At 46.7% G+C, this 57,671-nt stretch carries 51 protein-coding genes (2 of these 51 cut by a window edge); 26 read left to right on the top strand and 25 right to left on the bottom strand.

The features are described 5' to 3' along the window. From AAKU64_RS03905 to AAKU64_RS03880, 6 genes are all read right to left on the bottom strand, one after another. On the bottom strand, positions 1 to 559 hold the 5' portion of the coding sequence (locus AAKU64_RS03905) for a CysB family HTH-type transcriptional regulator (RefSeq protein ID WP_354334509.1). The gene continues 425 nt to the left of window position 1, outside the view; the window shows 559 of its 984 coding nt (coding positions 1-559); it begins with the start codon at positions 557 to 559; its stop codon lies beyond the left edge, outside the window. Positions 560 to 693: 134 nt separating this feature from the next. After that, the gene (locus tag AAKU64_RS03900; RefSeq protein WP_354361479.1) at positions 694 to 1,770 is read right to left on the bottom strand and encodes a sulfate/molybdate ABC transporter ATP-binding protein; all 1,077 of its coding nucleotides are present in this window, start codon (positions 1,768 to 1,770) and stop codon (positions 694 to 696) included. A 39-nt stretch (positions 1,771 to 1,809) separates the two neighbouring features. Beyond that, complete coding sequence (cysW, locus tag AAKU64_RS03895; protein WP_354361477.1) at positions 1,810 to 2,730, bottom strand: sulfate ABC transporter permease subunit CysW; 921 nt, start codon at positions 2,728 to 2,730, stop codon at positions 1,810 to 1,812. Then, positions 2,730 to 3,599, bottom strand: coding sequence for a sulfate ABC transporter permease subunit CysT (gene cysT, locus AAKU64_RS03890; RefSeq protein WP_354361475.1), 870 nt, complete (start codon positions 3,597 to 3,599; stop codon positions 2,730 to 2,732). Before cysT ends, cysW begins: the two co-directional genes overlap by 1 nt. A 145-nt stretch (positions 3,600 to 3,744) precedes the next feature. Further along, a complete protein-coding gene (locus AAKU64_RS03885; protein WP_354334503.1) occupies positions 3,745 to 4,449 on the bottom strand; it encodes an EAL domain-containing protein in 705 nt (234 codons plus the stop codon). Positions 4,450 to 4,460: 11 nt separating this feature from the next. Continuing rightward, on the bottom strand, positions 4,461 to 4,613 hold the full coding sequence (locus AAKU64_RS03880) for a hypothetical protein (RefSeq protein ID WP_354334501.1): 153 nt from the start codon (positions 4,611 to 4,613) through the stop codon (positions 4,461 to 4,463). A gap of 509 nt (positions 4,614 to 5,122) precedes the next feature. Here AAKU64_RS03880 and AAKU64_RS03875 point away from each other — a divergent pair. Next, a complete protein-coding gene (locus AAKU64_RS03875) occupies positions 5,123 to 5,656 on the top strand; it encodes a cysteine hydrolase family protein (protein ID WP_354334499.1) in 534 nt (177 codons plus the stop codon). A gap of 136 nt (positions 5,657 to 5,792) precedes the next feature. Here AAKU64_RS03875 and fahA read toward each other — a convergent pair whose 3' ends face one another. Further along, on the bottom strand, positions 5,793 to 7,130 hold the full coding sequence (fahA, locus tag AAKU64_RS03870) for a fumarylacetoacetase (RefSeq protein WP_354334497.1): 1,338 nt from the start codon (positions 7,128 to 7,130) through the stop codon (positions 5,793 to 5,795). A 24-nt stretch (positions 7,131 to 7,154) separates the two neighbouring features. Further along, positions 7,155 to 8,495, bottom strand: a complete 1,341-nt coding sequence (gene hmgA, locus AAKU64_RS03865; protein WP_354334495.1) for a homogentisate 1,2-dioxygenase — start codon at positions 8,493 to 8,495, stop codon at positions 7,155 to 7,157. 138 nt (positions 8,496 to 8,633) lie between these two features. Here hmgA and AAKU64_RS03860 point away from each other — a divergent pair, with 138 nt between their 5' ends. Both AAKU64_RS03860 and AAKU64_RS03855 read left to right on the top strand, forming a co-directional pair. Beyond that, the gene (locus AAKU64_RS03860; RefSeq protein ID WP_354334493.1) at positions 8,634 to 9,539 is read left to right on the top strand and encodes a LysR family transcriptional regulator; all 906 of its coding nucleotides are present in this window, start codon (positions 8,634 to 8,636) and stop codon (positions 9,537 to 9,539) included. A 229-nt stretch (positions 9,540 to 9,768) separates the two neighbouring features. Then, complete coding sequence (locus AAKU64_RS03855) at positions 9,769 to 10,905, top strand: alpha-hydroxy acid oxidase (protein WP_354334491.1); 1,137 nt, start codon at positions 9,769 to 9,771, stop codon at positions 10,903 to 10,905. A gap of 118 nt (positions 10,906 to 11,023) precedes the next feature. Here AAKU64_RS03855 and AAKU64_RS03850 read toward each other — a convergent pair whose 3' ends face one another. Next, positions 11,024 to 11,485 (bottom strand): Hsp20 family protein, encoded by a 462-nt coding sequence (locus tag AAKU64_RS03850; RefSeq protein WP_354334489.1) that lies wholly within the window; start codon positions 11,483 to 11,485, stop codon positions 11,024 to 11,026. Positions 11,486 to 11,795: 310 nt separating this feature from the next. On the opposite strand from AAKU64_RS03850, the gene AAKU64_RS03845 reads away from it, so the two are divergent. The 3 genes from AAKU64_RS03845 (at position 11,796) to AAKU64_RS03835 (ending at position 13,613) form a co-directional block, all read left to right on the top strand. Beyond that, positions 11,796 to 12,344, top strand: a complete 549-nt coding sequence (locus tag AAKU64_RS03845) for a thymidine kinase (RefSeq protein ID WP_354334487.1) — start codon at positions 11,796 to 11,798, stop codon at positions 12,342 to 12,344. A 195-nt stretch (positions 12,345 to 12,539) separates the two neighbouring features. After that, positions 12,540 to 12,917 (top strand): hypothetical protein, encoded by a 378-nt coding sequence (locus AAKU64_RS03840; protein WP_322120480.1) that lies wholly within the window; start codon positions 12,540 to 12,542, stop codon positions 12,915 to 12,917. Between the two features lie 354 nt (positions 12,918 to 13,271). Continuing rightward, positions 13,272 to 13,613: a hypothetical protein gene (locus AAKU64_RS03835; RefSeq protein WP_322120479.1), complete on the top strand. Its 342-nt coding sequence runs from the start codon at positions 13,272 to 13,274 to the stop codon at positions 13,611 to 13,613. A gap of 279 nt (positions 13,614 to 13,892) precedes the next feature. On the opposite strand, the gene AAKU64_RS03830 is transcribed toward AAKU64_RS03835, so the two are convergent. The 4 genes from AAKU64_RS03830 to AAKU64_RS03815 all read right to left on the bottom strand — a co-directional run bounded on the left by AAKU64_RS03830 (position 13,893) and on the right by AAKU64_RS03815 (position 16,792). After that, the gene (locus AAKU64_RS03830) at positions 13,893 to 14,360 is read right to left on the bottom strand and encodes a hypothetical protein (RefSeq protein ID WP_354334485.1); all 468 of its coding nucleotides are present in this window, start codon (positions 14,358 to 14,360) and stop codon (positions 13,893 to 13,895) included. Between the two features lie 294 nt (positions 14,361 to 14,654). Further along, the gene (locus AAKU64_RS03825; RefSeq protein ID WP_503012632.1) at positions 14,655 to 15,212 is read right to left on the bottom strand and encodes a fasciclin domain-containing protein; all 558 of its coding nucleotides are present in this window, start codon (positions 15,210 to 15,212) and stop codon (positions 14,655 to 14,657) included. Positions 15,213 to 15,638: 426 nt separating this feature from the next. Next, complete coding sequence (locus AAKU64_RS03820) at positions 15,639 to 16,340, bottom strand: SDR family NAD(P)-dependent oxidoreductase (protein ID WP_354361473.1); 702 nt, start codon at positions 16,338 to 16,340, stop codon at positions 15,639 to 15,641. Positions 16,341 to 16,480: 140 nt separating this feature from the next. Next, positions 16,481 to 16,792: a high-potential iron-sulfur protein gene (locus AAKU64_RS03815; protein WP_322120476.1), complete on the bottom strand. Its 312-nt coding sequence runs from the start codon at positions 16,790 to 16,792 to the stop codon at positions 16,481 to 16,483. 342 nt (positions 16,793 to 17,134) lie between these two features. Between AAKU64_RS03815 and AAKU64_RS03810 the strand changes: the two genes are divergently transcribed. Further along, on the top strand, positions 17,135 to 18,157 hold the full coding sequence (locus AAKU64_RS03810; RefSeq protein WP_354334481.1) for a MerR family transcriptional regulator: 1,023 nt from the start codon (positions 17,135 to 17,137) through the stop codon (positions 18,155 to 18,157). A 423-nt stretch (positions 18,158 to 18,580) separates the two neighbouring features. On the opposite strand, the gene AAKU64_RS03805 is transcribed toward AAKU64_RS03810, so the two are convergent. Then, positions 18,581 to 19,363 carry a 3-hydroxybutyrate dehydrogenase gene (locus AAKU64_RS03805; RefSeq protein WP_322120474.1) on the bottom strand — a complete coding sequence of 261 codons (783 nt, stop codon included), beginning with the start codon at positions 19,361 to 19,363 and terminating at the stop codon, positions 18,581 to 18,583. A gap of 10 nt (positions 19,364 to 19,373) precedes the next feature. Next, positions 19,374 to 20,120: an acetoacetate decarboxylase gene (locus AAKU64_RS03800; RefSeq protein WP_322120473.1), complete on the bottom strand. Its 747-nt coding sequence runs from the start codon at positions 20,118 to 20,120 to the stop codon at positions 19,374 to 19,376. A gap of 386 nt (positions 20,121 to 20,506) precedes the next feature. Between AAKU64_RS03800 and AAKU64_RS03795 the strand changes: the two genes are divergently transcribed. Next, positions 20,507 to 22,240, top strand: a complete 1,734-nt coding sequence (locus tag AAKU64_RS03795) for an alkaline phosphatase D family protein (RefSeq protein ID WP_354334478.1) — start codon at positions 20,507 to 20,509, stop codon at positions 22,238 to 22,240. A gap of 86 nt (positions 22,241 to 22,326) precedes the next feature. On the opposite strand, the gene AAKU64_RS03790 is transcribed toward AAKU64_RS03795, so the two are convergent. From AAKU64_RS03790 to AAKU64_RS03770, 5 genes are all read right to left on the bottom strand, one after another. Next, the gene (locus tag AAKU64_RS03790; protein ID WP_354334477.1) at positions 22,327 to 23,586 is read right to left on the bottom strand and encodes a hypothetical protein; all 1,260 of its coding nucleotides are present in this window, start codon (positions 23,584 to 23,586) and stop codon (positions 22,327 to 22,329) included. A 376-nt stretch (positions 23,587 to 23,962) separates the two neighbouring features. Next, positions 23,963 to 24,400: a DUF4148 domain-containing protein gene (locus tag AAKU64_RS03785; protein WP_354334475.1), complete on the bottom strand. Its 438-nt coding sequence runs from the start codon at positions 24,398 to 24,400 to the stop codon at positions 23,963 to 23,965. Positions 24,401 to 24,995: 595 nt separating this feature from the next. Further along, positions 24,996 to 25,301, bottom strand: coding sequence for a hypothetical protein (locus AAKU64_RS03780; protein ID WP_354334473.1), 306 nt, complete (start codon positions 25,299 to 25,301; stop codon positions 24,996 to 24,998). Between the two features lie 14 nt (positions 25,302 to 25,315). After that, positions 25,316 to 25,645, bottom strand: coding sequence for a YbjQ family protein (locus AAKU64_RS03775; RefSeq protein ID WP_323492780.1), 330 nt, complete (start codon positions 25,643 to 25,645; stop codon positions 25,316 to 25,318). A gap of 139 nt (positions 25,646 to 25,784) precedes the next feature. Beyond that, positions 25,785 to 26,075 carry a DUF427 domain-containing protein gene (locus AAKU64_RS03770; protein WP_354334470.1) on the bottom strand — a complete coding sequence of 97 codons (291 nt, stop codon included), beginning with the start codon at positions 26,073 to 26,075 and terminating at the stop codon, positions 25,785 to 25,787. 329 nt (positions 26,076 to 26,404) lie between these two features. On the opposite strand from AAKU64_RS03770, the gene AAKU64_RS03765 reads away from it, so the two are divergent. From AAKU64_RS03765 to AAKU64_RS03750, 4 genes are all read left to right on the top strand, one after another. Then, positions 26,405 to 28,696, top strand: coding sequence for a sensor histidine kinase (locus AAKU64_RS03765; protein ID WP_354361472.1), 2,292 nt, complete (start codon positions 26,405 to 26,407; stop codon positions 28,694 to 28,696). A 586-nt stretch (positions 28,697 to 29,282) separates the two neighbouring features. Further along, positions 29,283 to 29,588, top strand: coding sequence for a collagen-like protein (locus AAKU64_RS03760; protein ID WP_354334893.1), 306 nt, complete (start codon positions 29,283 to 29,285; stop codon positions 29,586 to 29,588). 137 nt (positions 29,589 to 29,725) lie between these two features. Continuing rightward, entirely contained in the window at positions 29,726 to 29,917 is a 192-nt protein-coding gene (locus AAKU64_RS03755; RefSeq protein WP_354334895.1) for a Thivi_2564 family membrane protein, read from the top strand. A 381-nt stretch (positions 29,918 to 30,298) separates the two neighbouring features. After that, a complete protein-coding gene (locus AAKU64_RS03750) occupies positions 30,299 to 31,360 on the top strand; it encodes a phospholipase A (RefSeq protein ID WP_354334897.1) in 1,062 nt (353 codons plus the stop codon). Between the two features lie 137 nt (positions 31,361 to 31,497). On the opposite strand, the gene AAKU64_RS03745 is transcribed toward AAKU64_RS03750, so the two are convergent. After that, the gene (locus tag AAKU64_RS03745) at positions 31,498 to 32,025 is read right to left on the bottom strand and encodes a GNAT family N-acetyltransferase (RefSeq protein WP_354334899.1); all 528 of its coding nucleotides are present in this window, start codon (positions 32,023 to 32,025) and stop codon (positions 31,498 to 31,500) included. A gap of 458 nt (positions 32,026 to 32,483) precedes the next feature. Here AAKU64_RS03745 and dgoD point away from each other — a divergent pair, with 458 nt between their 5' ends. The 12 genes from dgoD to AAKU64_RS03685 all read left to right on the top strand — a co-directional run bounded on the left by dgoD (position 32,484) and on the right by AAKU64_RS03685 (position 48,953). Further along, positions 32,484 to 33,632 (top strand): galactonate dehydratase, encoded by a 1,149-nt coding sequence (gene dgoD, locus AAKU64_RS03740; RefSeq protein ID WP_354361470.1) that lies wholly within the window; start codon positions 32,484 to 32,486, stop codon positions 33,630 to 33,632. Beyond that, positions 33,629 to 34,678 (top strand): 2-dehydro-3-deoxygalactonokinase, encoded by a 1,050-nt coding sequence (locus tag AAKU64_RS03735; protein WP_354334902.1) that lies wholly within the window; start codon positions 33,629 to 33,631, stop codon positions 34,676 to 34,678. The genes dgoD and AAKU64_RS03735 overlap by 4 nt, the downstream gene beginning before the upstream one ends. Beyond that, complete coding sequence (locus tag AAKU64_RS03730; RefSeq protein ID WP_354334904.1) at positions 34,675 to 35,319, top strand: 2-dehydro-3-deoxy-6-phosphogalactonate aldolase; 645 nt, start codon at positions 34,675 to 34,677, stop codon at positions 35,317 to 35,319. The genes AAKU64_RS03735 and AAKU64_RS03730 overlap by 4 nt, the downstream gene beginning before the upstream one ends. A 196-nt stretch (positions 35,320 to 35,515) precedes the next feature. Continuing rightward, entirely contained in the window at positions 35,516 to 38,029 is a 2,514-nt protein-coding gene (locus AAKU64_RS03725) for a beta-galactosidase (RefSeq protein ID WP_354361468.1), read from the top strand. A 323-nt stretch (positions 38,030 to 38,352) separates the two neighbouring features. Continuing rightward, the gene (locus AAKU64_RS03720) at positions 38,353 to 39,363 is read left to right on the top strand and encodes an SMP-30/gluconolactonase/LRE family protein (protein WP_354334912.1); all 1,011 of its coding nucleotides are present in this window, start codon (positions 38,353 to 38,355) and stop codon (positions 39,361 to 39,363) included. A gap of 35 nt (positions 39,364 to 39,398) precedes the next feature. Further along, positions 39,399 to 40,373 carry an arabinose ABC transporter substrate-binding protein gene (locus AAKU64_RS03715; RefSeq protein ID WP_354361495.1) on the top strand — a complete coding sequence of 325 codons (975 nt, stop codon included), beginning with the start codon at positions 39,399 to 39,401 and terminating at the stop codon, positions 40,371 to 40,373. Positions 40,374 to 40,383: 10 nt separating this feature from the next. After that, positions 40,384 to 41,892: an L-arabinose ABC transporter ATP-binding protein AraG gene (gene araG / locus AAKU64_RS03710; protein ID WP_354334914.1), complete on the top strand. Its 1,509-nt coding sequence runs from the start codon at positions 40,384 to 40,386 to the stop codon at positions 41,890 to 41,892. 71 nt (positions 41,893 to 41,963) lie between these two features. Continuing rightward, positions 41,964 to 42,989, top strand: a complete 1,026-nt coding sequence (gene araH, locus AAKU64_RS03705) for an L-arabinose ABC transporter permease AraH (RefSeq protein ID WP_503012688.1) — start codon at positions 41,964 to 41,966, stop codon at positions 42,987 to 42,989. Between the two features lie 70 nt (positions 42,990 to 43,059). After that, positions 43,060 to 43,833, top strand: coding sequence for an SDR family oxidoreductase (locus AAKU64_RS03700; RefSeq protein WP_354334918.1), 774 nt, complete (start codon positions 43,060 to 43,062; stop codon positions 43,831 to 43,833). A 17-nt stretch (positions 43,834 to 43,850) separates the two neighbouring features. Further along, positions 43,851 to 44,795, top strand: a complete 945-nt coding sequence (locus AAKU64_RS03695) for a LysR substrate-binding domain-containing protein (RefSeq protein WP_354361464.1) — start codon at positions 43,851 to 43,853, stop codon at positions 44,793 to 44,795. 330 nt (positions 44,796 to 45,125) lie between these two features. Further along, positions 45,126 to 47,756, top strand: coding sequence for a TonB-dependent receptor (locus AAKU64_RS03690; protein ID WP_354361462.1), 2,631 nt, complete (start codon positions 45,126 to 45,128; stop codon positions 47,754 to 47,756). A gap of 198 nt (positions 47,757 to 47,954) precedes the next feature. Next, a complete protein-coding gene (locus AAKU64_RS03685; protein WP_354334924.1) occupies positions 47,955 to 48,953 on the top strand; it encodes a glycoside hydrolase family 53 protein in 999 nt (332 codons plus the stop codon). A gap of 73 nt (positions 48,954 to 49,026) precedes the next feature. Here AAKU64_RS03685 and AAKU64_RS03680 read toward each other — a convergent pair whose 3' ends face one another. The 4 genes from AAKU64_RS03680 to AAKU64_RS03665 all read right to left on the bottom strand — a co-directional run bounded on the left by AAKU64_RS03680 (position 49,027) and on the right by AAKU64_RS03665 (position 54,875). Further along, complete coding sequence (locus AAKU64_RS03680; protein WP_354334926.1) at positions 49,027 to 49,917, bottom strand: hypothetical protein; 891 nt, start codon at positions 49,915 to 49,917, stop codon at positions 49,027 to 49,029. Between the two features lie 489 nt (positions 49,918 to 50,406). Then, positions 50,407 to 50,694, bottom strand: coding sequence for an NAD(P)-binding protein (locus AAKU64_RS03675; RefSeq protein WP_354334928.1), 288 nt, complete (start codon positions 50,692 to 50,694; stop codon positions 50,407 to 50,409). Between the two features lie 589 nt (positions 50,695 to 51,283). Continuing rightward, positions 51,284 to 52,744, bottom strand: a complete 1,461-nt coding sequence (locus AAKU64_RS03670; protein WP_354361460.1) for a M48 family metallopeptidase — start codon at positions 52,742 to 52,744, stop codon at positions 51,284 to 51,286. 4 nt (positions 52,745 to 52,748) lie between these two features. Beyond that, positions 52,749 to 54,875: a tetratricopeptide repeat protein gene (locus tag AAKU64_RS03665; protein ID WP_354329939.1), complete on the bottom strand. Its 2,127-nt coding sequence runs from the start codon at positions 54,873 to 54,875 to the stop codon at positions 52,749 to 52,751. 238 nt (positions 54,876 to 55,113) lie between these two features. Here AAKU64_RS03665 and AAKU64_RS03660 point away from each other — a divergent pair, with 238 nt between their 5' ends. Next, on the top strand, positions 55,114 to 55,551 hold the full coding sequence (locus tag AAKU64_RS03660; RefSeq protein ID WP_354329941.1) for a hypothetical protein: 438 nt from the start codon (positions 55,114 to 55,116) through the stop codon (positions 55,549 to 55,551). Positions 55,552 to 55,800: 249 nt separating this feature from the next. After that, positions 55,801 to 57,671 carry the 5' portion of a carbohydrate-binding module family 20 domain-containing protein gene (locus AAKU64_RS03655; protein WP_354329943.1) on the top strand. Its footprint extends 61 nt past the window's final position, so the window shows 1,871 of its 1,932 coding nt (coding positions 1-1,871); the start codon lies at positions 55,801 to 55,803; its stop codon lies beyond the right edge, outside the window.

The following is a 57,671-nucleotide window of genomic DNA, read 5'->3' as shown; positions in this document are numbered from 1 at the left end:
TCTGATTGAACTGAGTTTTGCGCAGCAGCGGATGGCCGTCTGGCACGACGATTACGTGATTCCATTGATAGCAAGGGAAAGAGACTAAATCTTTAAATTGTGACAGACCTTCAGTCGCAATCCCCACATCGGCCTTACCTGATAAAACCCATTCGGCGATATGTTCTGGCGAGCTTTGCTGGAGTGCGATGCGCACATCGGGAAAACTATTTCTAAATCCTTGTACTACTTTCGGCAGCACATAGCGCGCTTGCGTATGCGTGGTCGCAATCGTTAGCGTGCCTTTGGTCTGATCAGAATAATCATCACCGGCTTGCTTCAGATTTTCTGCCTCTAGCAACAGACGTTCGATGATGTGCAAAATGCCTTTGCCTGGCTCAGTCAATCCGGTCAGGCGTTTGCCGTTACGCTCGAAGATATCAACGCCGAGTTCTTCTTCCAGCTCACGGATTTGACGACTGACGCCTGGCTGTGAGGTGAATAAAACATTCGCCACTTCAGTCAGGTTATAGCCGCAACGAGCAGCTTCGCGGATAGAGCGTAATTGTTGGAAGTTCATGATTTTTCTTACTATAAAATTTGTAGGAGCTTCTAAAAATTTCATTATCGGGATACAGAGCAAGATCTATCCCGTAGCAATACGTCGGTATTGCGAGGAGATACAACGCCGCGATGCGCCCTAGAATGGGATTTTTAGGAGTCTCCCGACGTCTGATCGACAAAGACAGCCAATCGTCTGGGTTTGACTACCAGGATTTCACCGACTTTGAGTTTGAGCTGGTTATAGCGCTCGCTAGAGATCATGGCCTCTAGCAAATCGCCATTGTCGTCACGCTCTAGCTCCAGTTGCGCCAACGGTCCTATGCTGTGTACGCGGCGTAATTGCACCACCAGACCATCCGCACCGGGTGAATAGCGATCAATTTCCAGCTCATGCGGACGGACATAACCAATACCTGTCGCGTCACGGGTCGTCGCATGATCTGGTGCATCAAAAGCAACACCACCAGCATCCAACGTGCCTTCATGGATACGACCACGGAACAAGTTAACGTTCCCCAAAAAGCCGTACACAAAAGGCGACGCCGGATTTTGGTAGACCGCTGCCGGCGCACCGATTTGTTCGACCTTGCCTTGATTCATCACGACGATTTTGTCGGCGACTTCCAAGGCTTCTTCCTGATCATGCGTGACAAAAATACTGGTCACATGCAGATCATCATGCAAGCGCCTTAACCAGCGACGCAGCTCTTTACGCACCTTGGCATCTAGCGCGCCAAACGGTTCATCCAGCAGCAAGACGCGTGGTTCTACCGCCAACGCACGCGCCAGCGCAATCCGTTGTCGCTGCCCGCCAGATAGCTGCGGTGGATAGCGATCTGCCAGCCAATCGAGCTGGACCAGGTCGAGTAATTTATGGACTTTCTCTTTAATCACAGCGTTCGAGGGGCGCAAGGCTCGTGGTTTTACTCGCAAGCCAAATGCAATATTTTCAAAAATCGTCATGTGCTTAAACAGCGCATAGTGCTGGAACACAAAACCCACCTGGCGTTCACGCACATGCTGCGCCGATGCGTCCTGACCATCTAACAATACTTGTCCTGCATCGGCATGTTCCAGCCCGGCGATGATGCGTAACAGCGTAGTTTTTCCGCAGCCAGACGGACCTAAGAGCGCGGTTAATTCACCGCTAGGAAATTCGAGCGATACGTCATTAAGCGCGGTAAAGCTGCCGAATTTTTTTTGTAAATGTTGTACTGCGATACTCATGACTTACTCCTGAATTCTTACTCTTAAAATTTTCTTAATTTACTCTTGCGGAAGCGCCTGATTTTCTCGCGTGCGCCATTCAACAATCGACTTCAGCGCCAGCGTCAGCAATGCCAGCAAAGTCAGCAGTGATGCCACCGCAAAAGCCGCAGTAAAGTTATATTCGTTATAGAGAATTTCGACTTGCAAAGGCATGGTATTAGTCTCGCCACGGATATGCCCGGACACCACCGACACCGCGCCAAACTCACCCATGGCGCGGGCGTTACATAAGATCACGCCGTATAACAAGCCCCACTTAATATTCGGTAAGGTCACATGCCAGAAGGTTTTCCAGCCAGAGGCACCGAGTACCAAGGCAGCTTCTTCTTCCTCGCTACCTTGTGCTTCCATCAAGGGAATCAACTCACGCGCAATGAAAGGGAAGGTCACAAAAATAGTCGCCAGTACGATGCCAGGCACCGCGAATAAAATCTTGATGTCATGTTCCCGCAACCACGGACCAAGCCAACCTTGCGCACCAAACAACAAGACATAAATCAAACCAGAAATCACAGGCGATACCGAGAACGGTAAGTCAATCAAGGTCAGCAAAAACTGTTTACCACGGGACTCAAATTTAGCAATCGTCCAGGCGGCGGCGACACCAAAAACTAGATTCAGCGGTACTGCAATGGCGGCGGTAATCAACGTCAGTTTGATGGCGGACAAAGCATCCGGTTCGACGATGGCCTTAAGGTAAACTTCCCATCCTTTTTTAAACGCTTCAAAAAATACGGCTGCCAGCGGAATGAACAAGAACACAGTTAAAAAAGTCAGCGCCGTGATGATTAACAGCGCACGGACCCATAAAGGTTCTAGCGTGGCAGACAAACTAATTGCCGGCTCGGTGCGACGTGGTGCTGAAGTCTGAATTGGTGTCTGAACTGGCGGGGGAAACGCAATTGGGGTACTGGTCATTATGCAGGCTCACTTTTGTTACGGTTGCGGCTCCAGGATTGTAATAAATTGATCGTCAACAGCAAGCTAAAGGACAGCATCAGCATGACGACGGCAATCGCGGTCGCACCGGCGTAATCGTATTGCTCTAATTTTGTGATCATAAACAGCGGGGTGATTTCGGACACCATAGGCATATTGCCTGCGATAAAAATCACTGATCCGTATTCACCCGTAGCCCGCGCAAAGGCCAGCGCAAAGCCTGTTAGCAGAGCCGGCAAGATGGTTGGCAAAATCACTTTGACAAAGGTTTGCCAATGGCTGGCACCCAGACTGATGGCGGCTTCTTCTAATTCTTTTTCGGCTTCTTCCAACACCGGTTGTACGGTGCGTACCACAAAAGGCAAACCGATAAACGTCAGCGCCACTAATACACCCAGCGGCGTAAACGCGACTTTGATACCCAGCGGCTCCAGATATTTTCCCAACCAGCCATTCGGCGCATACAGCGTTGCCAAGGTGATCCCCGCAACCGCAGTCGGCAGCGCAAACGGCAAATCTACCAGCGCATCAATCAGACGTTTGCCCGGAAATTTATACCGTACCAACACCCAGGCTACGATCCCGCCAAACACCACATTGATCAGCGCGGCTAAAAACGAGGCACCAAATGTCAGGCGATAAGACGCCAGCACCCGCTCCGATGTGACGGTATTCCAAAACGCCTCCCAGGTCATGGTAAAGGTTTTTAAGAAAGTCGCCGACAGCGGGATCAGCACAATCAGGCTGAGGTACAGCAGAGTAAATCCCAAGGTCAGATGAAAACCCGGGATAACTCTGCTGGGTGCATTGCGCTGTTTTTGCAGCTTAGGAGTGAGTGAGAATGCCATTCGTTATTACTTATTTAGCCGTTGAGGGGCAATAATGGCACTCGCTCGTTATATAGAAAACGATTTTTTTCGAATTTTGATAGATGAATTTCGTATAAAGGGCAGGATTTTTTGCGGGAAGTTACCGGTCATATAAGTATTTTGCTCAAGCAGCTTTCGCAATCTCGTTATCGACGCCAAGGCTGGCCTTGGGTGTATCCAGCAAAAATCCCTGCAAGAAATAAGGCAAGGTCTGGTTGGCTGACAGCTCTTCTACAATCTGTGCCAATGATTGCAACTGCTGATCTGTCTCTATCCGCTTAAATATGACGCGACTACCGAGTTGATTTGCATGCTTCAATAAAGTCCGCAACGAGTCGTGTTGTGCAGACTCAGCCCCAGCGTCCTTGGCGACAACCTGGCGTACATCAATCTTGATGACATCGGGACGTATTTTTGCCATGAGCTCCAATGCCTGCAAGGTATCGCTCGCATGCACGCCTATCCTAAAACCGTTACGTCGATAATTGTCTGCTACGTGTTGCAGCATCCAGCGCTGATTAGGAATAATTTGTGGCAATTGCAAAACGATCTGCTGCTGTGGCAACTCCAGCAGATGAAGAATCCGCCGAAACGCCGCGCCATGATTACCTTCTACCGCGGTTAACAAGCGGGTGTGGATGCTTAAAAACAAATCCAATGTCGTCGTCTGCGATGACGCTTGCTGGTAAAAATTGATCGTATGCAAAATCCGGCATAAGCTATCTAGCTCTACTGACTCATCATCATTAGCGGCGTGGTCAAGCAATTTCCAGATATGTAAGCCCTCGCCATCAACAGCATAACTACGGGCATAACCATCATAAGCCACGATGTGCTGATCTAGATGAGCCGAACTGGCTGAAATGTACTCGTCAAGGTCGAATGAAAATATCGCCCCAAAGCTTGGCCTTGCGCATCCAGACGGATGTGAGTGTTAGCTGGATTGGCAAGCTGTAAATGCCGCAAATATTGTTGTAAAGCAGGAGATGTCATGTTGACTCCAATGCGTATGTCGGTAAAAAATACGCTTGATATTGAATATACTCCCCACTAAATTATTAAAATATGCTCTATTGTCTAGGAATTACATGGACAATTAAATATACCAATAGGGAGTATATATATTTAGCGAAAATAGGTTTTACCAGAATATTCAGTAAAATTTTAATAAAGACGTTGCAACCAATATCGACCGCCGAGGCTAGTTTTGATTGCATGCCATCGGTTATTGCTGTTTGTGCCTTGCAGAATAAAACACACTACAAAAAATCAGAACGAATCGTTTCGCGGTTGGATAGTTGGTTTGCGCATATGTGCAGAATTACACTATGTCGCAGTGGATATCTGGGATTTGCCCCAAGGACTAGGTAGAGCGGCAATTTACGCAAAACAAGCTTATAAAAATTAATCGTCTATGTAGGCGGCCTAATATGACGCCGCATATACGATCATATAAAATAACTATCCGCTTAGTTACTCATAATGAAAACTGACTCCAAACCATGAAAACAGCACTGTTAATCATCGATGTCCAGCAAGGTTTATGTGAAGGTAAGTACGCCACTTTTGAATCGCAACGTGTCATTGCCAACATTAATATGGTGTCAAAAAAAGCGCGAGATGCAGGTGCGCTCGTGATCTTTATCCAGCATGAGTCATCATCAGGTTTACTGGCATTTGGCAGCAAAGCTTGGCAACTGGCGGACGGTCTTCATATTGAGCCAAGCGACTTACGGCTTCGTAAGACTGCTTCAGATTCTTTTCATCAGACGGAGTTAGATTCTTTGCTGAAACAGCATGCGATAACTGATCTGATTATTTGCGGTATGCAGACAGAATTTTGTGTTGACACCACGGTGCGCAGAGCATTGGCGTTGACTTATCCTGTGGTCTTGGTTGCGGATGCACATACCACTGAAGATAGCGAGATTTTGACTGCCGCGCAGATCATCCGGCATCATAACCGCACCCTCACCAATATAGACAGTTTTGGGGTGCTCGCTATTGCCGTTGCGGCGAGCGATGTGCTGATCTAACTAAGATATAAGTTAGATAAGTTATATAAGATGAGTCAGGCGTTTATGGTTTAGCGACGATCTGTCAGTACATCGATAAAAAAAGCGCATGCAAAATTCATTTGCATACGCTTTTTTTATTTAATCAGTTCACAGTTTAAAATTGTCGTGCAGGCAGTAAAGTTCCTTCAACTTCCCCAAAACCTATCCGCGGCAAGCCTGACTTTTCCGTCCAGGCGCGCATGATGACGGAGTCGCCATCTTCCATAAATGTGCGTTGTTCACCGTTACTTAATATCAGTGGCTGTTTGCCGCCGACACTCAGTTCCAACAACGATCCCGCTTCTTCCGGTGTAGGACCCGATTGAGTTCCAGAGCCGAGTAAATCTCCAGCCCGCAGGTTACAACCGTTGACGGTGTGATGCGCCACTAATTGCGAAACGCTCCAGTAAGAATGACGGAAGTTAGAAAGCGATAAACGCTGCGCAGGCAGGCCTTGCTCACGCATAGATTTGGTTTGTAGCAAAACTTCCATCTGCACATCAAATGCACCTTGCTCACGCACCGCTGCAGAATCCAGATACGGCAGCGGTTGCGGGTCGGTAGCATCACGTTGCCACTGCAAACGGTAGGGCGCCAAAGCTTCTAGCGTGACGACCCAAGGCGAAATCGTGGTGGCAAAATTCTTTGCTAGGAAAGGTCCTAGTGGTTGGTATTCCCAGGCTTGCATATCGCGTGCCGACCAATCGTTGAGCAAACATAGGCCAAACACATGCGATTCTGCGTCATCAATCGCTACCGCATCGCCGAGTGCATTACCTCGCCCTACAAAAATACCAATCTCGGCTTCATAATCAATCCGCTTTGCTGCACCAAACACTGGAGTTGTCGCCGTCGGTGGCATAGTTTGTCCGACAGGGCGACGGAACTGCTGACCAGAGATCACAACCGATGATGAACGACCATGGTAGCCAATTGGTACCCATTTGTAATTGGGCATCAGTGGATTATCAGGACGGAATAATTTACCCACAGCCGTCGCATGATGGATGGAAGTGAAAAAATCGGTGTAGTCACCGATGTGTGCAGGCAGAGCATATTCCGCATTTGCTTGCGGCACTAAAGCACTTTTCAATAAATCTTGTTGTGACATACCTTCACGCAGCGCTCGAGATAGTTGCAGACGTAATGTTGTCCAGGTCGCGTTCCCTAACTCCATTAAGGCATTTAAGTGATTACTGCGGATCGCCTGATCAAATGCCGTCGATTTTAACGTTGAAAAAACACCTAGCGTATGTGCTGCGGCAAGATCCAAAATCCGATCACCAATCGCGACACCGATACGGAAATTTTCTGCAGTCCCTTTCTTGCGGAACACGCCATAAGGCAAATTTTGTATCGGAAAATCGCTGTTGATATCATTCGCAGAGGTGACCCAGCTACGCAAGTTAATATCGTGGGTTTCATTCAATTGCAGAGTCGCTTGATTGCTCATATTGAGGTTCCTATTTGGATATCGTTAGGCTTGATTGGGATTGAAATTTTTCTTGATACCCATCCAGCATTGGTAGTAATCGGCTTGCAATTGCGGAGACGTCATTGCCGCACGCGTCGGCTTGATGATGGTTCGAGTCTCGATCATAAAGGCCATGGTATCAGCGATCTTATGCGGTGCGCTGGTGTCGGCTGTACTTGCTTTGTCAAACGTACCAGCATCCGGGCCATGACCACTCATACAATTATGCAGACTGGCGCCACCGGGTCTGAACCCTGCGGATTTAGCATCATACTGGCCGTGGATTAAGCCCATAAATTCGCTGGCGATATTACGATGGAACCAGGGCGGACGGAAGGTATTTTCTGCTGCCAGCCAGCGCGGTGGAAAGATCACAAAGTCGATGGTGTCAACGCCCGGGGTATCACTGGCAGATTGCAAGACTAAAAAAATCGACGGGTCGGGATGGTCATAACTGATAGAGCCGATGGTATTAAAGTGCCGCAAGTCATATTTGTAGGGCGCAAAATTACCATGCCATGCAACGACATCCAGCGGCGAGTGGCCAATTTTGGCAGACCACAAATTGCCACTAAACTTAGCCAGCAATTCAAAATCACCTTCGCGGTCTTCATAGCTCGCATGCGGAGTCATAAAGTCGCGTGGGTTTGCCAGGCCGTTGGAGCCTATTACGCCCAGATCCGGTAGCTTAAACGCGGCGCCAAAATTTTCGCAGACATAACCGCGCGCGGCACCATCCGGCAGCGTGATTTGAAACCGGATACCACGCGGGATGACAGCGATTTCTTGCGGCTCAATATCGATGACGCCGAGTTCAGTTTTAATCTGCAAACGACCTTGTTGCGGAATAATCAGTAACTCCGCATCAGCATCATAAAAAAACCGATCACTCATATCGAGATTCGCCGCATACAAATGGATAGCACAACCGCTTTGTGCGTCCGCTGAGCCATTCCCCGCCATCGTCATCCACGAGTTAATAAAATCGATCGCTTTATCCGGCATCGGCAACGGATCCCAGCGTAATTGATTGGGTGTCGATGGTACCTGATCAAACTGATTAGTCATCGCGCCATTATCAATTTGCACGAAGGGCTGATGCATTGCCGCTGGCCTGATCCGGTATAACCATGAGCGGCGATTGGAATGGCGCGGTGCGGTAAATGCCGTGCCAGAAATTTGTTCGGCATATAAGCCATACGCACACTGCTGTGGTGAGTTCTGATTTTTGGGCAATGCGCCGGGCAAGGCTTCGGTGGCGAATTCATTCGCAAATCCGGTTTGATAGCTGCGCTGGATAGAAGAATAGGCAGAATTAGCGGAATGTTCTTTAATGTGCGGCATGGCAGTTCCTACAGAAATAAGCGCAATTTTGATGTGACATCAATATAGTCCAGCTAGTCAAAACCTGCGACATAAATACAAAAATGTACTACATTCACAAAATCAATAATGGTTAAGAACTTTTTAAGCGATTTTTAAATGATAGAACCGAAAGACATAGACCTGAACTTGCTGGTAATTTTTCAGGAAGTATTTCAGGACAGGCAAATTTCATCTGTCGCAAAAAAGCTAGGGCTATCCCAACCCGCTGTCAGTAACGCGCTGGCAAGGCTGCGCCGTACTTTTGATGATGAATTATTTGTCCGTACGGTGTTAGGCATGCAACCAACCCCGTTAGCCACCGGCTTAGCTGAGCCAATCGCCAGCGCTTTAGAAAATATTCGCCAGGCATTAAATCAACAAGAGAGTTTTGATCCCGCAAGCAGCAAACGGCAATTTACGATTGCGATGACGGATGTGGGTGAGGTTTATTTTATGCCTGTGCTGGTGGAGCGATGTCAGTTATTGGCGCCACAATTGCAGTTTTCTACCGTCCGCGCCAGCAGTATTGATCTGAAGTCCGAGATGGAGGCTGGGCGGATTGATTTAGCGATTGGCGCATTTGATACGATTTCTGGCGCACTCTACCAGCGTCGACTGTTTAAACAAAATTATGTCAGCATGTTCCGTAGTAGCCATCCTTTAGCTGGTGACAAAATCAGCTTGAGTGATTTTTTAGCAGCACAACACTTGATCGTGGCATCGCAAGAGAGTCCTTACGACAGGATTAATCAAAGCTTGGATAAGGCAGGCATCAAGGCGGCAGCACATTTTTGTGTGCCACATTTTGTGGCAGTACCTTATATAGTCAGCACGACCGATCTGTTAGTGACGGTGCCGCAAAAGTTGGCAGAGCGTGCCGCAGCGCCGTTCAATTTAAAGTATGTTCGCCCGCCGCTACGCTTACCTTCTTTGCAAACGAATATATTCTGGCATCGCCGCTATAACCAGGACGAAGGCAATCAATGGTTGCGCCAGTTTATTGCAGAGCAGTTTGCGGAGTAAGTCAGCTTGTCAAACTAATGGGGTGAAAATCCTTCACCCCAGGACTGAAAGCTTTTCTGCCATCGCCATAAAGTTTTGCCCTACACTTTGTATCTTAGGACTTACGCAAAATTGTTCCAGCAAGGCGCAGCGACGAAGACAGTACTTGAGTACGACGAGTCGTTGCAACGCAGCTGGGGTATTTTTGCGTAAGTCCTGTATCTATAATTAATTGTGACGGAGAATCAGCATGCCCATCATCACCTGCGTAGAAGACTTGCGTTTACTGGCAAAAAAAAGGGTACCGAAAGCCTTTTATGACTATGCCGATAGCGGTTCCTATACCGAGAGCACGTATCGCGCCAATACCGATGATCTGGCCAAACTGAAGCTACGTCAGCGGGTTGCCATCAACGTTGATCAGCGCTCTACCCGCACGACGATGGTAGGGCAAGAAGTTGCCATGCCTGTCGCGATTGCTCCGACAGGATTGACGGGCATGCAATGGGCTAATGGCGAGATGCTGGGCGCAATCGCAGCAGAAAAATTTGGTATTCCTTTCACGCTCTCCACCATGAGTATTTGTTCGATTGAAGATGTGGCGAGCGTTACTACAAAACCATTCTGGTTTCAGCTCTATGTCATGCGAGATCGTGGCTTTGTCAAAGAAATGATACAGCGGGCAAAAAATGCAAAATGTTCGGCCTTAGTATTGACGTTGGATTTGCAAATTTTGGGTCAGCGACATAAAGATATCCGCAACGGCATGTCAGTTCCGCCAAAATTAACGCTGGCAAATATCCTTGATCTGGCGACCAAACCAGCATGGGCGCTACGCGCATTGACTGGTCGTAAAACCTTTGGCAATTTAGTTGGACACGTCAAAGGAGGTGATGGGATTTTAACCCTGAGTCAATGGACTGCGAGCCAATTTGATCCAACCTTAAATTGGGATGACGTGGCCTGGATCAAAAAAGAGTGGGGTGGCAAGTTAATTCTTAAAGGCATCTTGGACGTAGAAGACGCTAAATTAGGCGTCGCAGCCGGTGCCGATGCGATCATCGTTAGCAATCATGGTGGTCGTCAATTAGATGGCGCAATGTCGTCCATACAAGCATTGCCAGCTGTTGTGGATGCGGTCGGGCACTTAACCGAAGTCTGGTTTGATGGCGGCATTCGCACTGGTCAGGATATTTTAAAAGCCACTGCTTTGGGCGCGAAAGGCAGCATGGTTGGACGTGCCTTTTTATATGGCTTGGGTGCGATGGGTGAGCAAGGCGTGACTAAAATGCTGGAGATTTTGCACAAAGAATTAGATGTCAGTATGGCGCTGACAGGTACTAAAGATATTCGTGAGGTTGGGCGACATAATCTGGCACAGCTGTAGAGATTTAACAGAGCAGATTACTAAAAAATCACTGCACAGAAAATATCTGTGCAGTGATTTTTGCTATCGTCTTGTTATAAACCGGAGCGATATCAATTCGTGATATCGCTCCGATCTTTTAAGCCGCTTCTAATTCAGCTTGTTTGACGATATGCAAGTTATCGCCATCAATTGCAATTTTTCTTGGCTTATATACTTCAGGTACTTCGCGGATTAATTCTATATTCAGTAAACCATTATCTAGTTTGGCACCAACCACTTTGACGTGATCTGCTAGGCGGAAACGGTGCTCAAAATCACGTGCTGCAATACCGCGGTGCAAGAAGGTGGATTGAGTCTCATCCTTTTGTTTTCGACCAACGATTTTTAAGGTGTCTAATTCGCTTTCCAACTCCAGTTCAGAGCGCTCAAAGCCAGCGACAGCCATCGTGATGCGGTATTTATCTTCGCCGATCAATTCGATGTTGTAAGGTGGATAGCTGGGGGCTGCATCAGTGCGTTGCGCTTCATTAAATAAATGCGCTAAACGGTCAAAACCAATGGCAGAACGGTACAGTGGGGCAAAGTCAAAATTACGCATGATATATCCTCAAAATAAAAGTAAGCGATATGGAAAAAAGCTATTTTCAGCTCCATGCTGAATAAGCTAGCAAGCCTCTGTTGAGCACTTGCTAATACAGATATGGGCATACTGTTTTAGAATTTCAAGACTTTATTTTTTCAAAAATTTTTCAATCAGATTTATTATTTTTATTAAATAATTTTATCGTTGATTTATTTCATATTTTTGTAATGAGTAAATTGATGCTTCGGTTATCTATTACCTGAAGCGGAACGAATGGATTTACAATCACGTCCGACATTGGAATTACAATTATTTAAAAAATTTTATGGCAAAACTTTATTTCAGATATTCAGCAATGAACGCAGGTAAATCTACTGCCATGCTACAAGTCGCTCATAACTATGAAGAGCAAGGACAAAAAGTGCGGCTGTACACGGCGGCAATTGATCATCGTTACGGTCAGGGCAAAGTGACATCACGTTTAGGCCCGCAACGTGATGCGGAGATATTTGATGCCGACTACGACTTTTTACAAGCCATCCCACAAGTCAATTGTGTGTTGGTAGACGAAGCACAATTTTTGACATCGGCTCAGGTACGTCAGTTGCATCAGCTCGCACAAGTCAAAGGCGTACCGGTAATTTGCTATGGTTTGCGTAGCGATTTTATGGGAGAACCATTTCCTGGATCGGCTTATTTATTGACACTTGCCGACGATATTGAAGAGCTAAAAAATATCTGTGCTTGCGGAAAAAAAGCCACTATGAATATTCGTCTGGATGCCAATGGCAAGCGTGTTAAAGCGGGCGAGCAAGTAGCGATTGGTGGCAATGAACGGTATCAACATGTGTGCGGTAAATGCTTTTATTCTTGAGAAATTTTCTTCTGCTCAGCGCCTGTGCGATTTCCTGTAATACGTAAAAATAAAAATAAAAATACGCAGTAACAATTCGCAACACTTTACCTGTCAACAGAAACTAAGCGAGTGGCGTTTGAGAGATACGTAGATTGACTACGTGAAGTAAATAAGAGCCGATAAAGGCAAACATACTCAAGAACAGGATTAATCATGAACAAGCTGATCACCACACTCGTCGCTACTACTTTCGTCATGGGTACAGCGTTCGCCCAAACAACTACGACAGCGAAACCTGTAGCTCCATCTGCGTCGGCCTCTGCCAGTGCAAGTGCTTCAGTCGCTGCCTCTACCACCACAGCACCAGTCGTTGGCAAAGCTGCTACGGCTTCTTCTGCTACCCATATCATCAGCAAAACAGCGAGTGCAACGACACCAGCTGCATCTGCTCCAATTGCAAAAATAACGCCAGCGTCGGAAGAGAAGTTAGATGCGAAAACTGAGGTTAAACAATCTGAGCCTAAGCATAAAACTCATGCCAAAGCGAAAGACGTAAAAACGGAAGATGTAAAACCAAAACCAGCTCAGTAATTAGTTCAAGAATGTATTTGTATTTTACTAAGTGTATTTTGTTAAATAAATTGCATTAGACGTGACTTTTTAGCTCAGTCCACAACAAAAATCCGGCGCTTTAAACGCCGGATTTTTTATTTATATATTTATATTATTTAGACTTCCATTTACAGAAATAACATTTTATTACCAAATAAAATTGCAAAAAAAGTTTAAATCAAGGCCAAAACTACATAAAAAATGGGTTTTTACAGAGAATTCCAAAAAAAATCCAAATTCTTGTCAACCAAGATGGGGAGATAAACGCTTTTAGCTACGAGGATAAGACATTTCTGTAACAGAAATGCTCCGATAAATAGGGAGTACTTACAAATGATCTACGAATTATTAATCCGCTCTTCTGGACAAAATACAGCGTCATCCAACAATCTGGTTTGGATCGATGCAAACTTATCGACACGATCATTTGAAAAATGGCTCACAGATCGCTCCCTGTTAAATAAAACTGGTAACGCACCAGTTGCGCGCTGGAGCATCATGCAAACCGACAGACCAGCTCATTTCAAGCTTGACAGAGATACAGCGGCGCTGGAGCACCACATCTCTGAATTGATCAACGGTAATCAAGTTATCAAAGCCGTACCTGATGCGTTGAAAGCCTTAAAGGCGTTCCAGTTAGCATCCGTCACGAAAGAGCTTGCTGAAGTTTTTTAATCAGGGCTTACGCAAAGACGTCTTAGCGGCGTCATGCATCCTAGGTTGATCTTCTTCCAAGAGCAATTTTACGTAAGCCCCGCCGGTTCGTTTTCATCTTCATTCATTTCAGACTTGTGTTGAGTTTAACTTGTCTGAGTTATTAAAAATCCCCCATCACATATTGAATGCCATGGGGGATTTTTAATGCCTGTACTTATTGCAATAAAAATTCTTGCAATAAAAAAGTCTGACAATTATTTTAATTGTCAGACTGGAGATGGATAAATCAAATTCAAATTAATTATCTCTACGGCCTCTGCCATGGTCATCACCATGATCTTCATCGCGGCCTTTGCCGTGACCCCGGTCATGATCCCTGTCATAGTCTCTGCGATCATCGCGGTAGTCTCTTCCGTGTTCATGTTCTCTGTAGCGCGGCACATAGACATCGCGGTACCAACGTTCTTGCACAAAATAGACTGGCTGGCCGCAGGCATTATAGTTGCCGCAATATTTACGCCAATTTTTTTGATGTCCAGGCGGTACGTATAAGTACATTGGTTCTCTGACGACGCCAACGGGTGCTGCATAGATCACTGTTGGCCTGCTATAAACGACTTGTGGGCCTGGTACGCTGCCTATATCAATGCGACCGTACATACCTGGCTGCGCGATGTTGATGGAGACGCCGATGTCCGCAGCAAACGCAGATCCGGTTGCTGCGATGATGGACGTTACTGACATCGCTAGTATAAATTTTTTCATCATTTCTACCTCATACGCCTTGCGGCAATATCTATACAACGTTACCCAAACACATCCGTTGACCTAATAACGATTGCTGCTTCTGTTATGTTAGATGAATAGACTGTATAAAGTTCCGTCCTAGATGCATTTGTATAAGAGACGCGCAATAAAAATGCAAACGGCGTGTAGTGCGAATGGTTCGCGCTACACGCCATAGAAGAGCAACATAGTAGTCGCTAAGCAATAAATTCGACTACTAAGTTCTTTAAATTAATAACAAATGCGTCAAAAATCAGTGCAGCATTTGACCAATTATTTTGGCATTAAAACAGTATCAATCACATTGATTACGCCATTAGATTGATACACGTCATACGTGCTGATATTGGCTGTGTTGCCGCTTTCATCCATCACTGCAATATTGTGTTTTCCGTTCATGGTGAACATCAATTTACCACCGCTTGCCGTTGGCAAAGTTGCTTTGCCGGACTGCTTGGTGATCTCGCGTTCGAGCGCCATAAAATCATACTTACCTGGCACCACATGGTAGGTCAAAATTTTTGTCAGTGTTGCTTTGTTCTCTGGCTTGACCAATGTTTCTACCGTGCCCGCCGGTAGTTTGGCGAAGGCTGCATTGGTTGGTGCAAATACGGTGAAAGGACCTTTGCTTTTCAGTGTATCTACCAGGCCGGCTGCTTTGACAGCCGCGACTAATGTTGTGTGATCTGCGGAGTTGACGGCATTGTCAACAATATCTTTACTTGGAAACATACTTTGACCACCGACCATCACGGTCATGTCAGCAGCATAGCTGGCACCGAACGTCATCATGGATGCTACGAACAGAATTGCTGGGCTAAATTTACGCATGTCTATCTCCTGAAGAATTACTTGTGCATGATTGCCTAATCATTTACGCGAGCAAGGATCAATCGGATTCAAGAAATAAAAAAATAAGTGATTTAACTCCATAAAAAAACGGCATCGTTACTCCAATAAAATTCAGTCGTTTTTTTATCGGAGATAGAAAATATCCATTTGAATTTCCTATCTGTTGATGGATATACTAGTGGAGAGTATATATTACTTGTCCAGGTATTATTTGGACAGTGAAGGGTTTTTTATAAAATTGATAGGGAGTATATTGAATTAACTGAAATTAATCTCAATTAAAAGAGCGCAAATTTGCGATGTATTTGAGCTCTAGTTGTCATTAATTAGCTGAGAAAAATGTATTCGTAAAAACAAAATCTAAGCACATTTTTTTAGCCTATTTTCGATAAAAATTTCTCAGTTTTACCAGGGCAAAAAATCACCTCGGTAATCTAAAAACTGCCCAGAATTTTCTGGCATGAGTTGATCAATTACTGTGAGCAGACGTGTCGCCGCGGTGGAAGGCGTTTGCACCTCCAGCCCCGTTTTACTGAATGGCGATGACAAAGATGTTTGTACCGTGCCCGGATGCAGCGCGACACAAATTGCTTCGGGCTGGCGTCGATTTAATTCTATCGCCGCGGTGTGCACGAGTTGATTTAAAGCGGCTTTAGAGGCGCGATAACTGTACCAGCCACCTAAGTGATTATCGCCAATGCTACCGACCTTGGCTGACAAAGTAGCGAACACCGATTTGCCTTCGCGCGGCAGTAGAGGGAGTAAGTGCTTCATCAGCAAAGCGGGACCAATCGCATTGATTGCAAATGATTCCTTCATGTGTGCAGGATCTAGTTGTCGCCAGCTTTTTTCTGGTTGCATTCCATCGCGTTGCAAGAGTCCTGTTGCATCAATAATTAAGCGCGGTACGCCAACGCTTGCGATGTATTCCGCGCAGCTTGCAATCGAAAATTCTTCCAGTAAATTTAGTGCAGGAAAACTACTACGGCTAAGGCCAATAACTGTTTTAAAAGTGCCGTTGTTTTCTAATGCAGACAGGAGCGCGCTGCCAATGCCGCCGGTCGCACCAATCACCACACAAACGCTGTCTTGTGGAAATGAATTCATCGTTATTTTGGGTCTGTAGTGACTTTTGTCGTTGATATGATCAACGTTCAGAAATCAACGTTCAGAAATCAAAATCGGTAAAACCTTGATCCCCGAACGCATTAATGTCACATGTCAGTGATTATCGTCACTTGGCTTAATCAGGCTTTTTTATTCCAGGCACTGCACCAGCCTTTGGCATTTACCTGCTTGCCACCGACTGCACCGCACACTGCCCACGCATCGGTACTTTTACCTTGGAATAATTGGCAGCCAGCGCAATTGCTGTTGGCGACTTTATTGGGATATTTTTTTGCATCGATTTTACTCGCATCGTTTTTGTAACCGAGTGCGGTTGCGATAGGATCACTTTCTTCCAAATGGACTGCTTGAGCTGACGCAATATTTGCAGTGCCTAACAAAATTGCAGTGGAAGGGATGGTAGTAAATATGAACTGCCGGCGGGTTGTCATAGTATTTCCTTTAAAAAGGGACTAAAAGTGTATAACTGAGTAAATCAATCAATTGAACAGTCGATAAATGAGGCAGCAATCTAAGTATGAGCAATCAATTGATGCGCTAATTTATCATCAAAAAATAATTCAAGTGAGCGTTACGTTGCGCCGTGTTACCAGTCGAAGATAAAAATTTCTATTTTATTGAACTGGATTTGTATTACTAATTTAGGCTGTTATCCGATTTGTGTCCAGAACTTGAATCGATATACTGTGATAATATCGGTTCATTGATGTGTCAATTGCAGTATTTACTGTGTATTTGTCTGAAGTGAGATTCAACCTGAACTGGGGGAAATTATGGCGTCCGAAAATAATATGAATGACCCACATGCGGCGACTTACCGCAGCGGTATTGCGGCTCGTTTGGCTGGTGTGCCGGTTGAAACCTTGCGGGTGTGGGAGCGCCGCTACAGCGTGGTCGGTCCGCGTTTGAGTGAACGTGGTCAGCGTTTATATTCGTCGACAGAAATTAAACGTCTCACTTTGATTAAGCAACTAGTCGATATGGGGCACTCAATCGGCTCCATCGCGTCGCTACCGACCGATGCGTTGATTGCCATGCGCAGCGCCGCCAGAACATTAGAAGCGCCGCCACGACTCGCTGGTGAGCTTGCCCGTGAGTTGCGGGTTGGATTGATCGGCCCGCTGGTGTCATCTCGTCGGTTTGAAGAAACCTTATCGGATAACGCGCTCAGAGTTGTGGGACGCGCCGTCAATGTAGTCGATGCTACCACCAACTTGCAAAACGTGCGAGCGGATGTCATCGTGATTGAGTTGCCGCTGTTAAATGAGGCGACTTTTGACACGGTGGCGGGTATCAAGAAGATGTTTGGTGCTAGTCAGGCGATTGTTTTGTATCGTTTTGCACCGAGTGCAGTGATTCGGCGCTTGCGGTCGGTCGGGCATGAAGTCGCACGCGCACCGTCAGACGCGATCGAAATTGAATCGCTTTGCCGTGCGCTGCTGAGATTGCCGCAGACGGAAGTAAAAATCGTCGTGCCTGCGAATGAACTAGGTGATCCGCCACCTCCAAGATTCGACGAGCACGCTTTATCTGAGTTAGCCAATGCGACCAACTTGGTGTATTGCGAATGCCCACGTCATTTAGTTGAGCTAGTCACCAGTTTGGGCAGCTTTGAGCGTTACAGTGCCGAGTGCGCCAACCGCAATGCTGATGATGCCGCTCTACATCGTGATCTTCAACAAACTGCCGGACATGCCAGAGCGATTTTAGAAAATGCCTTAGTAAGAGTGGCAATTGCGGAGGGTTTGGAATTGCCGCCGAGCATGAAAAGAGTTACGGAAGAGGCTGTGAGTTGAGTATTGAATTGAGCGGTGAGTTATTAAGTGCAGCGTCGCTTTTGGGTAAAGTTTTACTAGCGTTGAAAAACGGGCGTAGCACATTTAAATATGCTTGCTGAAACAATATACTCCCCGATATTTTTATCTAAATAAGCCGATTGTCCAGAGAATAATCGGACGATTAAAATATACTATAGGTAAGTATATTGATTTATCAGTTGAAGTCCAGACTAAATGTTGGATTTATTTAAAGAAATTTCGCAGACAGATTCCCTTCAATCAATCTGCAAAAAATCTAAAAATAAGTCCAGCCATTCAGCTAATAATTCAGGCTACTACTTGGTCTATCAATTAGTCGATCAATTAGTTGATCACTTAGTTAATCTAAGATTCAATCCTGGATGCCCTCAGTTCATCTACATGAACAAGTGATCAAACCAGTTATTGCATATGCCAGCCGTGGCTGACGGTAATGGATTGACCTGTCAGCGCATTGGAACCAAATGCGGCGAGGAATATCGCGGTTTGTGCAACGTCTTGTACCGTCGTAAATTCGCCATCGACGGTTTCTTTCAGCATCACGTTTTTAATCACTTCTTCCTCGGTAATGCCTAGTTCTTTGGCTTGTTCTGGAATTTGTTTATCGACCAATGGCGTGCGTACAAATCCCGGACAAATGACATTGGCGCGGATGTTATTTTTCGCACCTTCTTTGGCAACGACTTTCGCCAGACCAACCAGACCGTGTTTGGCTGCAACGTAAGGTGCTTTCAACGGTGATGCCTCATGCGAGTGGACCGAGCCCATGTAAATGACTGAGCCGCCTTTACCGCTGGCGATCATCGCACGCATGCAAGCGCGGGTGGTGAGGAAAGCGCCATCAAGATGAATGGCGATCAGTTTCTTCCAATTATCCAAACTCAGATCTACGATAGGGCTGATGATTTGTATACCCGCATTGCTGATCAAGATATCCACGCTGCCATAAGCGGCGACAGCATCTGCTACGCCTTTGTCCACTTGCGCTTCGTCAGTGACGTTCATCGCCACGGCCATTGCAGTACCGCCTGCTTGTTCGATTTCTTTGGCGGTCGCGGTGGCGGCATCCAATGCCATATCGGCGATTACAATCTTCGCGCCTTGCTTAGCGTATTCCATGGCGATTTCTTTACCGATACCGCTGGCAGCGCCAGTGATCAGAGCGACTTTATCTTTGAGTAACATGAGATTTCCCTTATTTGGATTGTTGCAAATAGTCGTACGCGACAGTGCCATACGGCAGCGTCAGGTCGGCCAGAATATGGACAGCAGATAGTATTTCCAGCACTGGCAGCGCTGCCACTGGCGCCAGTGCATGCGGACTTAAATCTAATGCGCCGGGTCCGCCCCAGGCGCCTTTGATGATGATATCGGTCAAGCTATATTGCACCAGTTCGCAGATGCGAGGTGTACCGTCCACGTGGGGAATAATTTTAAGCAAAAAGCTGGGCGCTGCCATCGATTTTTTGACCGCCTCCACATCCAGTTTGGTGTGCTTAAATCCCATCGTGCCGGTTGCAACCCGCACATCACTGTAATCCAGCGTGCCGACCAGCGTATCTTTGTGGACTTTTAATTCTGGCTCGCCCAGTTTTTTAGGAAAGCCCCACAACTCGCGGCCAGCCGCAATCGGAGGATGATCATTGAGATACATGCTATGAACGTAGCCGCCTTCCACGCCATCCAGCGTGACGGGGATGACTTGTCCAGATTCACAATAATGGCCAAAGCCAGTGGAGTCTGGCATGTTGATAAATTCAAATTTGACGATCGGTTCCGTCATCTTTAGCGGCGCTGGAATCACTTTTTGTAAAAGCTCGGGATCAGTCCGATAGGTGATGATTAAAAATTCGCGGTCAGTAAAGCGATACGGTCCAGGCGGGAAAGCAGAATTGCTATATGGCATCGCAAACGCATTGCGACGGATTTCATCTTCGGTCATAAACGTAATCCTTGATGTGGTAAGTGAAGAGAGCGTGCACTGTTACAAAACTGAGTACAAAACTGAGTACAAAACTGAGTACAAAACTGAGTACAAAACTGAGTACAAAACCTATAGAGGATTTAGCTAATTCGTCAGCAGAATTGTCGGCCAAATCGTTAACCAAATCGCCAGCTATTTATCAAGGCTGGCGACTAACTTAATCCATCACTATAAGCTGATTTCATATGCTACATCTGTACGACAGAGCACATATTATCCAGTTCATTAATTTTACAAATGTTACTTATAGAGTGGATGCTCAGTTTGGGCTTAATTTGTACTGGACGTCATACCGTTGACATAAGCGGTGAATAAAATCGGCCTCTTTTGAGGAGATACCCAAGATGAAAACCAACGAGCCAACGCAAGACGCGCTTATACAAAACACAGAGTCACCAAAAAATCTGAGCCGTCGTGGCTTCGTCATTAAAATGTCATCCGTCGCAGCAGTAGTCGCCTCTGGCGGTGTATTGACTGCTTGCGGCGGCTCTAATGCGGATGTTAATTTAGAGCAGGCATCATTCAACTACGGCATTGCCAGCGGCGATCCTTTATCTGACCGGGTAATTTTATGGACCTATGCAAAAGTATCTACCGACGCATCGGTGGATTTGCAATGGCAAGTAGCGACGGATGCGACGTTTTCTACCATCGTTTCTTCCGGTAAAACAACCACGACAAAAGATACAGGCTTTACCGCAAAAGTTGATGCGACCGGACTCAGCCCCAACACAGAATATTATTACCGTTTTATCGCTGCCAATAACAGCGTATCGGCAGTTGGACGTACCCGCACTTTGCCTGTCGGGAATGTGTCAGAAGTCAAGCTAGCCGTATTCTCTTGCAGTGATTACCCTGCCGGCTATTTCAACGCGTATGACTCCGCAATCTCATCCGGCGCGCAATTTTCTTTGCACCTAGGCGACTATATTTACGAATACAAAGACGGCGTTTATCCTCCGGCTGCCACTGCGGTCACGGCGCGTATTTCTGCACCTGCGAATGAGGTCGTCACCCTCGCCGATTATCGTGCCCGTCATGCCTTACATAAAGCCGATCCGTATGTCAAAGCACTGCATGCCCGCATGCCAATGATTGCGATTTGGGATGACCACGAGTTTGCCAATAACGCCTACATGGATGGCGCAGAAAATCATGATCCAGTCACACAAGGTCCATGGGCGGCGCGCAAAGCTGCAGCGAGTCAGGTTTATCACGAATGGATGCCCATCCGTACACCGGATCCGACCAATTTGTTAAAGATTTATCGCTCTTTTGATTTTGGTAATTTGTTGTCGCTACATATGCTGGATACCCGCATCATCGGTCGTGAGCATCAGCCAGACCGCACTAATGATGCATCAGGTCGTGACATCGCTGATCCGGCGTTTTTGCCATATGCGTTCAATAAGAATAAGCAGTTGATGGGCGCCACTCAGCAAGCTTGGTTGGACACCCAAATGACCGCATCCAAGGCGACTTGGCAAGTGCTGGGCAATCAAACGGTGATGGGGCGTATTCAATTGCCAGCATCTGTGCTGTCGACGAATCTGAGTACCGCATCTGTGACGGCTTATTTGACAGCAAAAGCGACGCCAGTTGCATTGCAAACTCAAGCACAAAAGGATTTGCTGGACTTGAGTAAAAATCCAAAAATTTCCTACAATTTTGATAATTGGGAAGGCTATCCCAACGCCCGCGATGCGCTGTTCACGTCTGCCAATAAACTCAAAGCAGCGAATAAGAAATTTTTGGTGTTATCCGGTGACAGTCACAACGCTTGGTTTAATAAATTAACTTTGCCGGATGGCACGCAAGTTGGCGCAGAGTTTGCGGGGATGTCGGTGACTTCATCAGGATTTGAGGGCGTTTTCCCGCCAGCAGTGGTGCCGCCAGCCACCTTGGCTGGTACGATCAAAGCGCTGGTCGACGACATCAACTATATCGATACCTCACGTCGTGGTTATATGCTGATTACCGTCAATCAGAACGTGGCAAAAGGGGATTATATTTACGTCAGTTCGGTCACTAGTTCGACTTACACTACATCGACCGATACTCTGACTTATGCGGGTTAATACGGCCGCTTAAATTGGATAATAGTGCAGGTGGCAGCAATGCTGTTTCACCTGCACTGATCTGTACTGATTAGCCGATCTAAAAGCTAAAGCGCTGCCGGCGTTTTGATATACGCTTTCCACAAATTCTGAAATTGTCCGCCGTCGGTAAGGATCGTTGTCTGGTTGGTCGCACCTGCGCTAAACACAACACCAACGCCGCCAACTTTGGTAAATTCTGCCGGGTGAGTCAGTATGTAATGCACACGATTATCACGGTAATGCCCAGGCGTACCGCCAGGTGTAGCCGAAGGCACGCCCATCGGCATTTGCCACCACAGCACAGGCAAACCGCCGATACCCTGCTGGATAATCGAGACGCCACTCAGGTAGTCATGGAAGTTGGGTGAGGTCAAATTGGACTCGTCCCAATACAGTGCCGCAGTTGAATGATTGCACTCGCTTGGCGATGGCAAAACCTCATAGCAACCTGCATCACGGTCTATCGTTTGTTCCACAATGAAGTCTGCTTTGGCTGCACCTATCTTAGTCATAAACTGCGCTACATCCGCTTCTTTACGACCAAAGATCGATACCGGAAAACCGACCAATGCTTTCGGCGCATATAGACGCGCAAGCGTTAACATGCAGCCAGCAATACCAACAGCGTCATTTGTCAGTGCAGAGCATTCAGGCATAATTGTCACTTGTGCAGAGAGTTTGGTCGGGTCGCCACCAGGCGCCTGGCTTTGCACATAACCCCAAAAATCTGGCTCTAAATTGACCAAGGCTGGACCATCAAATTTCTTTAATTCAGTGAACAGTAATTTTGTCTGCGCCCAATATTTCGTCATAAAGTTGGCATCCGTCAAACCAGATAAATTGCCATCTCCATTTTGTGCCATCTGGTACAAAGTAAACATCGGCACAGCACCAATATTTTTTGCATTAGTTGCCGTGATACCGACATATGCACCACTAGGCAGATTCCAGCTAGGCCATGCGGTATTGCCGACGCCAACCAAATACTGATCATAAATATCGGGTGTGATTGATTGTGCTTTGATATCTGTGGTCGACATGCCCGAGCCAAGGCCGATCAGGAATTGTTTTGGCTTCCCCATTTTTTGCGCCAAAATCGCCGCGACCGAGTCAGGTAAAGGCGTAACAGGCGCTGTCGGCACTGTTGGTGGTGTTGGGGTAGTTGGCGTAGTCGGTGGGGTAGGGGTGGTCGGTGTCGTTGGCGTAGCAGGCGGTGTCGTTGCAACAGAGCCCGATGACGCCGTATCTGATCCGCCACCACCGCCACAGCCAGATAAAACCGAGATTGCTGTGAGCAATAAAATAAGCCGGGAAGAAGTCATCATGATGGGTGTGCAATAGAAAAATTTTTGTAAATGACGCCAAGCGTCAACCGACGGAATGTTGATCGTATTCGGCAGATTCTACTGAACAAGCAACGATTTAGCACAACAAAATCTGCATCCTTATGGCGTAGTGATATGCGGTTATTGAATATCATTGGAAAATATGGTTAATAAAATAAAAACTGACGCAAAAGCACTCCAGTTTTAATGAAATGATTTTGTGTCAGTTTTTAAGATTTTCAACAGCTCGTACAAAACAGCACAAAAAGGTAGTAAAAAATCACTAAGCCGAGGTAACCATCAGATCATCAGAGATTTTTCTAATGGCTGCCTCAGTGACTACCTCAGTGACGAACTCAATGAGTGATTTGAAAACTTACTTGGTTTTTGGTGGCGTTGCTGGAACATCCAGATTGGTGTTCAACTCCCCCGCTTTGCCTGCTGCTTTGGTTTCTGCTTTTACTTCTGCGCGGGTTTTACCTGCACTTTTATCCGTTTTTGGGATAGGATCTAAATCCAGATTTTTGGTCGCTGTGCCAGATTTGACGGCGGCTTTAGCTTCTGCCTTGACCTCAGCGCGTGTCTTGCCGCTGGTTTTATCTGCTTTGACAGGGATAGGATCTAAATCTTGATTCTTATCTAACTCGCCGGATTTTCTGGCAGCTTTGATTTCCTCTTTTACTTCGGCTTTAGTTTTTCCTGTTGCGACGCTTGCAGATGCACTGGCAGTTGCGCTCTGTGCATATGACGTGCTCGCCAACATGATGAGTGGTAAGGCCAATGGTAAAACGAACAATGAGAGATGCTTTTTCATTTTTGAGGCTCCTTAGGTATTGTTATCGGATAAAACAAGATGTGAACCGGATACGCCATTACTTGATGTTGCAAAGTGATGTTGCTCTTTATATCCTGCCTACGTCAATTCTTATGTGCGCTAGATCACCTTAAGATGAAAAAAATTGAGGATAAAAATGTTCTTAAGACGGAAATTTGTACAAAATACTCCTTAAAAAATCTCATCAAAAATGTCTGCTGTCGACAGTTTTCCGAGTTCTAATTACTTACTCTATATTTGTTTTTAGACATGTATATAAATATACTCACAGTGAGTATATTTATATCGTCCAATTAATCATTGGTCAATATGGTGTTTTTAATAAAAATAAAGGGGAGTATATAAAATTACCTTTAACTAACTGACACTGGCGATCTGCGCGGCTACTTGCATCGCTATGATGAATGTTTGCCTCACTCATCATCTATGGTCAATCTGCGATAGGTTTAAGCAAAGCTAATGTGTCTGTTTTTGCACTATGTTGTTTTAGAAGGCTCAGATTTCTCATTGATGACCTTATCGTGATGAGCTAAACAGATTAGCCCTAAGTGATATTTACTTAGGCTCACTACACTTATTTATACTTACTTACACTTAGCGGCACATAACGCCGCTCCCCCGTTGCAGCCTGGTAGAACACTTGGGTGAGTGCACCGGTTTCTGGATCGATAAACTCTTCGTCAGTTTTTTGCCATTCACCTTTATCTAAATCTGTGATTGTGGCGGTTGGTCGATAGCGCCATTTTTCCAACAACAGCGCGGCCAACAAAATCACTCCCCAAAGGGTGACGGGCAATGCATGCGCGTTGCCGGCCAATATAAAAACCAGGCCTGTGATCGTCATTAACGATCCGACGAACAATAATGTGGTGCGTAACATTAGGTCAACACTCCCTAGTTTTTCTCAATTTTCTCAACAATGACCGCTGTGCCGTAGGCCACGATTTCACTCATGGTCTGACCGATTTCGGAGGAATCAAACCGCATCATCACAATTGCATTACCACCCATTAGGCGCGCATTTTTCACCATGCGGTCAACCGCGTGGCGACGCGCTTCCTCCAGCAAGGATGTGTATTCTGTAATCTCACCACCAATAATGGAGCGCAATCCCGCCATGATGTTGCCACCTAATCCTCGGCTGCGGACGACCACGCCGAACACTTGCCCTTTGACTTCCAGTACACGGTAGCCAGCGATATTTTCTGTGGTGGTGATTAACATGATGTTCCTTTATTGGTGGGGGAGCCCGCACTGTAACTTGCCAAACAGTTCTCTAAAACGGTAATCCACGCACGGAATTACCATCTGATGACTACCGATTTACCATCAATCTGGCATGTGCCAATTTGATGGCGACACGCTAGGATGTTACTTGCACGCCTTTCCAAAAGGCGATAAATCCAGCGATTTGTTTGGCGGCGTCTTTGGGCGTTCTATACAGCCAGGCGGCGTTCTCATTGATCTTTCCATCCACCTCAAGGCTGTAGTAATCTGCCGTGCCTTTCCAGCCGCAGACAGTATGATGGGCGCTGTTTTTTAGGTATTCAGCATTTACTTTGTTTGGCGGAAAATAGATATTGTTCTCGACAATCTCAACTTCCTCGTCCGTCGCTTGAGCGATGATCGCTCCGTTCCATATTGCTTTTGGCATGATCGGGCTTCTTTCCTTGGAGTGAAAAATGCATCATACGCCTTACGCTTTACCCGTGTATTGGATGCTTAATGACGTTCTCAGTTGGTTACATTAGTTACATTGCTGCATTCACTATAGCGCCGCTAATGTCAGTTACAAGCTAGCTAAGATTGTTGATTGTCTTTTGACGAGTAGTTGAATATGATGTTTCCAGACGGTATTCTGTGAATGATTATTTATTTATCCCCCGATCCAAAAATTGGATTAACGAATATACAAATTACTAACAGTTAAGTAACTCAGTTAGTCCGCATATTTACGGTATTACTTTTGGGTGATAACAAGCTATGTTTTTATCGAAGCAAGCATCGCGGCCAAAACTTGCCACCTTATTGACTGGTGGTGTCAGCATTGTTGTGCTGTGCACAGTCCTGTCGATGTTAGTTCTGGTAGACCATTTCGCAGATAATTATGCGCAAAAGCAGGCCGAACAGCGCTTGCAACAACTCTCCTGGCAAATGCGGGATGAGCTAGACCAGGTGATGCAAAAAGCCGTCGGCGATGTTCAACTGCTGTCGCAATTAAATCAAATTAAAGACGCAAAAGATCCAGGCGATATTCGTAACATTGTCGATACACTACAAACGACTTTTCCATCTTATGCCTGGATCGGTTTCGCGGCACCGGATGGCAAAGTCATTGCTGCGACTAAGGGTTTGTTAGAAGGTGCGGATGTCAGTCAGCGTCCTTGGTTTCAACAAGGCCAAAAAGGGCTCTACGCTGGAGATTACCATCCCGCCTTATTGCTACAAAAGCAGATGCCCTACAGTGCAGATCCCTGGCATTTTGTGGATGTATCTATCCCTATCCATTCATCTGATGGCACCTATCGCGGAGTTATCGGCGCGCATTTAAGCTGGGGCTGGGCGCGTGAAATGGCGCGGTCTTTATTATCACCGGTGAACCAACAATATTCTGCCGAGATTATGGTCGTGCGTGAGGACGGCACGGTCATTCTTGGACCCAAAGGCATGGAAGAAAAGAAGATTAAATCTACCAGTTTGACGCAATCACGATCTGGCAAAAGTGTTGCCACGGAAGAGAAATGGGAGGATGGGCAAGAATACCTTACCGGTTATGCTCTTACCGGCAACCAGCGAAATTATCCCGCATTGAAATGGAGTATTTTAGTACGCCAGCGCAAGGATCTTGCCATGGCAGCACTGCGCAATCTAGAACACGAAATTTTGTATTTAGGCGGTGTGCTAGCGCTGATATTAGCCTTTATTGCGGCAATGATGGCGCGTCGTTTGTCATCCTCTTTAATACAATTAAGTTCATCAATAGAGCGCCGCGGACAGCATCGCACCTTGGAATCTATACCCATCGTCAATGGATTCCATGAGGCACATCTTTTATCTGTGACTCTGGCCGATATGGTAAAAAAAGAAGGGCAGTATTTAGCCGGAATCGAACGTGCCAATGAGAGTCTTGAATCCACAGTCGCTGAACGCACGCGTGAAATTGAGACTAAGGCTAATGAGCTGGAATTGTCTTTGCAACGTCAGCGCAGCGCGCAAAGTCGCTTGCAGGCGATTACTGACAATCTTCCCAGCATCATCACGTTTATGGATACACAAGAGCGCTATTTATTTGTAAGCGCTTTCGTCACTACGGAGTTTGGTGTCAAGCCTGAGGAGCTGATGGGCAAGACTTTGCGAGAGGTAGTTGGCAACAAATTTTACGCAGGCTTAGCAACATATGTGCAAAGAGTATTAGCTGGTGAACGTGTCAGTTTTGAGGCCGAAGGAACCATCAATAATCGAGTCTATTATTATCAATCTATTTACGTACCGGCATTGAATGATGCGGGTATTGTAGAAGGATTTTACGCGATGAGTTTTGATATCGCCGACCGCAAACGGGTAGAGATGATGAAGAACGAATTTGTTTCAACCGTTAGCCATGAACTGCGCACACCCTTAACCTCAATCAATGGTGCTTTGCGTTTGGTTGCAGCCGGAGTTGCTGGCGAAATTCCGCCTAAGGTCAAAGAATTGACGATAGTTGCAATGCGTAATACAGATCGTTTACTGCGCTTGATCAACGATATCTTGGATATGGAAAAAATTGCTTCCGGCAATATGGAGTTCAACCTCAAATTAACTAAGTTAAATCAGCTAATACAAGAGGCCATCAGCGCTAATATTTCTTATGCTGACCAATACGGCGTGAGGATTGTAGGATCGATAGATTGCGGCGATGTCGATGTGAATGTAGACCGCGACCGCTTTGCACAAGTGCTCACCAACTTGTTATCGAATGCAGTTAAATTTTCTCATGAAGGAGGCGAAGTTCGCGTCTCTGTCGAGGCGGCTGCTAAGACTGTCAAGATTATTGTTAGTGATCAGGGTTGCGGTATTCCTGTTAATTTTCACGATAAGATTTTTCAAAAATTTAGTCAGGTCGATAATTCCAATACTCGCAAAAAAGGCGGCACCGGTCTGGGTTTAAATATCTGTAAAACCATCATAGAACACATGGGCGGTACTATCGGTTTTAAATCAACGGTGGATGTTGGCAGCCAATTTTTCTTTGAACTACCTTTGGCCTCTGTGCAAAGTTCTACTGAACTTTAATATTTATACTTAGTTATTTTACTAAGTACAAAGAAGTATTGTTGACTGTTTATCGTTAAAAATAGCATCGATCTAAGCGTCATTTTTTATACAACTCTTCTCAAAAAAACCAAAAAAACCCCGCATACCAACAGGTAGCGGGTTTGATCATCATCCATGAAAGCCAAAACTGAATCGCGTAATTAGTCTTATAAACTAATCTTATAAACTAATCTTATAAAATGATCTTATAAAATTAATTAATCAGTTGATTGCAAATCCCATTTTGGCAGCACTCTTTATTACCGGTTCGATCAATATAAAACAAAGCTAATTTGGGGTATGTTTGCCAGCGCACAGAATGCGTGGATATTTGCGCGCATCCTTTGGCACAATCAGGCGACACCTTACATCACTGTACCCACTTGATTAGCTTCAGCTATTGCGCTGATTTTTAGCACTTCCGCAAAATTATCCCAGCTGCGTTGCATCTCCTGTTCTTACTAAGTAAGGCACTAATGTAATGTCGTGGTCGCTACTCCTTGTTGGGATAATTTTGCGTAAGTCATTTTTACTTAATATTTCGTAATCAACTTAAGGTCCCATCATGAAAATTTCTATTTTATTGCTAGCGTTCGCAGGTGTTTTAACGATGACTGCTTGTGATCGTCAACCGGCGCAAGTCGTCGTGCCCGTCGCTGTTCCGGGACCTGCTGGAGCAACGGGCGCAACTGGCGCAGCCGGTGCCCCAGCTTCTGTTGGTGCAACTGGTCCGGCTGGGGCCGACGGCGCACAAGGTACTGCCGGTGCTACGGGTGATCAAGGTATGCCTGGAAATGAAGGCGCAAAAGGTAAGACTGGAGAGCAGGGCAAGCCAGCTGACCCTACGATTATTGTTGTGCCTGCTAAGTAATTAATTTTTCAACATAATAGGTTGGCAGTACCAATTGATGTGCTGCCAGCTAACTCTAAACACGATGCGATTTTCTTCGGTCAAGGAACAATATTGAACGTCTGATTAGCGCATTTTTATCCATATGATTGAAATATATGAATATGATCATTAGCCTTATTGTTTATCTCGTCGTCTTCGGACTTATCTGGTGGCTGGTCGGAATGTTGCCGCTCCCATCACCGGTAGCCCAGATCGTACGCGTGTTGTTCATCATCTTATTAATTATCATTATTTTGTCGGTATTTGGAATTGTGCCCGGTATTCGATTACCGCAAATTCACTGGTAGTTTTTTGTGTTACCTGCTTGCTTCGCATAAAGCGGTTCTGTGAACGCTGTTTGTCGTATTCGAAGACTCAAGTAGATTCAAAAGCGCAGAGAATGTAGAGGAATATGTCCCCCTGCTTTCTCTGCGCTTTTATCGTTATCGGGTATTTTTTGCGTAAGCCCTATTCATATCTGGCAGGCTATTCGGTCTGTATCAACTTCTGTTGAGTAAAAATTACGAGTGAACTGAATTCGATGTGTGCGTTGGCGAACATAACTTTGTGCGCTAGCTGGCTATTATGTTCTTCAAGTAAGATATTAGGCTAATCAAAACCTGATTTTTCCTTTATTCAAATTTTATCTCCAATTCTTATTTTCATTTAATTACCAAGCAAAAATCTCTATGTCGAATTCAATAAAAAAAATAATGATCCCTTTGTTATTCATCTCGCCGGCCATGGGTCCCATGCTCGCTTATGCTGGTGAATTAGAGCAACAGATGTTGCGCTGCTCTGTACTTGGTGATGCGAGTGCACGCCTTAGTTGCTTTGATGCGTTAGCCAAAGCAACGACGCCAGAGCAAGCCGATACCGCAGTCGCCAAGGCGGAAGCCGTTCAACCACTCGTGAGTATTAAGCCCACGCAGCCCGCGCAAGTGGTAGAACCCGCACCAGAAATATCCCATATGGTACAAAATTGGGAGCTGGACGAGGCCTCTAAGCGTGGACGTTTTGTGTTCCGCCCGCATCGCGATAATTATCTGTTGCTGGCGAATTACAGCAATGCAACCAATGATCAGCCGTTTAAAGAGTTCACGCCAGGCGGGATTAAATCTAAGCATGTGGAACTGACATATCAATTGAGTTTTAAGATGAAATTAGCTGAAGAGGTCGCTAATTCTCCGGTGGATTTATGGTTTGGCTATACTCAACAAAGTTTTTGGCAGGCATATAACCGAAGCGCATCAAGTCCATTCCGCGAGACCAATTACCAGCCAGAAATTATGGCTGTCATACCGATTAATAAAAACTTCGCTGGACTGGATATTCGCTATGTTAATTTTGGGGTAGTGCATCAATCGAACGGCCAAACCTCAACGCTGTCCCGTAGCTGGAACAGGATTTATGCAGAATTAGGCGTAGAGCGGGGTAATTTTGGATTGACCACACGCGTCTGGCGTCGCCTCGATAATGCAAAATCTGACAACGACAATATTGATATTGTCGACTACATGGGGCATGGCGATATCAGAGCTGTTTACCGTGAGAAAAGTGGACAAGAATTTTCTCTGACTGCACGTCGCAATTTTTCTACAGGTCGCGGTGCAATCCAGGCTGGCTGGGCGATTCCTATCGCTACCAACCTTAAAGGATATGTTCAATTATTCTCAGGTTACGGTCAAAGTCTGATCGATTACAACTATTCGCAAAAATCCTTAGGTGGCGGTTTTATTATGGATTTTTGATGGCTGCTATTGATGGTGCAACGAATAACTTAGTTTTCTGACTTAAGTCTTTCGCTAGGCATCGCAATCGACTTAAAAACCTTGGATTGATCAGGTATCAATCCAAGGTTTGGAGTCGTTCATGTCCATCACAAAATTTATAAATTCAGTCCCATCACATGATCGTCATAGTCTTGTCCACCGACGTTAAATTGACGTTGCCCAATTTTCTCAAAACCAGCTTTTTGATAAAAGCTAATAGCGCTGTCATTGCCAGCATAGACGCCTAATACTAAGCGTGATGCCTTGACGATACGTGCATGTTCAGTAGCCGTATTAAGTAGAAGTTTGCCTACACCCCCGCCTTGGAATTTCCCTAAGATATAAATACGTTTCAGTTCTGAGTCAACGGTAGATAAATCATTTGATGCTGACTGTGGAGTCATAAGCACCATATAGCCAACAGGCGCTTGGCCGGGACTTATTTCGGCAAGCCATATCTTGTAGCTAGAATCTAATAACCAACTTGCATAGAGTTCTTTTGAATGCGCTTTAGCACAATGCTTAATGATGTCATTGCCGCCGAGAACGCCCGCGTATGTCTCTAAAAAAGTTGCGTGTCCAATCAGGGATAAAGCGTGCTCATCTCCGTTTTCGCATAAGCGTAAAGTTATCGGTAGTCGCATGAATGTTGATCTTTCGATTTATATTTGAAGTACGTTTGGTTTTAAAAAATATTTCTGATGTGATGACTGAAAATTTTAAAAGTCTTTGAACTTGCTTTGCTAAAACCTGCTTCCCCAAATTCTAGTTTATCTTTCGAAGGCATAGTCTTGTCCATAAAAATACTTCACACAAAAACACGTATGGCTCAAACTACTAACTTGTTCAAAACGCTCTGTTAAGTCATCCTCTTTTTGTCTTGCAACAGCCAAATATGAAAGGGAGATTGCCACAAAAAGATACCCAACGCGTTTTACAGCTATGTGCACGCATTTGGATTTAGCTTGGCGCAAAAGTTCTGCTGCTGATATCGATTGGGACTGAGCTATGCCAAATACGTATATTTTTAGCGATTTAATTCATATTTCTGATCTAGCTTGGCGGCTTACACTCGTGTCTCTAATTACTAATTCATTGCGCCATGAAGATCACCAAACTGACCACCTACCGAGTGCCTCCGCGTTGGATGTTGCTGAAAATTGAGACCGATGAGGGCATCGTTGGCTGGGGCGAGCCAGTGATTGAGGGACGTGCCAAGACAGTGGAAGCCGCAGTACAAGAGTTTGCGCCCTATTTGATCGGGCAAGACCCTTCCCGAATTAACGATTTGTGGCAAGTAATGTACCGTGGCGGTTTTTATCGCGGCGGTGCGATACTGATGAGCGCCATGGCAGGAATCGATCAGGCTTTATGGGATATTAAAGGCAAGGTACTTGGCGTCCCTGTGTACGAGTTATTAGGTGGTCTGGTGCGTGACCGCATGAAAACCTACAGTTGGGTCGGTGGTGATCGTCCTGCCGATGTGATCGCCGATATCCGCCGCCTCCGTGAGGCCGGTTTTGACACCTTTAAGATGAATGGTACTGAGGAGTTCGGCATCATTGACAGTGCCGCCGCGGTAGATGCAGCAGTTGGACGTATCGCTGAAATCCGGAGTGCTTTTGGCAATGAGATTGAATTTGGTATTGATTTTCATGGACGTGTGGCAGCACCTATGGCGAAGGTGCTGTTGCGAGGTCTGGAGCCTTACCGGCCACTATTTGTAGAAGAGCCGGTATTGGCAGAGCAGGCAGAATATTATCCCCGCCTGGCAGAAGCAACGTCGATCCCGCTTGCTGCGGGTGAGCGCATGTATTCGCGCTTTGAGTTCAAGCGTGTATTTCAAGATGGCGGTATCTCGATCGTGCAGCCTGATCTGTCACACGCTGGCGGTATCACGGAATGTTACAAAATTGCCGCGATGGCAGAGGCGTATGACATTGCATTGGCACCGCATTGCCCGCTAGGTCCTGTTGCTTTGGCATCGTGCTTGCAAATTGACTTTGTTTCGCATAACGCGGTCTTGCAAGAACAAAGCATGGGAATACATTACAACCGCGATGCTGAGCTACTTGATTATGTTTTAAATCGTGAAGATTTCCGTATTACAGATGGCTATATCGCTCCCTTGCCCAAGCCTGGTCTTGGGGTCGAAATTGATGAGGAAAGAGTAATTGCCGCGAGTCTCAATGCACCAGACTGGCGTAATTCTCTTTGGCGTCATGCTGATGGAAGTGTGGCGGAATGGTGAGCCCGCTTAATCCTTTTAGTCCAATTGGCGTATCGCCCAGTGACGCTCGGATGATCGCAATTGATTGGGGTAGTACCAGCCTGAGAGCATTTTTGTTGGGAGCAAACGGGCAGGTGCTTGAAACCAGGTTCGGCACTCATGGCATATCCAAAATGAAAGCCTCATCGCAGGCGTACTCTGAAGTCTTGACTACGCTCGCAGGTGACTGGCTGGATGTATGGCCACGGCTCCCCATACTTGCTTGCGGGATGGTCGGCAGCAAACACGGTTGGCAGGACGTACCGTATGTCGCTTGCCCGGCTAATTCTGATCAGATCGCGGCGGGTACAGTTTATGTGACAAGTACCGATCACCGTCGCGTACACATCGTCCCGGGTTTGTTGTATCGCTCAGATAACGCGACGCCAGACGTGATGCGGGGTGAAGAAACTCAGATCATCGGTGCTTTGCAGATGCAGTCTTCATGGTCTGAACATTGTTGCATCGTTATGCCGGGCACGCATTCTAAATGGGCGCACATATGTCAGGCGCAAGTGCTGGAGTTTGCGACGCATATGACGGGTGAGTTATTCGCCGTTCTGCGCGAGCATTCGGTGCTGGGACGTCTTATGACATCAGTTGAATCACACGCAGGGTCACAGAATGCTCAGAAGTCACAGGACTTGCATCTTACGAGTTTTTTGCAGGGTGTTGATGCCGTAAAAGACACCGCCATACATGGCTTGAGCCATTTGTTATTTTCTGTACGCAGTTTAGGTCTAATGGAAGATATTCCGGCCAGCAATTTGGCGGACTATTTGTCTGGCTTACTGATCGGACATGAACTCAAAGCAGGTCTGGTCTGGCGTTCAGCGGCTGGCTTAACGCAAGCCCCTTTGATCTTGGTTGGTGAAACAGATTTATGCCAGCGTTATGTGCAAGCTTTACAGCGCTTTGATGTCAAGGCAGATGCTGTGTTATCTAATACTGCGCCAGCAGGCTTGTGGCGCCTTGCCTTAAGTGCAGGCCTGCTTGTGCCAGAAATTAATCTACAGGATTCAAAATGACTGCAGCCTTAGCAACACTGGATAGCGCTTTCGCTCAATTACCGCTCGTTGCGATTTTACGTGGCGTACAGCCTTTTGAAGTCGAGGCAATTGCCTCAGCTTTGTATGCAGAGGGTTTTCGTATTATCGAAGTTCCTTTAAATTCTCCGGATGCTTTGGCGTCTATCGGCATACTTAGTCGCTGTCTGCCAGCAGATGCCCTGATCGGCGCTGGTACCGTACTCAGTGCAGAAGCCGTACAACAGGTACGCATTGCAGGCGGACGTCTGATTGTGATGCCGCATGCTGATGTGCAAGTGATTACAGCTGCAAAAAAAGCAGAGATGTTTTGTGTGCCTGGTGCGGCGACGCTGACGGAAGCATTTTCTGCGTTAAATGCCGGAGCCGACGCCATCAAACTTTTCCCCGCTGAATTGATAACGCCACAAATTGTTAAGGCAATGCGCGCAGTGCTGCCAGCTAATCTGAAATTGTTGCCAGTTGGTGGGATCAGTCCGCATAACATGGCGCCTTACTTACAAGCAGGTGCAGCAGGTTTTGGGTTGGGCGGGAGTTTATATTCGGTAGGCTTAGATGCTGCCAGCGTAGCAAAAAATGCGCGAGCTTTTGTGGATGCTTTGGTCTCTCTTGCCCACACATAAATATGTAAGACATTAGCAATCTGGTCTGTTTTAAATATGGGGACTTACGCAATACTGTCCTAGCTGAGTTGCACCTCCAGCTAGTACTGACTAAGGTACTAAAGTACTGTTTTCGTCGCTAGTCCCTGCAGGAGCAATTTTGCGTAAGTCCTATAAACAAAAAAACTAAACAAAAAGAAAACTCAGGAGACAAAAAATGCAAAAAAAATTATTGCAGCAAGAACGTAATTGCTTGCACCCGCTAAAGGTCAGACTTTTATTGAGTGTAATCTGTAGTCTGACTGCCGGATCACAGGCGCTATCGCAAACACTGTTGCAGGTAGACGCCAGTGCGCCGCTTGTAGCACCTGTGAGTGGTCATCTGCGTATGGGTACGGCGCTCTCGCCTGCTGGTAAAACACTAGGTATCAACAATCAATATCTCTTGAAGGATGGCCAGCCGTGGTTGCCTGTTATGGGCGAATTCCACTACTCGCGCAGTCCTGCAGACAGTTGGGAGGCAGAGCTAAGTAAGATGAAATCTGCTGGCATCAATATCGTTTCCAGCTATGTCATTTGGAATCACCATGAAGAGCAAGAAGGCATATTTAATTGGAAAGGTAACCGCGATTTACATCATTTCCTTGAGTTGTGCCGCAAGGTAGGGTTGAAGGCGGTAGTCAGAGTTGGCCCTTGGGCGCATGCCGAAGCGCGTTTTGGAGGGATACCTGATTGGGTCGTGAACACCATGCCGACTCGGGGAAATGATCCGCAATATCTCCATTTTGTCGAGCGTCTGTATCGGCAAATTGGTGTGCAATTAAAGGGTCAGTTGTGGAAGCAAGGCGGCAGTGTTATCGCTATCCAATTAGAGAACGAATACAATTTGACTGGCGCAGGTGAGGGCGCTGCTCATATCTCGACCCTCAAAAAACTGGCTTTGCAAGCAGGGCTAGACGTACCCTTGTACACAGTGACTGGTTGGGATGGTACGGTCTATCCCTCTGGTGAAGTGACGCCGGTTTTTGGCGGTTACCCTGATGAACCCTGGGGTGTCAGCACAAGTGAACTCCCGCCCAAAGAAACCTATGCTTTTCGTTTTGATAGCCGCGTCAGCGGTGATCTGGGCGCGCAGACAGCAGCCAGTGCACCAGGCACGGCTGAGACAGATAAAGAGCTCACACCATTTTTGGGTGCCGAATACGGTGCCGGTTTGCCAGCTATGTATCGTCGCCGGACCTTGGTGTCGGCAGACGATATCGCCTCCATGTTGCCAGTACAGTTAGGTTCTGGTGTGAACCTGATGGGCTACTACATGTTTCACGGTGGACGCAATCCTAGTGGACTTAGTGTACAAAATAGCCTCGAAGAAAGTACGCTCACTGGCGGCTATAACGATACCCCGATGATCAGTTATGACTTCAATGCACCCTTAGGTCCGGATGGGCAGCAGCGTCCGGTATTATCTGCATTAAGGCCATTTCATTATTTCTTAAATAATTTTGGCGATCGTCTGGCACCAATGACGGTACGCAAGCCTGAGCTAGTGTCTGCATCGGCGATAGATCTGAACACCCCACGTTTTTCCGTTCGCAGTGCAGGTGATAGTGCCTTCCTTTTCTTCAATAACCATGTCCGGCAATACCCGATGCCTACCCAACGGGGCGTACAATTCTCTGTAAAGTTATCGCACCAGACTGTAGTCTTCCCACAGCATCCTGTAGATATTGCAGACGGTAATTATTTTATTTGGCCGATCAATTTTGACCTCGACGGCACGCGCCTGATCTATGCGACTGCACAACCAGTTGCGCGCCTAGATAACGGTAAAGCTGGCTTGCTATATGTCTTTGCAGAACAAAAAGATATACCGGTTGAATTTGCGTTTGACCCCGCAGTAGCCTCTTACCTGACTACCTCGGCGTCAGAGGTGCACCAAAAAACTAGCGATGGTAAATTAATTATTGATGGTATCAAAGCAGGAACCAGCAGCCCGTTTAGTTTGCAACAACCCAATGCCAGACCTATCACTGTTTTAGTATTAAAACCGGAGCAGCTTAAGCAGCTTTCCATCGGTGATTTTGCTGGTCAGCGCCACCTGGTATTAAGTGGGCAGGAACCCTATTTTGCCAGTAAGGGGCTGTATTTGCGAACCCAAGAAATTGCGCCTGTCACAGTAGATTTTCGTTTTGCGGTCTACCCGCCACTAGACCGGTCGCCGCATTCCTCGATACCGCTAATCGCCAGCGCGAAGGACGGGATATTTCAAGTCTTCGAAGCCAAGCTCAAAGCCCGTAAGCTTGATGTAAAAGTGACAGAATTACGAGCAGCCCAGCAAATGCCGCCTGTGATCATTGGCGGTTTAGCCAAAGCAGCAATGCAGCCTATTCCAGAAAATTTCCGTTATGCCGCAACATGGCAAATCGCTATCCCGCAAGAGCAGTTGCGGGACGCAGGCGAGGCTATTTTAGAGCTTGATTTTGTCGGTGATATCGGGCGGCTGTTTAGTGGTACTAAGATGTTGGATGATTGGTATTACAACGGCCAGCATTGGCAATATAAGATCAAGCCAACCGACACTGCATTGACCTTAAGCGTATTACCTTTACTGGCAAATGCACCGATCTACTTACCAAAAGAACATAGACCTGATTTCAAGGGAGCGTCGCAGGTCGCAAATTTGAGACAGCTACGGGTATTACCTGTCTATCATCTCGACATTCAGCCTTAAAGAGCATTGCTATGAAAAGTAATGAGGTATATGAATTTGAGATAGATAGAGCCAAACAAAGCATTTGTCTCAGATAGCACAAACCGCTAACTTAGAGTCATTAGATCAATAAAGCGCATGTACCGGAGAGTATGGCGTTAAAAATAAAAACATACGGAGACGAGTGTGAACCAACCAGAATTACCAGCTTTACTAAGGGCGCTTGTATCGCGTGCTTTATCGCAAATGCAGCGTCTGTCAAATTTACTACTAGCTGATGGAGTAATAAGCAGCGTAAGAAGTAAAGCGAACACAAAGCCCTTAGTCTTTGGTGCGGTCTTGTAATGTTGCGCGACTCATTACCTCAACAAGCTTCAGCGCAGAACATGCGCCTTGCATTAGCCCAAAATGCGATTTTAGGTGAAGGTTTGCAATGGAATTCAGCGCAAAGCAAATGGTGGTGGACAGATATTGATGCAGCTACTGTACACGCATGGTCACCGGGCAATCAGCAAGTACTCAATTATCGTTTGCCTGATCGTGTAGGTTCATTTGCACACTGCCGTTCTGGACGCTTATTGCTCGGTTTATCCAAGCGACTTGGTTTTGCTACGGTTCCCGAAATCCCGGCGAACGGTATGATCGGCGTACAAAATCTGGCGGTACAAGCTTTGGTCGCAGTCGATCCGGCAGAATCACGCACCCGCATCAATGATGGTCGTACCGACAGGCGAGGTTTCTTTGTATTCGGTACCTTTAACGAGGCCACTGAAAAGCGCTCGATCGCCAGTTTTTATCAATATTCGCTGCAATATGGCTTGCGCCGTCTGGCACTTCCAGCAGTGGCAATTGCAAACAGTATTTGTTTTAGCCTTGATGGTAAAACGATGTATTTCACCGACACCTTGACGCGTCGTATTCAGCAATGTGATTACGATGCTGAATCAGCCAGGGTGTCACATATCCGCTTGTTTACGCAGATGGATGATCCTCTTGCCTACCCTGACGGTTCAGTCGTCGATAAAAATGGATGCCTTTGGAATGCCCAATGGGGTGCTGCCAGCATTGTGCAATATTCGCCTGCTGGCGAACTCATACAGCGTATCCATGTTCCTGTAAAAAATCCAACTTGTCCTGCTTTTGGCGGTGTTAATAGCGACCAGTTAATGGTGACGACTTCCCGCAAAGATATGAGCGCAAAAGAATTAGCAAGTATGCCGGCAGCGGGTAGTCTGTTCTCTCTTCAATTGGATGATCGTATCGGGATTGAAGACAGCCTGTTTGACGATAGCTCTGAGGCGATGAGCATCATTTCCACCAAAACAAAAACCAAAACTAAAGCGAGACAATCATGATTCAAAATTTGAAATTTGCTTTCCGGCCTCGCGTCATGATCAGCGCATTGGCGATGACTCTTTGTAACTTGAGCGTTGTGCCAGCAGCGTCTGCGGCAGAGCCGGTAAAAATAGGATTTTTGGTCAAGCAAGCCGAAGAGCCATGGTTTCAGGATGAGTGGCGTTTTGCTGAACAGGCTGCACATGAAAAAGGCTTCACCCTGGTCAAGATCGGTGTTCCGAATGGTGAAAAAATGATTGCCGCGATTGATAATCTGGCCGCCCAAAAAGCCCAGGGATTTGTGATTTGCGCACCAGATGTCAAGCTCGGAATCGCGGTTGAACGCGCTGCTAAACGCAATGGACTGAAAGCCATGTCCGTGGACGATCAGCTGGTTGACGGCAGTGGTAAGCCGATATCCTCAATTCCGCACATGGGTATTTCAGCTTACGAGATCGGCAAGCAAGTTGGTCTGGGCTTAGTCGATGAGATGAAAGTAAGAGGCTGGAAAATGACTGAAGTGGGTGCGATGCGCCTGGCCTTTGATCAATTACCCACTGCTCGTGAACGTACTCAAGGTGCAGTAGATGCATTGAAGGCGGCGGGTTTTCCTGTGGCTAATATTGTCGATGCGACGCAAGCGAAGACAGATACCGAGAGTGCTTTTAATGCGGCAAATATCGCCCTGACCAAGCATGCACAATTTAAACATTGGGTCGTATTTGACATGAATGATGAAGCCGTACTAGGCACCATACGCGCCACAGAAGGCCGTGGCTTACGTAGCGATGCGGTCATAGGCATAGGCATAGGTGGCAGTAAGACTGCCCTGAATGAATTTGCCAAACCAAGTCCTACAGGTTTTTATGGCACGGTCTTGATCAGTCCCAAACGTCATGGTTATGAGACCGCAATGAATATGTATAAATGGATCACTGAAAACAAGGTACCAGCAGCCGTGACGCTGACCACAGGCACTTTAATGACTCGGGTTAACCAGACCGAAGTCCGCGCTCAGTTTGGGCTTTAAGGTGTCACACGTGAAATCTGCTTATCTTCAATTTAATCAGGTCTGCAAGAACTTCCCGGGTGTAAAGGCACTAAAGGGCGTCAGTTTTGATGCGCACGCCGGTACCGTGCATGGCTTACTGGGTGAAAACGGCGCGGGAAAATCGACCCTGCTAAAAATCTTAGGCGGGCAATACCGTCCTGATGGTGGTCGTTTGATAGTAGATGGTCAGGAATGTCAATTTCATTCTGCTGCTGATTCTATCGCCGCCGGTATCGCCATCATTCATCAGGAATTGCAATACGTACCAGAGCTGACTGTTGCTGAAAACGTACTACTGGGACATCTGCCACAAAAATTTGGTTTTGTTAACAAGCGCGAAGCCCGGCGCATAGTTGCGGAACGTTTGAGTGCTATCGGTGTTGATCTGGATCCAGGTGCCAGACTGGCTGATTTATCGATTGCCCAGCGTCAGATGGTAGAAATTTGCAAAGCAGTTTTACAAGATGCAAAGGTCATTGCTTTTGACGAGCCTACCAGTAGTTTGTCGCATCGGGAAACTGAGATCTTGTTCCGGCTGATACGCAATTTGCGTGCGGCGGGCAATGTCATTATCTATATTTCCCATCGTTTAGAAGAGCTTTATGCACTCTGTGATAGTTGCACGATCTTCAGAGACGGGCGAAAAATTGTTACCCATCCTGTCATGGCAAATGTGCCAAAAGATGTACTCATCAATGACATGGTCGGCCGCGAATTGCAGGATATTTACGATTATCGGCCACGCAAAATGGGCGCGCCGCGTCTGGTAGTCAGCGGGCTCAAAGATAGCCGCTCAGCTGAGGGCGCTAATTTTAGTGTGCGCAGTGGTGAGGTGCTCGGCTTTTTTGGGCTGGTTGGTGCTGGTCGTAGCAAATTAATGCGCTTACTTTACGGCGCTGACAAACGCTCTGCAGATTCTCATGTAGAGCTGGATGGCAAACAAGTTTCTGCACTCGGACCGGCTGCTGCAATTAAAGCCGGTATCGTATTGTGCCCCGAAGACAGAAAAGAGCAGGGCATATTGGCGGAAGCATCGGTTGCTGAAAATATCAATATCAGTTGCCGTCGCAATGACTTACTAGGTGGATTATTTTTACGCCACAAGCGAGAAGCTGAGCTGGCTGACCGCTTTATTCAAAGACTAAAAATCAAGACGCCGGGTCGTGAGCAGGAAATTCGTTTTCTGTCAGGTGGCAATCAGCAGAAAGTGATCCTGGCACGCTGGCTGGCAGAACCAGATTTGAAAGTGTTGATACTTGATGAACCCACACGCGGTATCGACGTCGGCGCAAAAAATGAAATTTATCGGATTATCCATGACGTCGCTGAACGTGGCTGTTGCGTCATTGTCGTATCAAGCGAGTTACCTGAGATTTTAGGTATCGCGGATCGTGTTCTGGTTATGCGCGAAGGTCGCATCAGCGGCGAACTTGATCGCGCACATGCGAGTGAAACAGCCGTACTCAGTCTGGCACTGCCAGACATGCAAGTAAGTTAGAACTAAGTTAGAACTAAGTTAAAAGTACGTTAAATTTAATTAGGATTATTTATATGACTTCCCACAGCACTATGTCGGCAGATAGTAAGACAGTGCCAGACCTACAAGAATCGCAAGCTGCCTCAAATTCAGCTTCGAGTTCCGTTTCAAACGCAGCTTCACATAAAACCCATTGGGTGGCGCAGCAGAGTATGCCTATTTTGTACGCACTATTATTTTGCGTGCTCTCGTTCACGGTAGAGAATTTCTTTTCTACTACCAATATCGTTGGACTGATGTTGTCGGTGGCGCAAATCGGCATGGTGTCGTGCACCATGATGATGTGCCTTGCCTCACGTGATTTTGATTTGTCGATTGGTTCTACCATCGCTTTTTCTGGTGTATTGGGTGCGATTATTCTGGAGCATACACAAAGCGTGTTGCTAGCCGTTGGTGGTGGTTTGGTGGCAGGTGCGCTGATCGGCGCTGGTAATGGCGTGTTGATTGCATACCTACGTGTTAATGCCCTAATCGCCACCCTGGCAACCATGTTGATGGTGCGCGGCCTGGCTTTCATCGTATCCAAAGGGCAGGCGGTTGGTATTTCAAACGAACTCTTTATCAGCTTTGGTGATACGCGAATTTTTGGATTGCCTTTGCCAGTTCTGGTCGTGATTATTTGTTTTATCGTATTTGGCATTTTGCTTAATCAAACTGTTTTTGGCCGTAACACGCTCGCAATAGGCGGTAACCCGGAAGCCGCACGACTGGCGGGTGTGCGGGTTGAACGACTGCGCGTCTGGATATTTCTGTTGCAGGGTGTGGTGACTGCGTTGGCTGGCTTGATACTCGCTTCCAGAATCACCAGCGGGCAACCGAATTCCGCTCAAGGTTTTGAACTGGATGTTATTTCTGCCTGCGTCCTTGGTGGTGTCTCATTGCAAGGCGGTAAAGCCAAAATTTTCGGTGTGGTGATTGGCGTGCTGATCATGGGTACTGTTGAAAACGTGATGAACTTACTTGATGTCGACGCGTTTTATCAATATCTGATGCGCGGCATCATTTTGCTGGCGGCTGTTTTGTTTGATCAATTAAAGAGCAGAGGCTCTCGCTCATAAGCTCAGTTGACACAATTGAGATATCCATTCGCAAGAAGTGAATTCAACCAATATCCAAGACGAGAAAGTAATGACATTAAGATTACAGGACAAGGTAGCAATCGTGACCGGATCAACCTTGGGGATCGGTGCCGCAATAGCACGATTGTTTGTCCAGCATGGAGCGAAACTTGTTTTGAATAGCCATCGTAATGACGCTGCTGCTGCCGCGATTCAACAAGAATTGGGTAGCGAAACTACCTTGTTTGTACAAGCAGATGTGGCTGATCAAAACGCCATGCAAGTATTGGCTGAACAAGCAATCGCGCGCTTTGGAAAAATTGACATACTCATCAATAACGCCGGTATGAACGTATTTGCCGATCCGCTAGAAATGACGCAAGAACAATGGCAGCGATGTTTTTCTGTCGATCTGGACGGCGCATGGAATGCCACCCGTGCCGTATTGCCATCGATGTTGCAACAAGGAGCAGGAAGCATTGTCAATATCGCTTCTGTACATGGGCATCAAATTATTCCGGGCTGCTTCCCTTATCCAGTGGCCAAACATGCCTTAATCGGTTTAACCCGCTCTCTGGGGATAGAGTATGCAGCGCGCGGCATCAGGGTAAATTCGATTTCTCCGGGTCTCATCATGACGGAGGCGATTCAGTCCTGGTTGGAAAATTGTCCTGATCCTGATGCAGAAAGACAACGCCAGGAGGCAATATTGCCATGCCGACGTATCGGTCAGCCGGTTGAAGTCGCTTATACTGCACTCTTTCTTGCCAGTGATGAAGCGCGCTTCATCAATGCTACCGATATCTTGATTGACGGCGGCCGCTCACAGTTGTATCACGAATAATTTATCTCCCTACCATCATGAGTGACCCAGGTTCTGACCGATTTGTACGTACACATCTTAAGACCCGCCAATTGGTGTTACTGGTCGAGCTAGGGCGTCATGGCTCGATTTTGCATGTCGCCCAAGCTGCAAATCTGACGCAGCCAGCCGCATCTAAACTTTTATCTGAACTGGAATATGCATTAGGCGTGCAGCTATTTGAGCGCCTGGCTCGCGGCATCGCACCAACCTGGTATGGCGAAGTTATGATCAGGCGCGCCGGTGCAGCTTTGGCCGAAATGGATGCCGCCCATCAGGAGGTGATGGAACTCCTTTCCGAGCTAAGCGGACGAGTATCCATTGGCGCTGTCATGACGCCTTCTACCGGCTTGGTACCAAAGGCGGTCACCTTGCTAAAGTCGCGCCACGCTCGCTTAAATATTCTGATTAGTGTTGATACCAGCAAGCTGCTGATACAGCGTTTGCGTGCGGGTGAACTGGATTTGGTGGTTGGCCGGATACTCGATACCGAATCCGCCGCCGAGTTAAATTTTGAACCGCTGACAGATGAGCTACATAGTTTGATTGTACGCGCAGGGCATCCCTTGTTAAACCGCAGTAATTTGGGGCTACAAGACCTTGCCGGTGAAGCGTGGATATTGCCGCCAAGCGGAAGTATCTTAAGAGACAGACTGACTGCGTTATTTTTATCCCGTGGGCTAGATCAGCCAGCAGAAACGGTAGAAACCATCGCCTTGCCGGTAATCACCAGCCTGTTATTGGGTAGCGATATGCTGGTGGCTCTGCCAAAGCAAATTGTGCAGACCTATCTGGATTCTGGCCTGCTGGCGGTGTTGCCTTATGAGCTTGGCTTGCGTATGGATTTGTATGGAATTGTCACCCGAAAACAACACCGCTTGTCGCCCGGCGCGCAGGCGATGCTCGACACTCTACGTGAAGTCGCTACAAAATCCCCTAGCTAAATACCTCGTATGTGCAGGCAATATATGGCTTTGCGGCGATGTGCTGCCTTTAAAAAGCGATGCCGAAATGATGTATATCAAATCCGCATAGCGTTTCGTAAATAAAGCATTAGATTGCAAGTCCTCCACACAATACGATCAATCTATGCTCATGAAAAATGAGTTAAATAAAATTCCAGACTGAACGCAAAGTAGTGAGAGTAGAGCAGTGCATCTTGTGTGCTCTGTGATGAATTTCTGCTCTGGCAGTAACACTCCCTTACTTTTAAAAAATCGTCATGGAATATGCCACCGGTAGTGTGGCTTCACTATAAAAAAGACGGAGACAATATGCAGCAGAAAAAACTTAGTTGGCTGATTCATGCCATGTTCATTCTTCCTACAGCCAGCGGTATCGTCTGGGCGCAAGAAACACCTACCCCGGCATCGACAAGCACATCTGCAAGTACGGGCGGTTCAGAATTTCAACAGGTGACAGTGACTGGCATACGCGCCTCAGTGCGCAGCGCCCTGGCTTCTAAAGAAGCATCAAACAGCATCATAGAAAGCATCGCGTCCGAAGACATCGGCAAATTGCCAGACACGACGATTGCTGAATCGTTAGCGCGTCTGCCAGGTCTGTCATCAGGCTTAGATCGGGGAAATTCCAGTCAGATTGTTGCCCGTGGCCTGGGGCCGCGCTTTATCGGCGCCACCTTAAATGGCCGTGAACTAGCGACTTCCGAACCGGCTCGCGCAGTGCGCTTTGAGCAATTCCCTTCCGAGTCCTTAAGTGGCGCAACGGTCTATAAAACACAATCGGCAGAACTGGTCGAAGGCGGCATAGCAACTACGATCGATTTGCTCACCGTACAACCGCTCAAATTCAAAGAGAGACAATTCTCGCTGAAAGCAGATGCGTTGTATTACCCGATGGGAAATCAGATCCCAGGCTCGACTACCACTGCACCAAGATTGGGTGGTATCTACATTGACCAGTTCAATAATAATACTTTAGGTGTTGCTCTGGCTTTCAGTTACCAAGATCAGCCTTCATTGCAAAAAAATATCAGGCATTGGGGTTTTAACGAAGATCATTCCGCCGATTTGAATGGTGATGGCAAAGTCGATAAAACTCCCTGGGGTTTTCAAGACGAAGCCAGGCATGGCAAAGATAAGCGCTCTAGTGCGCTAGGCAAGGTGGAATGGAAAGCTAGTCCGGATGCCTTTATCACAGGCGATGTCTACTACGCAAAATCTGCTATTGATGAACGCGGACAACAACACTGGACCGGCGATCTCGGAAACTGGAACGGCTATCAGAACGCAAACTACAGCAATCTGGATATCCGTAACGGCTACGTGGTTGGTGCTAGCGTAAAAGATGTCGGTGTGACGAATAATGATTTTGTATGGGTACAAGATACCAGCACACTAGCGGGCGGACTTAATGGCAAATTCAATGTCGGTGACTGGAAGTTAGAAGCCGATCTGTCCACATCCAGAGCCGAACGTAGCAGCCAGTGGCGTGATTTACGTCAATATTCCAAGGCAAACGGTACGATTAGCTGGGCATTCACCGGTGATGAAAATCAAACCTATTCTTTTGGTCAGGACACCGGCAATCCAGCCAATTTTGGCTCACCCACTATGTACGTTGATACCGACGGCCATTTAAAAGACACCCTCAATGCCGTACATATCAACGGCTCGCGCTCTGTAGAATTTGGCACCGTCACAAAAATCAAATTCGGCGCCCGTTTTACCGATAGGGAAAAGGCTTATCACCAAACTACCTGGAATGTCTCACCCAACGGCAGCCTACCTGATTCTGCTTACGAAACTATCAATGTTAATGGCATGCCTGCCTTTATCGCGCTAAAAGATTTTTACGGTTCTGCATACAGCCTGTTTGGTGCAAACGTTTTTGACGCTAACGGACGTACACAAACGCAAAACGATTTGTTATCCGGCTGGAACGTTAAAGAACGTAGTTCCTCTCTTTATGCCCAGGCAGATTTAGACGGGACAATGGGCAACATGCCTTACCGCGGCAATGCCGGCATTCGTGTAGTACGCACCAATCAGACCGGTGCTGGTATGCAGTCCATCAACGGTGCTGCACCTACACCAGTGGAGGGTGGCACGACTTACACAGAAGTTTTGCCTAGTTTGAATTTGATTTTCTCTATGGATAGTAAACAAGAAAAACAAATTCGCCTCGGGATTGCCCGCGCAATGTCACGTGCGCCTTTGGATGAAATGCGTGCGTCACGCAATCTGAACGTGGACTCAAATCCAGCACAGCCTTTGACCGGCAGCGCAGGTAATCCAGAACTGAAACCGATGCTGGCAGATCAGATCGATCTGGCCTATCAATGGTATTTTGGAAAAGGTTCGTTAATCTCTACCGGCTTGTTCTACAAGAAAATTAGCCGGTATATCGGCATTACTCAAGACTCCACCACGATTGATGGGCGTGCCGCATTGATTACCCGCTCCGTCAACGGTACCGGTGGCAATGTCAAAGGGATAGAACTGGTATATCAGCAAGCGTTCACCGAATTGCCAGCACCTTTTGATGGCTTGGGTGTCTCTAGCAACTACACCTATACCACCAGTGACATTAAAGAAAATATGCCTGTAGGGAATCCGTTTCCTATCGAGGGTTTAATGAAGAGTAACGGCGGCGTCACTCTTTGGTATGAAAAAGCCGGATACGAGGCACGCATCTCCGCGAATTATCACAGTGCGTTCGTTCGTAACCCGACCTGGACGGCAGGACAACTGATCCTGAACGAAGCCGAAACTTATGTCACTCTCAATCTGGCAAAACAAATTACGCCCCAGTTACAACTCAGATTTGGGGTTGATAATCTGACCAACCAAAAGGTCGTCTACACCAGCGCCAATAATCCATATCAACAAGAAGTCACCGAGTTTGGACGGCGTTTCAATCTTGGTTTGTCATACAAGATGTAAATCAAAAACGGAGCTAATTATTTAGCTCCGTTTTTTTATATCCACTGTTTTATGGCAACCCAGCACGGATGTATTTCTTGCATGCGCCTGACGGTAGCAATGCCGTTATCAATATTATTATCAATGTAGTTAATCGGTTCTAAAAAGAGGCGGATACACCGCACATCAGAACTTTTTTCATCAATAGGAGACAACATCATGATGAACAAAACGATTTATCGTTCAATAGCAGCCTCAGCCTTATTGTTGGCATCAATTTTTTCATGGAATACACAAGCGGCCAGTTTTGCCAATGGTGCAGATATCAGTTGGGTCAACCAGCAAGAAGCCAGCGGCTATGTTTTTCATGACAGCAGTGGCAATGCGACTGACCCCTTTGTGTTGCTCAAAAATATCGGCGTCAATGCCATCCGCTTACGGGTTTGGGTTAACCCAGCCGGTGGCTGGTCCAATGCGGCCGACGTCTTATACAAGGCCAAGCGCGCAGCAGCACAAGGCCAGCGCATCATGATTGACTTTCATTACAGTGACACCTGGGCCGATCCCGGTCATCAGGTAAAACCTGCGGCATGGTCCAGCCATACTCTGGCTCAGCTCAACAATGATGTATATGCCCATACCCATGATGTCCTTAACTATTTTAAGAGCAACGGCATTAATGTGGAATGGGTACAAGTCGGTAACGAGATTAATTCCGGCATGTTACTCCCCACGGGAAGCACCTCTAATTTTGCACAACTGAGTGGTTTGCTCAATAGCGGATACAACGCCGTAAAAGCGGTCTACCCAAGCGCGCTCGTCGTGCTGCATTTAGCCAATGGTTACGACGACGCGATGTTCCGATGGTTTTTTGACGGCATCAAAAGTAAAGGCGCCAAATGGGACGTAATCGGGATGTCGCACTATCCACCCGTATCCGGCTGGGCTAGTTACAACACCAAAATTGCCGCTACCATGTCAGACATGGTCACCCGATATGGCAAGCCAGTAATGGTGTGCGAAGTAGGCATGGACTGGCAGCAAGCCGCAACCACAAAAAGCATGTTAAGCGACCTGATCACCAAAACCAAAGCAATGGGATCAAACGGACTAGGCGTGTTTTATTGGGAACCTGATGCTTACCCCGGCTGGCAAGGTTACACGATGGGCGCGTTGAACGCGTCCGGGCAATTTACTAAAGCACTAGATCCGTTTTAAGCTCGTTCTCCCGCTATCGCATACATTAAGATTTGTGATAGCGAGAGCAAGCATTGCCACGGCAAGATATCGTTTATTTAGTAATTGGCGCCAAATATCTAAAATCTAAAGTAACCGTAGCTCCCGTTGGGGGAATCGGCCCAAGATAGAAGTCATTGGCGTTCTTCATTTCTCTTTTACATTGAAGCAAAGCTTCAAGTTTATTTTTTTCTGTATCTTCCGCCAGCGTGCAATTTATCGTGCCCTGGGTCGACAATGCGCCATTTTCTTTGGCAACCAAAATTACTACCGTGCGGACAAAGCGTGGGACAGGTCGATTGTTCGCTGCTTTATATTTAATTTCGTAGCCAATTGCGCTAATTCCGATTTCGCACTTACCCGGCACTATTTCATCAAGAATGATGTCTTGAGTTTGGAGTCCATTTGTTACTGGATAATAAAAAGTGCGATTGAAATAAGTTGTCTCGTCTGGAATCATCGGAATCACTAGTGTATTGATCAATGATGTTACTAAAGATCTTTCGGTTCGCCAGCATCCTTCGGTATATTTTTTTATGCGCGAATCTGTGCGACCATCGCTTAGCTTCTGATTATTAAATTGCGTATAAAAGGTGATTAGTCTTACCTCTAATTCAGGTGGCGTTTTTGTAATTATCCTGACGGTTTTTTGGCCTCGGTTAGGATTTGTCGGAGCCATTTCTTCTGTTGCGCGACTTGATGCTTCAAACAAGCTCGTAGAGTCTTCTTTCATATTGGAACAGCCGCTTATAAAACTAAGGGCAATGATGATAATTGTAGTCGTTATTGTTTTCATTGATGAATCGAAGAGTTCCTGATTGCTTAGGTTCTTTGTTTTATTTAAGCCAATAATAAAGTGAGCAGCCAGCGTAGATTTTTGCTTAGTCCCACTCAACTTATGAGTTAAAAGCCCTTTTTTCTTTAAGAAAGCAGCGCTAGAATTCACTTTTATTCCCGATGACTTTCAGTAGAAACTAAATACGAAAAACGACGTTGCATTTTACTTCTTCGCTATCTCATTAAGCCGTATTCTTAATAACTGCAAAGCCGACTCGCGATTTCGATATCCGTTAAAATCTTCCTGGCACTCAACCACAATTCCTGTTGTTATATGTGTAAGCCTTACTCCGCACTTGGTGCCACTAAGTTCACGATACAATATTTGGCCTGTGCGTCTCACTCGGAAAGTTTCAATCAATAACTCTGATGTAGTAAAGTCAGTTATTGCAAACGACTCTTCAGTTCGATTTGTCAAAGTGGCTGCATTCAATTTGTCGCTATTTTTGGACATATTTCTTTTGAAAAAGTTTGATCTATTGAGATATAAAATTACTGACTTAATCTAGCCTGTATTCTCGCTGCCATCAAATAAATTTATATGTTCCGTCAATTTTGATTTTCTCAAAAATCAAAATTGACGGTGTAATCGGGAATCTTAGAATAAATTCCATATTCTCCATAAGCGGTCAAAAGTATCTGTAAAATGAGTGTGGCGGCAAATACTCCCCTCATTTGTTTGCAAATATGCCATACCGTTGTAGTCATAAATATCCAGGAAGGCATCCTGCAAACGTGCATGCGGCGATACATCTGCTTCATAGATGGTCACCCGGATTCCATTGACGTGTAAGACAAGGGCGAGTATCAACCCGCCCATACCGGCACCTACGATAATGATGTGAGAATCGACTAATGACTTCGACAAGCTGAGAGGTTTGTTCATGGTGCGTTCCAATAAGTACGGGCAAGTTGGGCAAAAGTACGACAGCTCGCAATAAAATCCGACTATTGTCGGGGAAACGCTGACCTACCTCAAACAAGTGCTGGTTGGCGTATATGGGGCAGTCTGATCGAGTGGCTTAAGAGCCAAACTCACAGAGACCGTTTTTCGCGGTGTTCGATTGGAGAAATACTACACAAGACTGCGTTTTGGTGAAATTCAAATTACTGTTACTTCAGCGTCCTTCTTGCTTGCCGTGCTTGAGTTCGCCCGGGTGTAAGTTCCTTTGTGAATGTCGGTTTTAATGTGCTCTCCAAGTCGATCGCGTAATGGGACGTAGATGTTGGTCGCATCACACGTTTTGATTGCTTAACAGTTGACGACAACAATCATTCGTCACACAGGTGCAAAGCGGAGATTCGGGCGCAACGTCGCATTTCACTCCGGTATAAATAATTGGCTTATTGTCCAAATAATCTCTGGATGATTAAAAATACTATTAACTAGTATAAATATATTATTCTGATAAATTATCTTAGCCGATCACACTGCGCATCCAAGCTTGAATCAAGTTTCTAGATCTAACTCCAAATCAAATTTTTAAGTCAAACTGCGCCAACTGTACCGACCGCAGCGAGCCGCCCAATGCTTGTTGTAACAGCTCCGCAGGTTGTATGGCTTTATCCTCACGCTGCATTACCCAGGGCTGACCTGGCGTTGCTTTGAGTTTGAAGCAACGATGGATTAGACAGGCTGCAATCCATTCTTCTAAAATGTCCAAGACATGATTACGCTTGCCTTGCGGCGATAAAAAACTCACCCCTTCTGGTTTTAATTTATCCCAAGAGTCCTCGGGACGCTGTGCCATTGTGACCAGTTCAGTGAACGCCAGTTGCTTGGGGTCCATCCAGCTACCGGCAAAACGTTGCTGGATTTGTGTTTGCAGCACCTGTTCGCCAAACGCATCCCAGTCGCTCGTCGTTAATTTGTCCGCATCAAACAAGGCATACCAGGCCGCTTCGGTAGCTTGTTCGCCACCCAATAATTCCCAGCAATGGGACAGCGGAGGAAAGCTAGGTTTGGCGCCCGGCACCAAGGCACTTACCCGCTCTTCCAATGACGGATGGGTATCAAACTCGGACGCCTTGCGGGTCTCCGCACGTTTGATCGCCACCTGCACTGCAGCGCGCTTAACACCTAGTTTGCTAAAGCGACGGAAGCCTTCAAAAATCGGCATCCGTGCGCCACGGTTGATGGCGGGACCAAGCTCATAGTCCAGATAGGTCGACCACATAGGATCAATTAGATGGACTTTTTCCAGTGCGGTGCGGGTAGCGACGATGCCGAAGGTTTTGGATGCCAGCGCATCTGCTGCAAACTCTTGCGCACGCGAGACACTGGACGACAAACGCAAAAACCATTTGCCGTAATAGCTAAATAACAGATCCAGAAAAAATAAAGAATCATCCAGATCGGTAACGGTATGCGCAATCGACATGCGGGTGCGGTATACCCAAGGTCCCAGCGACAAATCACCCGCCACAAAATGACCAAATTCATGCGCGATGACAGAACCTAATTCTTGCTCAGACAAGGTACCAAGTAAGGGCAAACCAAGGCCGACCTCTAGGGTTTTAATTTTGCCTTGCCAGTTGCGTTTGCCGCTAATGAATGCGCTGGCAGCGCCGATTAAATGGATATTTACCGGCGCTTGAATATGCAACCTGGCAGCGATTTTTTCTACCATGGCATACAGCGGCGCTGCGGTCTCGCGCGATAGTGGCTTGGCAGTGGAGGCAGTAGTTTTTTCACGTCGGCGATGGCGTAGTGAATACGCCAGACTCAAAGCCGCAAGCCCTGCCACGATGCCAGTGAACTGCAACGATGAACGGTAATGCAATTGGGCGAACGGTATCCATAACAGCCCTATCACCAGGCCGATGGCGAGCAGCCAGAAACCCAACCACAAGGCCAGCACCAGGCTAGCGCGCTGAGCAATCTGAGTCCCTTTGGTTCTGGATTTATTTATTTTGGAATTGGTTGTTGTATCCATGGGTTTAGCCTTGCCATTGATTGAGTGCGGTACTGATGACGCCATGCAGAAGATCGGTTCTAGCGGCGCGGGCGCGCAGGGCGCTGCGCTCCGCCGCTGCTAGTTGAGTATTGCGGGACCGGATCAGATAAGCGGCAGCCTGAATATCCAGTTCAATATCAAACTGCTCCAGCGAGATATCTTCACCGCGTAAATATCCTTGCAGAGCCGTTTCTTCCGTTTTTGATAAATGTAAAATCCCTTGCAACTTGGTGAGCAATACTTTGTCGTTGGTACGCACAGCCTCGCCATACAGCAGGGTGAGCTGGTCAGTTCCTAAACTGCTTATCTGGTTGCGGCTGAGATCGCGCGCTATGGTGAGGGCGGTCGCTGGCGCATTGCGCAAAGCCATTGCTAATTTGATTTCTGGAAGTAGGGCGTTTTGCGGCAATGTCACGGGCAAGCCAGCACGCACCCGATAAAAATCCAAGGCTTTAAGATTTTGCTCATCACCCGGCAAGGCTTTCAGGTAGATCTCAGGATCAGCGCCAAAATAACGGGCGACTAAGCCGAAGTCTGCTGCATGTCCGGCACGGTTATCTGCCACCTTGTCACGTACCGCCGCATTGAGTAAATTCATCGCCTCAAAGCCACGACGCAAAGCGACCTTTATGCGGACTTCAACATCCAGCAAACGCGCTGCATCGCTAGGGGATAACTTATGCAGCCGCGTGATGTCATTGTTTGCGCCCTGATAGTCACCATGCGCCGCTTTGCGCCAGACCAGACTACGCAGGATATTGGGATCTTGAGGGAATTTTTGCGCCAGGTTCTGCATCGCATTAATTCCCTCATCGCCAGACTGTAAAGAGGCAAACAAATATTGTGCATTGGCGGAGTCGGGTTGCTGTTTTGCGCGTTCTCCATATTCACTTAACAAAGCCTCGTGCTGACCAGCTGCTTCACGAATATTTTGCACCATGCGCTCGTACACCATATCGCCTGGTTTGGCTTGCATGATACGGCCAGCAACTCGCATAGCCTCTGCGTTAGACACACTCTGCGCAGTCACAATCGCGGCGCTGGAGTAGCGTATGTCCCAGTCATGCAGTTGTGCCAATGCTTCGGTCGCTCTGGCAATCTCTTTTTCTAAACCATGATCCATCGCGTAGTTGATGCAAGCAAGCACGCCTGGCGTCTTGTCGCTGGTGGCGACGGTCAGATGATTAATGCTGATGCTGGATTCATGCTTACTCATGCTCATGGTTTTTGGCGGCTCTTCAAATGCGTATTTGACGTTGCTCAGTTCAATAAAACGCTTGCCGCAATACACTATCTGGCTGCCTTGATTTTCAGGATTCTCGGGGGCGACTTTGCTGTACACGATCGTGTTTAGCAGCAGCGGTGCAGCGCCTGCGATGTTCCAGATACTGTAACTGTCGCTGCTATTGAGGGTTTCATCAAATTGATCGATCACGCCAGCCGCTTCAGCCGCTTTGGCGGAATTGGTCGCAGTTGCGGTGCCGTGAATTTTTCCTGCTTTCAGATTGATCGTGGCTCTGCCCTGAGCCGGCAACGTGATGGTCTGATGATCAAAATTGACTGTCAGCGGCACATCAAAGCCATTTAGCAACAGCAGGTCTTGCGAGTTAGATTCGTGATAGCTATGCGCCGCGCCAGACAGCACCAACACCACCGCGCTCAATGCCAGACCGCGTGTGTACAGCCAGCCTAAAATCCCCAGCGGCGCACGGGCGTAAATTTGCCATTTGCGTGCCCCTGTACTTTTGACGACATACGCACCGAGCGGTATCAGCGGGATCACAAACAAAATGACAAACGCATGCAAAGCAATATAGCTATCGTCCAGATCCTTTTCTGCCTTGCCAACAAATCCAAAGCCGACCGAGTTGATATTGCCCAGCGACGGTGTCCCTCTGAGTGGCTTGGCAAACAAACGCCGTTCACTGGTCAGCAGACGCAGGACATCGACATGTTCTGGCAGACGGCGGAATAACTTCGCCAACACCAGCGCCCGATATACTTTGAACGGATCGCCACTCTCAATCGCCCGGCTAATTTTTGGGTCATCAACTAAGGACTGCAACTCCGGTATGCGTTGCAGTAATTGAGCGGGATCAGATATCGACATTGGCGTTGATGTAAGAGTCTAGGGTGAGAGAGCGAAAACGTGAGCGAAAACGAGTATAGCAGCAGGTTTATTGTTCAAAAGCACTAAATTGGGCTTGTTGCAGGAATACCTGATTGTGACGGGAGTAAGCTTATTAATTCTTATGCGTTTTATCAACCGACCTCTCTACGGTAATTCGATCGCGCCAATACTTGGATAAAATGTTCACAACTCACATAAAAAATTAAATGAATAAATGATGAATTTCAAACTCGCGATTTCGCGTCTTCCGTTTCAATGGAGTATTTTTATAAATTTTGGTTTGTTTTGTGCTGCCAAATTTCTCTTGGATAAATTCGACTTTCATTTACCAAATAATGTAGCTTCAATAGTATTGCCGCTTACTGTTGGCGTTCTATCTGTAATGGAGATATTTTTTTCCATGTTTATTAAGCGGCCTCAAATAAGTATTTGTATCTCTATCCTTCTCACTAGCGTTTTGTTTTGTCTTATCCCATTCGGGATAATTTTAGCGACCGATTTAGAGATGGAAATGATATTTCAAATAGTTAAAATCTCTCTAGTAATTGCCATCGGCGGCGGCATCTTGAATTGGCTTATCTATAAAGCGGTTAAGCGTAATAATTCTCACTCGGTAAATGTAGCTGAGTTACAAAATCCAAAGTACTTTGGTTGATTTTTCTCAAAAAATGAGGTTTTACCTATTAAGCAAATGTAGTTATGCTACATTAATAATCGGAAGTAGCTCTCATCCCTTAGCATAATTATCTCTGCTGTCTTCCAGGCTGTACATGCTGGCATGGTCTTTTGCTACGCATTTTTGTTACCCATTTGCCTTACACCGCAAGCTGCACTCCGCATAGACGGCTGGCATGGCGCGGCGCATTTTGGGACTTTCCAAACCTTAAAAAATAACGGAGTAGACATGAAAGTAGATTCACGCGTTAAATCGACAAGTCGTCATCAACATACACCCGCATTGCGCCGCCTGTTTGGTCGCAGTGTGTTGGCAAGTTCCATTGCCTTTGGCATGCTGGGTGCATCGTTGCCAGCGCAAGCGGCTAACTTTAATCCGGCTGATACCTCGGTGCAGATGTTTCATTGGCGTTGGAATGATATTGCTAAAGAATGTACAAACTGGCTGGGTCCGCAAGGTTATGGTGGCGTGCAGATATCGCCGCCACATGCATCTGCCAATCTGAATACCTGGTACGACATTTATCAGCCGGTGAACTTTACCGCGCTGAAAAGTAATATGGGTACGGAGGCAGAATTTCAGTCCATGATCAACACCTGTCATGCAGCAAAAGTGCGGATTTATGCAGATGTGGTGGTGAATCATATGGCGGCCGGATCGGGTACGGGTTCGGACGGATCGACCTGGAATTCGACTAGCTTGCAATACCCTAACTTTGGGACAAACGACTTCCATCCGGCATGTGATATTCAAGATAGCGACTACAACAATAATCGCAACAACGTCATCGTTTGTCGCCTGGTTGGACTACCGGATTTAAAAACGGAAGGTACGTATGTACGCGGACAGGTCAAAAATTATCTGACCAAATTGTTGGGCATGGGCGTCGATGGTTTCCGCTTCGATGCGGCTAAACATATGGCACCCGCTGACTTGCAGGCATTTGTTACTAGCGTCTCTAGCACGACTTCTGCTGGCGAGCCAGTTTGGGTAACGCAGGAGATTATTGCGGACGGTACCGTCAACCGTGCTGACTATTTTTCGGCGGGTACCATCAATGAATTTAAGTTTGCTGCGGCCATGCGTGAGACTTTCCGGTCTACCAATGGCAATCAACTTTCTCAAATCCGTACTTATATGGGCACTCCGGGCAATTGGGGCGGCACATGGGGATTTGTGGATAGTTCTAAAGCCACTGTCTTTGTAAATAATTGGGACACAGAGCGCAACGGTGATTCAATGAATGCCAGCAATTTCACCGGTGTGACGAATGATACGCAGGGGACAAAACGCTACGATCTAGCGAATATTTTCATGCTAGCCTGGCCGTATGGGCATGCGCAAATTCACTCGGGCTTCCGCTTTAGTAATAAGGATCAGAATGCGCCAAGTGCCAGTCCGTTTGATGCAAGTGGTAATCCCAAAATTAATGTCGATTGGGATTTTATTCATCGCTGGTCTGATATCGCTAACATGGTGGCTTTTCGCGCCGCTACATCTGGTCAGGGTGTGGGTAATTTCACCAATGGCACGATTAATCAGATTGCGTTTAGCCGTGGCGCGAATGGTTTTGTGGCGATCAATAATGATGCCTCAGCATGGAATGCATCATTCCAAACCGGTTTAGCGGCGGGCACTTATTGCAACGTCGTACATGGCCAGTTGAACGCCGCTAAAACGGCATGTACCAGTGACAGCGTTGTTGTCGGCAGCAATGGAATTGCGACCGTCAGCATTGCGGCAAATGGTGGTTCTACCGTACCCGCCGTGGCTTTGCATATTAACCAAAAAATCACAGGCACTGGCGGTGGTGGCACAGGTGGCGGAACAACCTGCACAACGGTAAGCGTCAAGTTTCGCGTGGCCAACGCTAATACCGTTGTTGGCCAAAATGTCTATGTATTGGGCAACCGAAATGAGCTGAGTAATTGGATGCCAGCGACCAGTATGACAATTGAGGGAAGTGGTGCTAACGTGCCTTGGTCGCAAACTATCCAGTTGCCGCCATCAACGGCGATTCAATATAAATTTATGAAACACGGCGCAGTAGCTGATGTGTGGGAAAGCAATCAATCCACCACTAGCGGCAATCGTGAAGC

The sequence above is a fragment of the Undibacterium sp. GrIS 1.8 genome (genome assembly GCF_040544445.1).
In the GTDB taxonomy this organism is placed as follows: domain Bacteria; phylum Pseudomonadota; class Gammaproteobacteria; order Burkholderiales; family Burkholderiaceae_D; genus Undibacterium.
This window is presented reverse-complemented; position numbering and strand designations above follow the sequence as displayed.

Excerpts from the sequence above, each read along its gene's own strand:
- AAKU64_RS03880 (WP_354334501.1), bottom strand. The coding sequence starts at position 4,613 with ATGACATCTCCTGCTTTACAACAATATTTGCGGCATTTACAGCTTGCC.
- AAKU64_RS03745 (WP_354334899.1), bottom strand. The coding sequence starts at position 32,025 with ATGCGACTACCGATAACTTTACGCTTATGCGAAAACGGAGATGAGCAC.
- AAKU64_RS03730 (WP_354334904.1), top strand. The coding sequence starts at position 34,675 with ATGACTGCAGCCTTAGCAACACTGGATAGCGCTTTCGCTCAATTACCG.
- AAKU64_RS03720 (WP_354334912.1), top strand. The coding sequence starts at position 38,353 with ATGTTGCGCGACTCATTACCTCAACAAGCTTCAGCGCAGAACATGCGC.
- AAKU64_RS03800 (WP_322120473.1), bottom strand. The coding sequence starts at position 20,120 with ATGACCGAAGATGAAATCCGTCGCAATGCGTTTGCGATGCCATATAGC.
- AAKU64_RS03840 (WP_322120480.1), top strand. The coding sequence starts at position 12,540 with ATGAACAAGCTGATCACCACACTCGTCGCTACTACTTTCGTCATGGGT.
- AAKU64_RS03750 (WP_354334897.1), top strand. The coding sequence starts at position 30,299 with ATGTCGAATTCAATAAAAAAAATAATGATCCCTTTGTTATTCATCTCG.
- AAKU64_RS03805 (WP_322120474.1), bottom strand. The coding sequence starts at position 19,363 with ATGTTACTCAAAGATAAAGTCGCTCTGATCACTGGCGCTGCCAGCGGT.
- AAKU64_RS03795 (WP_354334478.1), top strand. The coding sequence starts at position 20,507 with ATGAAAACCAACGAGCCAACGCAAGACGCGCTTATACAAAACACAGAG.
- AAKU64_RS03790 (WP_354334477.1), bottom strand. The coding sequence starts at position 23,586 with ATGATGACTTCTTCCCGGCTTATTTTATTGCTCACAGCAATCTCGGTT.
- AAKU64_RS03900 (WP_354361479.1), bottom strand. The coding sequence starts at position 1,770 with ATGAGTATCGCAGTACAACATTTACAAAAAAAATTCGGCAGCTTTACC.
- AAKU64_RS03690 (WP_354361462.1), top strand. The coding sequence starts at position 45,126 with ATGCAGCAGAAAAAACTTAGTTGGCTGATTCATGCCATGTTCATTCTT.
- AAKU64_RS03875 (WP_354334499.1), top strand. The coding sequence starts at position 5,123 with ATGAAAACAGCACTGTTAATCATCGATGTCCAGCAAGGTTTATGTGAA.
- AAKU64_RS03770 (WP_354334470.1), bottom strand. The coding sequence starts at position 26,075 with ATGCCAAAAGCAATATGGAACGGAGCGATCATCGCTCAAGCGACGGAC.
- AAKU64_RS03775 (WP_323492780.1), bottom strand. The coding sequence starts at position 25,645 with ATGTTAATCACCACCACAGAAAATATCGCTGGCTACCGTGTACTGGAA.
- AAKU64_RS03845 (WP_354334487.1), top strand. The coding sequence starts at position 11,796 with ATGGCAAAACTTTATTTCAGATATTCAGCAATGAACGCAGGTAAATCT.
- AAKU64_RS03715 (WP_354361495.1), top strand. The coding sequence starts at position 39,399 with ATGATCAGCGCATTGGCGATGACTCTTTGTAACTTGAGCGTTGTGCCA.
- AAKU64_RS03830 (WP_354334485.1), bottom strand. The coding sequence starts at position 14,360 with ATGAAAAAATTTATACTAGCGATGTCAGTAACGTCCATCATCGCAGCA.
- AAKU64_RS03665 (WP_354329939.1), bottom strand. The coding sequence starts at position 54,875 with ATGTCGATATCTGATCCCGCTCAATTACTGCAACGCATACCGGAGTTG.
- AAKU64_RS03785 (WP_354334475.1), bottom strand. The coding sequence starts at position 24,400 with ATGAAAAAGCATCTCTCATTGTTCGTTTTACCATTGGCCTTACCACTC.
- AAKU64_RS03835 (WP_322120479.1), top strand. The coding sequence starts at position 13,272 with ATGATCTACGAATTATTAATCCGCTCTTCTGGACAAAATACAGCGTCA.
- AAKU64_RS03755 (WP_354334895.1), top strand. The coding sequence starts at position 29,726 with ATGAATATGATCATTAGCCTTATTGTTTATCTCGTCGTCTTCGGACTT.
- AAKU64_RS03825 (WP_503012632.1), bottom strand. The coding sequence starts at position 15,212 with ATGCGTAAATTTAGCCCAGCAATTCTGTTCGTAGCATCCATGATGACG.
- AAKU64_RS03700 (WP_354334918.1), top strand. The coding sequence starts at position 43,060 with ATGACATTAAGATTACAGGACAAGGTAGCAATCGTGACCGGATCAACC.
- AAKU64_RS03850 (WP_354334489.1), bottom strand. The coding sequence starts at position 11,485 with ATGCGTAATTTTGACTTTGCCCCACTGTACCGTTCTGCCATTGGTTTT.
- AAKU64_RS03725 (WP_354361468.1), top strand. The coding sequence starts at position 35,516 with ATGCAAAAAAAATTATTGCAGCAAGAACGTAATTGCTTGCACCCGCTA.
- AAKU64_RS03765 (WP_354361472.1), top strand. The coding sequence starts at position 26,405 with ATGTTTTTATCGAAGCAAGCATCGCGGCCAAAACTTGCCACCTTATTG.
- AAKU64_RS03815 (WP_322120476.1), bottom strand. The coding sequence starts at position 16,792 with ATGACAACCCGCCGGCAGTTCATATTTACTACCATCCCTTCCACTGCA.
- AAKU64_RS03810 (WP_354334481.1), top strand. The coding sequence starts at position 17,135 with ATGGCGTCCGAAAATAATATGAATGACCCACATGCGGCGACTTACCGC.
- AAKU64_RS03670 (WP_354361460.1), bottom strand. The coding sequence starts at position 52,744 with ATGGATACAACAACCAATTCCAAAATAAATAAATCCAGAACCAAAGGG.
- fahA (WP_354334497.1), bottom strand. The coding sequence starts at position 7,130 with ATGAGCAATCAAGCGACTCTGCAATTGAATGAAACCCACGATATTAAC.
- araH (WP_503012688.1), top strand. The coding sequence starts at position 41,964 with ATGTCGGCAGATAGTAAGACAGTGCCAGACCTACAAGAATCGCAAGCT.
- AAKU64_RS03780 (WP_354334473.1), bottom strand. The coding sequence starts at position 25,301 with ATGTTACGCACCACATTATTGTTCGTCGGATCGTTAATGACGATCACA.
- AAKU64_RS03675 (WP_354334928.1), bottom strand. The coding sequence starts at position 50,694 with ATGAACAAACCTCTCAGCTTGTCGAAGTCATTAGTCGATTCTCACATC.
- cysT (WP_354361475.1), bottom strand. The coding sequence starts at position 3,599 with ATGGCATTCTCACTCACTCCTAAGCTGCAAAAACAGCGCAATGCACCC.
- AAKU64_RS03820 (WP_354361473.1), bottom strand. The coding sequence starts at position 16,340 with ATGAATTCATTTCCACAAGACAGCGTTTGTGTGGTGATTGGTGCGACC.
- cysW (WP_354361477.1), bottom strand. The coding sequence starts at position 2,730 with ATGACCAGTACCCCAATTGCGTTTCCCCCGCCAGTTCAGACACCAATT.
- AAKU64_RS03855 (WP_354334491.1), top strand. The coding sequence starts at position 9,769 with ATGCCCATCATCACCTGCGTAGAAGACTTGCGTTTACTGGCAAAAAAA.
- dgoD (WP_354361470.1), top strand. The coding sequence starts at position 32,484 with ATGAAGATCACCAAACTGACCACCTACCGAGTGCCTCCGCGTTGGATG.
- AAKU64_RS03685 (WP_354334924.1), top strand. The coding sequence starts at position 47,955 with ATGATGAACAAAACGATTTATCGTTCAATAGCAGCCTCAGCCTTATTG.
- AAKU64_RS03660 (WP_354329941.1), top strand. The coding sequence starts at position 55,114 with ATGAATTTCAAACTCGCGATTTCGCGTCTTCCGTTTCAATGGAGTATT.
- AAKU64_RS03860 (WP_354334493.1), top strand. The coding sequence starts at position 8,634 with ATGATAGAACCGAAAGACATAGACCTGAACTTGCTGGTAATTTTTCAG.
- hmgA (WP_354334495.1), bottom strand. The coding sequence starts at position 8,495 with ATGCCGCACATTAAAGAACATTCCGCTAATTCTGCCTATTCTTCTATC.
- AAKU64_RS03695 (WP_354361464.1), top strand. The coding sequence starts at position 43,851 with ATGAGTGACCCAGGTTCTGACCGATTTGTACGTACACATCTTAAGACC.
- AAKU64_RS03760 (WP_354334893.1), top strand. The coding sequence starts at position 29,283 with ATGAAAATTTCTATTTTATTGCTAGCGTTCGCAGGTGTTTTAACGATG.